The following is a 56,476-nucleotide window of genomic DNA, read 5'->3' as shown; positions in this document are numbered from 1 at the left end:
GCACGCTTAAGGTCGGGTGATGTTGTTGCCGTGAAGGTGCAGCGGCCGGGTATAACAGGAACCATCAAAAGCGATATAATAATCATGAAGTACCTTGCAAAGCTTGCGGATGATCGTATTCCTAGTTTAAGGTACTATAATCTGCCAGGGATAGTCTCTGAGTTTGAGAGAGCTATCAGGAAGGAGCTTGACTATCACCAGGAGGCTAACAACGCAGAAAGGTTCCGTTCACTGTTCAGGGATGATGATACCGTCTATGCGCCCTACGTGTACAGGGAGTACTCCACTGGTAAGGTGCTTACAATGGAATATGTGGAGGGTGTTAAACTCACGGACATCCTCGACTCTGACATTAAGTTCAATGCGCGGACCATCGCCGAGAGGGGTGCCAGGTGCTATTTCAGGCAGATATTCATCCATGGATTCTTCCATGCAGACCCCCACCCGGGGAACATCCTTGTGCAGAGGGGTAGATATTCATCCATGGATTCTTCCATGCAGACCCCCACCCGGGGAACATCCTTGTGCAGAGGGGTAACGTGCTCTGTTTCCTTGACTTCGGGATGATGGGACACCTTGATGCTTCTTTCAGGAAGAACCTTGCTGAACTCTTCATCCTCCTAATGAACTATGATGTTAACGGTATAGTGAACCAGCTGAGGTACATGAACATCCTCACCGAGGAAACCGATCCCGATGAAATCAGGTATGATATCATGGACCTCCTTGACCGTTACTATGGTGCCGATATAAGGAAGGTGGGGGAACTGCTCACAGAATTCACAATGCCTGAGATGATCATGAAGCATGGGATAAGGATCCCCCAGGACTTCGTTCTCCTTGCAAGGGTTATGAGCATGGCCGAGGATCTGGGTGAACGCCTCGATCCACGGTTCAATGGCCTGGAAGTCGCATGGGAGATGACCCATGAGCTTATAAGGCAGCGCCTGAACCCCATGAGGGTCCTTGACAGCGCCCCAACCACCCTCATTGAAATGGATCATATCATCAACGACCTTCCACAGAGCATAATAAGGACCGTTCAGAGGCTCGAGGAGGGTAAAATCAGGATGGAACTTGAACATAAAAACCTTGATGAAATCTCAAAGAGAATTGAAAGGTCAACCAACAGGATATCACTTGCCCTGCTTGTTTCAGCCCTTATAATCGGTTCATCACTGGTGGTTCTCCCCAATGAAGCCCTGATACTCCAGAAGTTTCCCTACCTTGGACTTTTTGGATTTGCAGTGAGTTTCCTCATCGCCCTTGCCCTTATAGTTTCGATAATAAAGGCCAGGAGGATAAACTGATACAAGGGCCCCTTCAGCCAGCGAATGGATTGTAGAGGAGTCTTCTGAATCCAAGGGCAATGAGGAACCTGTTATCAACGCTGAAACTCCTATTTCTGAGTATTATTTTTCTCGCAAGGTCCCCGAGGCCCCCTCCTGTCAGCACATCCATGTAGAGGTCCCCGGGTGTGGGGTTCTCGATTCCAAGTTTTTCCTCAAGGAATGAGGAGAGTTTCTCACCCCTCACAGCTGCAATAACAAGGGGACTTATGATGAAGAATGAGAGAAGTGTAAGCGGGCCCCCTGCAAGGTAAAATGAAATTCCAAGGGCAACTGCAAGGCTGTGGTTTCCAACCTCACCCATCATTATCCTTCCAGCATAGTCCATGGGTGAGTAGGCTGCGCAGACGGTTAAAACAAGTAAAGGCATGTAGGGGTCCGATCCCGTTATGATTGATACCATTATCGCCAGGAGGGAGAGTATCATGGTGGAGGTGCATGCGGCGCCTGGCTGCATATCTGCAATGTTGAGTGGCTGTACCATCATGGCCACAAGGAAGCCTGAAGGACCCATGACAGGATAGGTGAGGGCTGTGACGGCTATAATCCCCGCCCCCCTTGAAACCTGCCCCCATTCAAGAGGAAGGCTACCTATACGTCTCCTGCCGCTCAGGTCATCAATAAATGCAAGGACCCCCATAATGGCCAGGGGGATGTTGAAGGGTGCCGGTGTAAAGAGGGTGAGGGCTGTGAACGGTGCAAGGCCCGCTCCCCTGGGAGTTCCACCCCTCACATCCGTGTAGAGGTTTGATTCCCTGAATATGGAAATTATTCTGGCTGTTAATGGCGTTAAAATTAGTGTTATGGCTCCTGCAACCACTAAATTCATCCAGTTGAGTGTCATGATACATGCTCCTATATGGTTAAGGTGGTTTTGGGTCATTCCATGCTGCTGGGATCATGATGTCCCCTATTCCTTCATCACATGAAGGGGGCCTCATCGTCTCATGACCTTCATTGAATGCATCACCCCCCCTGAAACAGGGTTATCAGGGTCCCATGAAACCGTGTTCTGTCTGTGCCAGTACCACTTCAAGTCCTTCATCCTCCATGACCCCCTTTACATGAAGCATTTCCTTAACCGATGGTCTTTCAATGTCCATGCACCTGAATTCGGACCTGTAGTCAAGTACCGTGACCTGTATTTTTCTGCTGATTGATCCTATCAGGGCCGCCATCCCCCTAATTTCATCGACAGATATGAGTTTGCTGTTATAGGGCACTCCCACTCCAAGGAATACCTCCCTGTGTCCTGTTGCGATGTAACGGATGGCATCCCATGAGTTTTCAAGGTAGGCCTCCGAGGTTTTCCTGTCCTCCATGCCAGTTATCCTCATGAAGGTCTCAGGGCGCAGTCCCTTCAGGTCTATCCCGATCCTTCTCATCCCTGCAAGTACCAGTTCATCAATGTAGTCCCTGGTGAGTATGGTTCCATTGGTATCAACGTGTATGTTCAGGGACCCGTCCCTTTTTCTGACCTCTTCAATGGATTTTATGAGCCAGGCCCTGTTGAGGGTGCATTCTCCCCCTGAAAAGGTCACCGTACCTGTCCTGTAGACCGATTCCACCCCAAGGAGGAGGTTGGCGGTTTCCTCTGGGTCCAGGAGGTTCAGGCCGCCTGTGAATGCCGCCTGACTCTTCTGACACTGGGGGCATCTGAGGTTGCATCCATGGGCAAAGCAGACCACCTCCACCGCCAGCCCCGTCTTTTCATGGTGCGGTGTGCCCACACCTCCTGCTGTGTGGGGTCCGAATCTGCTCACATACCTCAGGGCTGGTTCATCCATGGTCTCTATCACCATCCCCCCTTGAGGGGGTGTTATGCATGCCTGTGCTGGTCTGCCGTTAACAGATACACTGCAGGCCCAGCAGCCACCTGAACCGCAGGGGGCGAATAAATCTCCCTCATCCGGCAGAGAACTTACCCTGAATCCTGCCGCTTCAAGGGCATTTTTAACCGTGCCCCTGGCCCTCACCCTCACCCCATTCACCGTTACAGTGCACAGGGTTTCATCCTGTTCTCCGGGTATCAGTGCCCCGGAAGGGCATGCCAGCTGACAGGTACCGCAGGAAGAGCAGGGCTCTGAACATTGAATTGTCCGGCAGTTGCCGCAGCCTGTACATCTCTCAGGGATGATCCGGAACATTTAACACCCAAAAAAAATCATGAAAGTTTGAACCTTAAAATTCCTGCAAGTCCCCCGAGGGCCTCCAGCTGCCTGCCGCCCTCATGTTCACTGCTTATAAGGATCACGGTGCCCCCCATGCTCTCAACAATGTCAAGGTAGCCTTCAATGTCCTCCCGGCTAACCACCCTGTCAAGGACCAGGAGCTTCTCAACCGCGCCCATGTTTATGGCGTTTATAACCTCATCCCGTCCGTAGACGACTGAGTCAGGGTCCCTTGCCAGTCTTTCAAGTAAAGTGTTCACGTTTCTTATCTCGGATGCTATCCTGTTCTCCGATGAAACCTTCTCCACCGTCCCCTTCCTCAGAACCTCATAGATCCCTGACCTTCCACCGGTACCGGTGTTCTCAATCACGGCCTTTCTGCCGATCTCAGGGTGCATGTCCATGAGGTATTCATGGAAGTCTGACTTGTAGAAACCGGGACCTGCGATTATGAGGGTTTCAAGGTCGCCGTACTTGCTTATGGCCTCGGTGATTTTCCTGTAGAATTCCTGCTTTAGTTTACCCCTGTCCCTCTGCTGCATCCTCTTCCCTGGGATGTTGCCTGTTATGGGTCCCTGGTACTCAACACCGTACTGTCTTATTATGCCCAGGTCAGCCACATCATCCTCAATGACCAGGATTATGGCCCTGATCTCCTTTGATGCTTTAACCGCCTCCTGGAGCCTTCGGAGTGTCCATCTGCTCCATGAATCCTTTTTAATCCGGAGGGGTGTGTTCAGTTTAACCTCCAGTGTGTGGTGTGACCCCAGGGGCACCAGGTCCTCGGGTCCCCTTTCTATTATGCCTGTTGCCCTCAGCCTCCCTGTGTAGACATGGAAGTTGACGTTCTCAACCCTTATTCCAAGGTAGAATGTCTTCTTAACACCCCTGTCGCTCCTTATCTTCTCTCCGCTCGTATCCTGTATCCTCCTTGTTGTCCTTGCTGATAGAAGGTCTCCCTCTTCAATGATGTGGGAGAGGTGCCAGAGGTCGTCAAGGGTTTCGGGCACCAGTTCAATGACTCCGTTTTTCTCATCCTCTTCAAGTATCCTCATCTGTCTACACCCTGAATCCCTAGTCAGCTGGGTCAATGATAATATATATGAAAGGTGTTATAAAATTAGAGTCAGATGGGAGTGTACTCTATGGGTGACTATGAATCTGGAAGCGCAATTTTCATCAGCATCATAGCAGGCTTTGTGATGCTATTCTTCATCGATGGACTCTTTGTTTATGCATTCACGGGTTTCCTTGCAGCATACCTTACCCGTCCCGAGCAGAGGGGTTCGGGGACCGGTGGTGTGGCTGCCCTGGTACTTGCAATTCTGAGCTTCATCTCAGGGATGATATTCGGACCTGAGATGCCTGGCAGAATAGCCTCGGTTCTTGGACCCGATTTCTTCAGCTTCTCTGTGGGTTTTCTTGTAATATGTGCCCTGAGCTTTATACTTGGAAGTCTCGGGGGTTACGTTGCTGTTAAGGCATCAGGGGATGATCAGTGATTTTTTTCCTTTGCTGGAATGGTTGATAATATGAAAGTGAGTGTTATAGGCGGCACCAGGGGGCTTGGTTACTGGATAGCCCGGTTTCTGAAGGATGAAGGCTTCAGCGTCATCATAACCGGGCGTGACCGGGAGGCGGGTCTTGCCGCTGCAGAGCGGATAGGTGCAGATTACTGCCCTGACAATACCAGGGCTGCTTCAGCTTCTGATGTGGTTATAGTCTCTGTACCCATTGATGTGACCCCTAATGTCCTCAGGGAGGTGGCCCCCAATGTCAGGGAGGGGTGTCTTCTCATGGATGTCACATCAGTTAAGGAGGAACCCGCCAGGATAATGGCTGAACTTATCCCTGATGGAGCATACTTTATACCCGCACACCCCATGTTCGGGCCCCGCGTAACCTCCCTTGAGGGTCAGGTGGTGGTCCTGACACCCACTGAGGATAACCCGTGGCTTGAGCCCCTGAAGGAGTTCCTTGAGGAGCGGAAGGCCCGGGTGATAGTCACGGATCCCGAGAAACATGATCTGATGATGGCTGTTGTGCAGGTCCTCACGCACTTTGCATATATCAGTATAGCGGCCACCCTTGAATCTGCAGGTGTGGATATAAGGGAGTCAAGGAAATTTGCAAGCCCCATATACAACCTCATGATTGATACTATTGCAAGGATAGTGGCCCAGAACCCCTACCTTGCATACTCCATCCAGACCCACAACAGGCATGCCCGCAGGATGCGTGACCTTTTCCTTGAAACCGCCGGTGAGCTGAGGGACCTCCTGGATTCAGGGGCCATGGATGAATTTGTGAGGAGGATGAGCCTTGCAGCCAAGAACATAGATGACATTGAATCATCCCTTGGACGTTCCGATAAGGCTATAGAGGCCCTTAACCATGAGCTGAGCCTCCTTAAGGATTCTGTTGGTGGTGAAGTTGGCCTGAAACACATATATTCAGGTAAAGTCCATGTTGGCATCTTGGAATCAGTTACACCGGACTATGCCATTCTAAGGTCTGGTAAAAGGACTCTGAAGTTTAAAATCTCAAATATAAGGGTCCTCTCAGGGGATGAGCTCTTGAGGTGGAAGGCCGATAATCTTGATTCTGCTGTCTATGATATATCTGCTGTTTTCCCGGATGGCGTGAGGCCCGAGGTCATTGAGGAACTTTTAGGTCGTCTTGATGGTGTTGTTGAGGCCAGGGTTACCGACAGATACAGGGGCCCGCAGATACCTGACGGTTTTATCAGCCTGACCGTCAGGATACGTGTATTTGAACGTGAATCCTATGAAAGGGTTAAGAAGGTAATTGAGGGTATGGGTGCCTCCATAAGGTAACCCTGATGTTTGACTGAAGTTCATCCCATACTATTTCTTCAGCTTTATCTGGGAATAATCCGGGGCATTCAGATCCCTGAGGGACTTTGGGGTTATCCTGAACAACATCCCCCGTATCTAATACTTAATTTCGTTTTTATATTAATTATCGGTGCCCCTATATAAATATACCGAAAGCTTTATATATTATAACATATACCCTCTATTATAGTAACCAAAGTTTACTAAAATATTCTGTTAAATTATAAATCTTACCAGAATCATAACAATATAAGAAAAGAGGTGGGTTGTATTATGACCGAAAAGGAACTTAAATTAAAAGTTGCGGAGGCCCTTGCCCAGCAGGACGTGGGGAGAGGAATAGCCAGGGTGGACCCGGCATGCATGGAAAAACTGGGTCTTAACGACGGCGACATCATAGAGATCGAGGGCAAAAAGGTAACCGCTGCAACGGTTGTATCATCACAGTCCGACATAGGACTTGGCATAATAAGGATAGACGGATACCTCCGTAAGAATGCCGGGGCATCCATAGGTGAAGAGGTAACAGTCAGAAGGACTGATGTAAAGGACGCCCAGAAGGTGGTCCTTGCACCGGTGGACCAGGAAATCATCATAAGAGGAGACATAAGATCAGCGTTCCTCAACAGGGTCCTTGTAAAGGGCGACATAATAGTATCAGGAATAAGACAGCAGATATCAGGTGGAGGGCTCTTCGATGAATTCTTCAGGGACTTCATGGACCTCTCACCCCTCGGTGAAATCAAACTGGCAGTTGTATCAACAAGCCCCGCTGGAGTTGTGAAGGTAACCCCATCAACCCAGGTGGAGATGCAGTCAAAGCCGGTTGACGTCAGCAAACTGGAGGGAGTCAAGAACCTTGTGGACGTAACCTACGAGGACATCGGAGGACTCAAGGAGGAAGTTAAAAAGGTCAGGGAAATGATAGAAATACCCTTGAAGAGACCCGAACTCTTTGAAAGGCTCGGCATAACCCCCCCAAAGGGTGTTCTCATGCACGGTCCGCCAGGTACAGGTAAGACACTCCTTGCAAAAGCTGTCGTCAACGAGAGCGACGCGCACTTCATAGCCATCAACGGACCGGAGATCATGAGCAAATACGTTGGTGGATCAGAGGAAAGACTCAGGGAATTCTTCCAGGAAGCAGAGGAAAATGCTCCTTCAATAATATTCATAGATGAAATAGATGCAATAGCCCCGAAGAGGGAAGAGGTCAGTGGTGAAGTTGAAAGGAGAATCGTTGCCCAGCTCCTCACCCTCATGGACGGGCTTAAAACAAGGGGACAGGTTGTTGTAATAGGTGCAACAAACCGGCCAGACGCCCTTGACCCTGCCCTCAGAAGACCTGGCAGGTTTGACCGTGAAATTGAAATAGGAGTCCCTGACAGGGATGAGAGGAAGGAGATCCTCCAGATCCACACGCGTGGAATGCCCCTCGCAGATGACGTTGACCTGGATGAACTCGCAGAGATAACCCACGGATTCGTCGGTGCCGACCTCGAATCACTCTGCAAGGAGGCCGCCATGAGGGTCCTCAGGAGGGTGCTTCCTGAAATAAAGGCCGATGAGGAGATACCCAAGGAGGTCCTCAAGAAGATGATAGTCACAAAGGCCGACTTCAAGGACGCCCTCAAGGAGATACAGCCCTCAGCCCTGAGGGAGGTCCTGGTGCAGGTCCCGAACATATCATGGGATGACATCGGAGGACTTGAAGATGCCAAACAGGAACTGCAGGAAGCGGTTGAATGGCCCCTTAAGTACCCTGAAAAGTTCAAGAAATTCGGAATCAAACCACCGAAGGGTGTGCTGCTCCATGGTTCACCGGGTACCGGTAAGACACTCCTTGCAAAGGCAGTGGCAAATGAAAGCCAGGCCAACTTCATAGCAGTCAAGGGGCCAGAGCTTCTCTCAAAATGGGTCGGTGAATCAGAGAAGGGTGTTCGTGAGGTCTTCAGAAAGGCCAGACAGACAGCACCAACAGTAATATTCTTTGATGAGATCGACTCAATCGCATCAACAAGGAGCGGTATGAGCGCAGACTCAGGTGTGACCCAGAGGGTTGTTAACCAGCTCCTGACAGAGATTGATGGCCTTGAAGAACTCCAGGACGTTGCAGTCATAGCAGCAACCAACAGACCAGACATCCTTGACCCGGCCCTCCTGAGGCCCGGAAGATTCGACAGACACGTCAAGGTTGAAGACCCTGACAAGGAGGCAAGGCTAGCCATATTCAGGGTCCACACAAAGGACATGCCACTTGCAGATGACGTTGACCTTGAAAAACTCGCAGAGATGACAGAAGGCTACGTTGGTGCAGACATTGAGGCTGTCTGCAGAGAGGCAGCCATGCTGACACTCCGTGAAAACATGGAGGCCGATGAGATCTCAATGAAGTACTTCAAGGAAGCCATGAACAAGATAAAACCAAGGGGTGGTACTGAAGAACAGGTCCAGTACCACTAAAACCCTTTTTAAATCCAGATCTCTTCTTTTTGTTCGATTAAACTTCAAATCCCAGATCATTCCTTTTGTGCGAGTTTCAGACTAATTTTAAAGCCACGCCCTGCCCGTGGCGAGAAGTCATTACTGCTGCCAGGGCTCTATTATTCATCTTAAATGGCAGGTAGAGCCTTAACTATAAATTCAGGGAATCAGGGCTCTCCCTCATTCCCCACCAACTATTTTTAAAGGATGGATCACTATTTATGTATCATGATGTTTAACTTGCTCAGGTGATAGAATGCCATATAAGGTTAAAGACATTTCACTGGCCCCGCAGGGTGAGAAAAAGATCCGCTGGGTTCAGGAACACATGCCTGTACTTGAAAGGATAAAGAAAGAATTCATTGAGGAAAAACCCTTCAGGGGGATCACAGTAGCCTCCTGCCTCCACCTTGAACCAAAGACCATTAACCTTGGACTGACCCTCATGGCGGGTGGTGCCGAGGTTGCTATGACAGGATGCAACCCCCTCTCCACCCAGGACGATGCAACGGCTGCCGGTGCAGAGATGGGCCTGAACATGTACGGGTGGCGCGGGGAGAACAATGAAGAGTACTATGAAAACATACACAGGGTCCTTGACCATGAACCCGACATCCTCATAGATGATGGTGCCGACATGATATTCCTTGTCCACAGGGAACGTCGTGAGCTGCTTGAAAATATCAGGGGGGCTTGTGAGGAGACAACAACCGGTATACACCGCCTGAAGGCCATGGCAGCAGACGGTGCCCTTGAGTTTCCGGTGATGGCAGTCAACGATGCCTACACCAAGTACCTCTTTGACAACCGTTACGGTACCGGTCAGTCCACCTTTGACTCCATAATGGGCACCACCAACATGCTGATAGCCGGTAAGACCGTGGTGGTGTGCGGTTATGGATGGTGCGGCCGCGGAATAGCCATGAGGGCTGATGGACTGGGAGCGAACGTCATAGTGACAGAGGTGGACCCTATAAGGGCTCTTGAAGCCCGCATGGATGGTTTCAGGGTCATGAAGGTCTCAGAGGCCGTTAAACACGCAGACATCCTGATAACTGCAACAGGAAACACTGACGTTGTTGCAGCAGATGAGTTCAGGGAGATGAAGGACGGCTGTATAATGGCAAACTCAGGGCACTTCAACGTGGAAATAAACCGTCAGGACCTTGAAAGACTATCAAAGGATGTTAAGAAGGTTAAAGAGGATATTGAAGCCTTCATAATGCCTGATGGTCGTAAAATTTATCTTCTGGCAGAGGGGAGGCTCGTCAACCTTGCCTCGGAGCGAGGCCAGGGCCACCCTGCAGAGATAATGGACATGAGCTTTGCGATGCAGGCATTATCCGCCAGGCACCTCCTTGAGGAGAAGATGGACCCAGGCGTCTACAGGGCACATGATGAGATAGACATGACGGTAGCCAGGATGAAACTTGATGCCATGGGTATAGAAATCGATGAACTGACGGATAAACAGATCAGATACCTTGAAAACTGGGAAGAGGGGACATAGGAGGAAGAAGTTGGGCTTTTTCAGACTCATAAACAGGGGTCCTGGCCCTGTAAGATTATTCATTGGAGGTGTCCATGGAAGGGAGGGCCTCACAACCATAAGGGCCCTTAAAAGGCTCCGTTTCAGCGACATTGAAACCGGTAAACTGGTAATATACAACTGCAACACAAGTAACTACCTGAGCACCCTTGACCCCTCCTACTACGAAAGCAGACAGGGCCGTGAGATAATGGGGCTCATAAAGGAATACAGGCCATCAACCTACCTTGAAGCCCACTGCTACCGGGATGAAAGCTACCATGACCTCACGGATCCATCAAGAAAACTTAAAAGGGGTGTTCCACCCCTCATAGAACTTGAGAGGGGTGTTCTGATAGGATCGGTGTCACCCCACATAAGGAAGAAGCTCTTCAGAAGGGAGGATATCTGCCTCACGGTTGAGATTCCATGCTTCAGGGACTCTGAGGAATGGTACAGGCAGTTAGAGGTTTATGTTGAATTCATGAGGATCGTTGCATCATCCAGAGACCGTGACGAGCTTGAGAATCGACTTGGAAGGAAATACCCCCACCAGGTTGAAACCGCCAGGAGGTATGCAAGGGAATTCTTCGGGGAATACCCTCCCTTCTAACCCTGGATCATCCATCTGGATTTAAAAAATGATGAAAAAAATCTTCAATGAATGGAATGAACTCATTACTGAAAATGCAGGGGACTGATAGGATCATGGTGAAATCATACATCAGAAAACTCATCAGGCTAGTTGAAATGGAGAGGGAAGCCGAGATAAACGCCATGATGAATGAGATCCGGAGGCTCTCCCCCAGGAAGCGCGAAAGGATAGGCAGGGCTATAAATGGCCTGAACGGTAAGATAACTGGGCGTGAACTTGGATTTCACCTTGTGAAGTATGGTAGGAGGGACCCCATAGAGACAAGGATAGGTGTGGGTGACCTTGTTCTGATAAGCCGGGGAGACCCCCTCAAAAGCGACCTCACAGGTACCGTTGCAGGGAAGGGTAAACGGTTCATTGTGGTGGCCCTTGAGAATGTGCCCAGGTGGGCCCTCAGGAACGTGCGCATCGACCTCTACGCCAATGACATAACATTCCAGAGGATGATCGATAACCTCAAGGGTGTTAATAAGAACATCCTGAAGGTACTGGGCCTCATCCTTGATAAGGATAAACCTGCCCCCACCAGGAGGGTTGACTTCGAGGCCATTGACTGTGAACTTAACAGTTCCCAGAAGGAAGCCATCAGCAGAGCCCTTGGTTCAGATGACTTCTTCCTCATCCACGGGCCCTTCGGAACGGGTAAAACCAGGACCCTCCATGAACTCATAAGGCAGGAAGTCAGAAGGGGCTCAAGGGTCCTTGTTACGGCCGAGAGCAACGCTGCAGTGGACAACCTCCTGGATGGAATCGCGGAGGATGTTGAGTGCGTGCGCCTCGGACACCCCCAGAGGGTCTCTGAGAGGAACATAAGGGAGACCCTTGCCTATAAACTCGAAAATCATCCGGACTACAGGATGGTCATTGAAAAACAGGAGCGAATAGATAAACTAGTGGAGGAGCGTGAAAAACATCACAAACCAACACCACAGCTCAGGAGGGGCCTCAGTGACACCCAGATACTCCTTAACGCAACCAAGAGGAGGGGTGCCAGGGGCATCTCACCAAACGTTATGATCTCAATGGCAAGGTGGATAGAGGTCAACCAGAAGATAGACAGGCTTCACAGGGAACTTGAAGAGCTTGAAACAGAGATTGCCAACCGGATAATCAGGGAAAGTCAGGTTGTCCTATCAACCAATTCATCTGCAGCCCTTGAATACATTGATAATGTCAGTTTTGACCTTGCCGTTGTTGATGAGGCATCCCAGGCCACCATACCGAGCATACTCATACCCCTGGGACGTGCGCCTAGATTCATACTTGCAGGTGACCATAAACAGCTCCCTCCGACGATACTGAACCAGGAAGCATCAGAACTGGAAAGTACCCTCTTTGAGGAACTGATCACCAGGTACCCTGATAAATCATGGATGCTTAACTGCCAGTACCGGATGCACCCTGATATAATGGAGTTTCCCAGCAGGGAGTTCTATTCAGGCAACATAAGGGCCCATCCATCCCTTGAAGGATTATCTGTGACCGACATCCTCAGGAGTGGGGGGGAAGAGGGGGAGCTCCAGGGGATGCTTGCGGATCCTCACCGGCCGGTCCTCTTCATTGACACATCCAGACTCGAAGCCCCTGAAGAGAGGCTGAAGGGTTCGACATCCATAAGGAACCCTGTTGAGGCTGACCTTGCGGTTATAATTGCAGGGGCATTCATGGGGATGGGCGCCGGGTCATCGGATATCGGTATAATCACCCCCTACGATGACCAGGTGGAACTCATATCATCCATGACCCCTGTGGAGGTGAACACCGTTGACGGGTTCCAGGGAAGGGAAAAGGAGATAATCATAATTTCGATGGTCAGGAGTAACAGTAGGGGGTCCATAGGTTTCCTCAGAGATCTTAGAAGGCTTAATGTTTCACTTACACGTGCAAGGAGGAAACTGCTGATAATAGGTGACACTGAAACCCTCTGCACCCATCCATCCTACAGGAGGCTTGTTGAGTTCTGCAGGAGAAGGGGCTTCCTTGAAAAGCCAGGGCCCGGCGATGTGAGGAACTGGAGTCCCTGAGAGTTCAGATACCTCTGGAATCATCTGCAATTCCTGATAAAACCAGGAACACCATCAACCATCTGCAAGAATCATGAAACGATAAAAAAATCAGAACCACTCCTCAAGGCTTTTCTGTGTGAAAGAAGCCTTTTCAATCTTTTTAAGTGCTGAAAGCACCCTTTCCTCCGAGAAACCGTGTTCGGAGCAGAGGAACTCCAGGACCCCCTCCCTGTCGGGTTTCCTCCATTTAAGTTCATAATCCCCTGTTACATCGGGTTCAAGGAAGATCCTTCGAAGGACAAGGGGGTCGCCGCCGGGGTCCCCGTCAACCTCCTCAAGGACACCGAATATGTCCCCCCTCTCCCTTATAAGTTTAAGACCCTTCTTTGGACCTATACCCTTAATTCCAGGGTTAAAATCTGTTCCAACAAGTATTGCCAGGTCAACGAGCTGTTCCCTTGTCAATGAAAGTTTTTTAAGTGCGGCTTCAAGTTCAATTATCTCGGGTTCCTGGAGTTTTCCGCTGAGGGTCAGGTTCCTGACGACCCTCGGGGCGCCGAAGAGGAGGCAATCATAGTCCTGGGACGCCACAGCCCATGCATCACCTTTCCTGACCATGAATGATGCCTGGGCCTCGCCCTCACTCGGTGCCTGGACATAGGGCACCCCCATGAGTTCAAGCAACCTTTTTGAACCCTCAACTATATCATCCGACATCCTTGATGACCTGACAGCGTATTTCCTTGCCCTTTCAATGTCTCCCTCCTCAAGGGCCCTCTTCCACTCCACCTCAGACTTCTTCCTTGCCTCAACCCTCTTACTTATGGTGGAGCCCTTGAGGTGATGTGATCTGCCATCAAAGACATAGAATACCTTTATCTCCCTCTCCATCACCGCAGCTGTCCTGTAGAGTATGCCACTGAGGTGCGATGTCACGCGCCCCTCCCGGTCCATGAGTGGCGTGCCATCCCTCTGCCTTATACTGGATAGAAACTGGTATATGCTGTTTGCAGCGTCCACTGCAACTATGCGGCCCCTGAGGTCATCGAAACCTATCTTCCGGGGTGAAACTATATCCTTAAGTTTAACTCCCATAAAAGCACCCCCACAATTCTTAAAGGTCCTTCAAGAAGCCGGTATGATCCTAAAACTCCTCCCTGAACCACTCAAAGGGAAACGTCTCCTTTATCCTTATGAGGACCTCATCATCATGGATGATGTTATAGGTCCTTGTGAGCATTGGGGAATCCGTTCCAAATATCTTAACAAGCTGGGGGGCGGGGTTTTCAACGTCTATAACCTCAATCTCCCTCCTCGACTCGATCCTGTGCTTCTTGAGTATCCTTCCAATGGGTATGTCGGCCCTTATAAGGTCCTCCCTGAATTCATCATCAAGCCTTGATAGGGGTATGTATGACACCGCATGTATAAGGGGTTCCCTGTTCCCTATAACAACCACCCTGTGGTTAACTGTGTCCCCAGGATTTATACTGAGTTTGGATGCGATTTCATGACTGCATGGCTCGAATTCCTGCTTGAGTGTCCTTATGGTTACCGTGCCCTTCAGCACATCCAGTATTGTTGTAACCGACCCGTCGGTTGAGAGGAGGATCTTCTGGGTGTTTGAGAGTTTTCCCATGATCCTCTCAATGCGTTCAATCTCCTCCATGGCATTCACATTCATATGGAGCCTCCTATTGGGGGGAGCTGATCACCCCGTTAACCGCGGACTCTGCAACAACAGCAGGATTTGCAAGGTAAACACTTGATGATGGGTCGCCCATCCTCCCCCTGAAGTTGCGGTTGGTTGTTGCTATGCTGACCTCTCCGGGGGCCAGCACCCCCATGTGGGCACCCAGGCATGGGCCGCAGCCAGGGTTGCATACTATGGCGCCTGCCCTCAGGAGGGTCTCTATGATACCATCCCCCAGGGCCCTGAGGTATATCTCCCGTGAAGCGGGTGAAACAATGAAACGGACATCCTCATGGACCTTCCTGTCACCTATCACATCTGCAGCCATTTTAAGGTCCTCATAGCGGCCATTGGTGCATGAGCCAAGGAAGGCCTCATCAATATGTGTCCCTTCAACCATTTCAACCGGTTTAACATTGTCAACATCATGGGGGCACGCCACCTGGGGCTGGAGGTCGGAGACGTCAAATTCATGTTCCTCCACGTATTCACTGTCATCATCTGAGGTGTAGACCCTGAATTTACCTCCCGTCCTTGAGGCCACATAATCAAGGATCTTCCTGTTTGGCTCCATTATACCGTTCTTGGCACCCATTTCAACCGCCATGTTGCAGATGGTCATCCTCCCTGCAACACCCATCCCCTCTATGGTGTCGCCGCCAAACTCCACTGACCTGTAGGTTGCACCGTCAGCACCCAGCTCCCCTATTATCCTGAGTATAACATCCTTGGCTGTTGTGTTATCCTGCAGTCTGCCGGTAACATCAACCCTAATGGCTTCGGGTACCATGAACCATGTTTTTCCGGTTGCAAATACCATGGCCATGTCGGTTGCCCCCATGCCGGTTGAAAAGGCCCCGAAGGCCCCGTAGGTGCAGGTGTGGGAGTCTGCGCCTACAATGACCATGCCGGGTTTCACGAATCCCTTCTCAGGGAGTACCTGGTGACAGATACCTGCAGCGTTCTGGTAGATGTTCCTTATGCCCTGTTCATGGGCGAATTCCCTTGCAACTCTCTGGAACTCAGCTGCACCGATGGTGTTGGCGGGGACGTTGTGGTCAAAGACCATCACTATCCTCTCGGGGTCCCAGACCCTTTCAGGCCCTCCCTTCTCCATCAGCTCCCTGAAGATTCTGATGGTCGGGGGGGATGTGCCGTCATGGGTCATGGCAAGGTCAATCCCTGCCTCTATTATCTCCCCGGGGGTAACCTCCCTTAAACCTGCCGCCTCCGCAAGTATCTTCTCGGTCATGTTCATGGTATCACCTAGAAATCAACGGGTCCCCTGACAGATCTCACAATCTCAGCGAAGAGTTCATCGTTGATGTACTTTCCCTTTTCACGGTTCTTCTTGACCTCTTCAACTATCCTGCAGAGCTCCTCCCTGGTGACATCTATACCGTACTCTTCAAGCTTTGCCTTAACAGCACGGCACCCTGAGTGTTTCCCCAGGACTATCCTGCGATGATGTCCGATCATCTCAGGGAGGAAGGGCTCATAGGTCAGCGGTTCCTCTATAACCGCATCCACATGGATCCCCGATTCATGCCTGAATACGTTCTTTCCGACTATTGGTTTGTTCTCAGGGACCTTCATGAGGGTGTGCTTCTCAACAAGCCTTGAGAGCTCGTATAGGACGCTTATGTTGAAGCCAAGGTCAACACCGTAGATTATGAGGAGGGTCATTATGAGCTCCTCAAGGGACGTGTTACCTGCCCTTTCACCTATCCCGTTAACGGTCGTTGAAACCGCGCTTCCACCTGCAACAAGGCCTGCTATTGAATTGCAGAGGGCCATCCCAAAATCGTTATGGCAGTGGAGGGCTATGTCTGCATTTATTTCCTTTTTTAGTTCCCGTACGAGGTAGGCCATTCCCTGGGGGCTTATGGCACCCACGGTATCCGCAATATGGACCCTGTCGGCCCCGTAATCCTCTGCCTTCCTGTAGATCTGCTTCAGGAATTCCAGGTCCGTCCTTGTGGCGTCCTCTGCAGAAAATGCCAGGAAGAGTCCATGGTCCTTTGCGTATTCTATTGAGTTCATGCAGACGTTTAGGGCCTCCTCCCTTGTCAGCCTGAGTTTGTGTTTAAGGTGGAGGTCAGAGGTTGCCATGAAGGTTATGACGCCATCAACGCCGCAGTCAATGGCAACGTCGATATCCTCCTTCTTGGTCCTGCAGAGTGCAAGTATCTCTGCATTGAGACCCTCATCGGCTATCGCCTTCACTGAAATCTTTTCCTGTTTTGAAACAACAGGGAACCCGCTTTCTATCTGGTGTATGCCCAGTTCATCAAGTTTTCTTGCTATCTCCAATTTTTCATCTGTCCCGAGACATACACCTGGTGTCTGCTCCCCGTCACGGAGTGTTGTATCGTAAATTGTGATCTTTTCAGGAAACTTTAACTCAGCTTCTTTATTGAAGGGGCTAACAAAGTATTTCAAGGGATTACCACCTTAACCATTATTTACTTAAAATGAATGTTTTGAGGCATTTATTTAAAATTAGATATTTAAGTATAAAAGGTTTGAGAGGGCATGCATCTTCCGGTCACCGGAGTTCCTCGAGGAGTTCAAGGTAGGATCTTCTCTCGAATCCCTCCTCAATCCCCAGTTTTCTGTAGAGACCGAAGATCTCATTGAGTGCTCCTTCATAATCCCTGCCCTCCGGGAGTTCTGCCTCTATTTCAAGGTAGGTTCCAAGGCCCTTCACGGTGTCGATGGACGCCCTGAAATCCCCCAGGCGGTAGGTTTCACGGACCTTGATCACCTCGCGTGCCCTGAAGAATCCCAGGGCCTCAAGTATTCCTGCCGCGGTTTCAGGGTCATCAACCTCCATTTCAAGTTCCTTTCTTGTCTTGCTCCTCTCATCGATCTTAGGGCCCTTGTAGGTTATGAAGGCTCTGCCCCCTGTTTTCCTTATTCTGAGGGCCTCATCTGTCCTGGCAAAATCCCTGTGGGGTGAATTGAAGTATGTGTCCCTCTGTTCATCCCTCCGGGTCATCTCAGCCCCCAGTGACCTCAGTTTCTCCACCAGTTCATCCCTGTCCCTGACCCTTGCCTTAACCTCAACTTCTATCAAGACTAACACCCATTATTATGATTCCCGGCATATTCTCTTAGGAAGATAAGGACGTTCTCCAGCTAGTCAATGAAGCCATCAATGAGCCTATCAATACCCTCGTAGGGTGATAGAACCCTGTCCCTTTCATCCATAATCAACCTCCTCCTCTTCCTGTCTCCCCTGATGCCTTCTTCAACCAGTCTTTCGAGATATTCCTTCCTTATGATCCTCATATCCCCATGAAGGTTGTACCTTATCTTATTAAGGTTACTGATATGGTCCTCGATCTCCCTGATAAGCTTAACCGCCTCCCCCCTTGAAGACGGTTCTATCTCAAGGTCCTCAAGTCCAAGCTCCTCAAGCTGTTCCATGTAGATCTTTGGGTTGATAACCAATTAATCCCCTCCTTTATAGTTATGATCAAAAACATATTTAATTTACTTACATGAAAGGAACAGGCCCCTGAAAAGTGAAATCCACACACAGTTAAACCCATCACATGAACAGCCCCTACAACGAAAAATGAAACCCATGCCTCTGGAGAACTGATATTAAGTATGTTATTATTCATAATAACTACTTTTTTACATCAATATTAATATAGGTGCATTTAAATTTATATGTAGGTTTAACTTCACCGGGAGGTATCTAGTTGACAGATGTGGATATCAAGATAGAAAATATCGTGGCTTCTGCGACTCTTGGAAAATCTATCGATCTTCAAACAGTTGCTGAAGCTCTTGAAAATGTTGATTTTAACAGGGAACAGTTCCCAGGACTGGTATATAAATTAAAGGAGCCTAAAACTGCTGCATTAATATTTGGATCAGGGAAACTCGTGTGCACGGGCGCGAAGTCAATTGAGGACTCAAAGAAGGCCATAAAACTCACCGTGGACATGATGAGGACCATGGACCCTGACATCCCTGAGGAATTTGAGATAAAGATCCAGAACATTGTTGCATCAGCAAATCTGGGCAAACCACTGAATCTTGAAGCCGTTGCCCTTGGACTTGAAAACACAGAATACGAACCTGAACAGTTCCCGGGGCTTGTATACCGCCTTGACGAACCAAAGGTTGTACTCCTCCTATTCGGTTCAGGTAAAGTTGTGTGTACAGGAGCTAAGAGTGCTGAAGACGCTAAACTTGGAGTGGAAAAGACCAGGGAAAGGCTCGCTGAGTTAGATCTGATTTAATGGTGATATTTTTGATTAAACTTGTAGTTTTTGATCTTGACAATGTCATTATTGATGCCGAAGCCATAGATGAGATAGGTAAACTTGCTGGTGTCGAAGAGGAAGTAATGGAAATCACCGAAAAGGCAATGCAGGGTGATATAGACTTTGAAACCTCCATAAAGGAGAGGGTCCAGCTCCTCAAGGGCACATCAGTTGAAGAGATAAAGTCAGTTGCAGAGAAACTACCACTTATGGAGGGGGCTGAGGAGACCATAAAGGCCCTTAAAGAAAAGGGATATCGTGTCGCGGTTATAAGCGGAAGCTTTGACCTTGTGGCAGAACCCCTGAAGGATAAACTGGGCCTCGACTACCTCTTCTGTAACAGGCTCCATGAAGAAGACGGTGTCCTCACCGGTGAAGTGAGCGGACCCCTGGTGGAAAACTCAAAGTATGACGTCCTCTGCAGTATCCTTGAGGAGGAGGGCATAACCCATAAAGAGTGCGTTGCCGTGGGCGACGGTGCCAACGACATATCCATGATAGAGGCTGTGAGGCTGGGAATAGCATTCAATGCAAAGCCCGCCCTCAAGAAGAAGGCTGATGCCGTTGTTGAGAAAAAGGATCTTAGAGAAATACTGCCAATTATTGAAAAAGCTGTAGAGTCTGATGACAAATTGAAGGAACTTAGCTATGATGAAGTGATGGACCTCAAAAACGAGTATGAAGAAAAATTATCATCCATAGCCTCTGAAAGGGATGAACTCAACGAGAAAGCCCGTGAGATGAAGGAGCGCAGGGATGAACTCAACAGCAAGCTCCGAGAAACCCTGAACATGGCCGTTGAATTAAGGGATAAACGTAATGAAATCAATGCCCAGGTTGAAGAAAATAAGAAACTCAGGGACCAGATAAATCAGGAAATAAGGAAACTTGAATGGTCATCAGGGGGCCGTGACAGGATAAAAATTGAGAACGAGATCAAGAGGATAGACAAGATCATTGAAACACGGGTCCTTGACATAAACAAGGAAAACGAGCTTGTTAAAACAGCCAATGAACTTCGTAAAAAGCTCATGAAGATACAGGAAGACCAGGAAGTCCGCGAAAAAGCCATGGAGCTCAAGAAGAAATCCGAGGAGTACCATGAGAAGGTTGTTTCCCTCTCAGAGGAGGCCCAGGAATACCATGAAAAGATGCTGGAGTACTTCAAGAAAACCGATGAGATCCGTAAGGAAGCCGATGAAGCCCATGAAAAATTCCTGGAATTCCGCAGGATGGCCTCAGAGAAGCATGAAGAATTCAAATCAACCCTGGGTGAGATAAAACAGATAAATGAAAGGATCAACGCCCTCAGGTCCAGGTCACGGAATGTTAAAAGAAGGGCTGACAGGGAAAAGAACCTTGAGGAAAAGGAGAAGGCTAAGGAGATATACGAAAAATTCAAAGAGGGTAAAAAACTCTCAAAGGAGGAACTTCTTCTTCTCCAGAAGCACAGGATCGTTTAGGGGTCTCCGATGTCATGCGATAATTCCTCAGATAAAGAAGGAAAGGACAGCGGGTCTTCATCTGATGAGAAAATAGAAGAGTGCTTCATATGCCATAAAAAATTCAACATAAACGCCGATGATTCAAGCCACTACCACTATGGAAAGTATCCCATGTGCAGCTACTGCAGTGACTTCTATGGATTCTACCGGTGAAGGTGTCTGAGTGGTACGATGCACGAAGTCATAATATGTGAGAAGCCGAAATCATCTGAAAAAATCGCCAGGGCTCTTTTTCCGGATGCTGAACGCAAAAAACATGGAAAGGTATCCTACTGGGAATATGAGGGTGATGGTAAAAGGGTGACGGTGGTGTCTGCGGTGGGACACCTTTACTCCCTTAAACCTGAAAACCCCCGTGCTGAACATTTTTTTGACCTTGAATGGGTGCCCATCCATGAGATTGATAAAAAGAAGGCCTACGTCAGGGACTACCTTAACGTAATCAAAAAATTCGCTTCTGACGCTGACCGCTACATCCATGCCTGCGATTACGATATAGAAGGGACCCTTATCGGTTTCAACGCCCTTAAATATGGATGTGGTGATGAAGCCCTTGAAAGGGCCAGGAGGATGAAGTTCTCAACCCTCACCAGGGACGAGATAAGGGAGGCCTATGAGAACCCCATTGAAATCGACTACAGACAGGTTGACAGCGGTGCTGCCAGGCACATACTTGACTTCATCTTTGGGGTGAACATATCAAGGTCCCTTATGAAGTCAGTTAAGGAGGCCACCGATAGATTCATAAAGCTCTCGGCAGGGAGGGTGCAGACACCGACCCTTGCAATACTCGTTGAAAGGGAAAAGGAGATAAGGGAGTTTGAACCCGTCCCCTACTGGATTATAAAGGCCCTCCTTGAGCCTGACCTGGTTGCGGAAAGCAGCAGGGGCAGGATATTCCAGAAGGAAACCGTCAAAGAGATCCTTGAAAAGTGCAGGGGCGCCGATGCATCGGTAAAAAGTGTGAGGATAAAGGAGACCATCAGGAAGCCCCCGGTTCCATTCGACCTTGGTACACTGCAGTCTGAGGCCTACCGTGCATTTGGTTTCAGCCCCAAGAAGACCCAGACCATAGCCCAGAACCTCTACACCGAGGGTTACACGTCCTATCCGCGAACATCCTCCCAGAAACTCCCTGAAAGTATAGGTTACGATAAAATACTCGGTGAACTCTCAAAGAACTCTGAATTCAAGAAACATATTGATAAACTTAAAAGACCCCTCAAACCCCATGAGGGTAAAAAGGAGGATGAAGCACACCCTGCAATTCACCCCACAGGAGTCATCCCCACCAAACTCTCAAAGGATGATAAGAGGATATATGACCTCATTGTCCACCGTTTCATAAGTGTATTTGGAGATGACGCCATCCTCGAGACCATGAAGACCGAACTTGAAATTGAAGATGAAAAATTCACCTTTTCAAGGAGGAGGGTCAGCAGACGGGGCTGGATGAGCAGTTACCCCTACACAAAAATAGAGGACGACGTCTTCCCCGACTTGAAGGAGGGCGACATCATAAATGTCAGGGAGATTGTTGCAGAGGAGAAGAAGACAAAACCTCCTGCCAGGTACAATGAGGCTTCACTGATAAGGGAACTTGAGAAGAGGGGTCTCGGTACAAAGTCAACCCGTGCAGATATAATAGCCAAGCTCTATGATCGTAAGTACATTGAGGGTCGCAAGATACATGTAAGCCCCCTCGGTGAGAACCTCATAGACACCCTAACAAAGTACTGTGAAAAGATCACGAACGAGGAACTGACAAGGCAGTTTGAAAGGGAACTTGAGGAGATCATGAGGGGGGGTGTGACCCGTGACAGGGTCATTGAGGAGGCTATTGAAGAGGTTAAATCCATACTCAAGGATATAGACCGTAACATGAAGGAAATTGGAAGGGACCTCTACAGGGCCTACCAGGACAGCCGCGTTGTGGGTGAATGCCCTGAATGCAGTAAGAACCTTGTTATAAAATATTCCCCGAAAAACAAGAGCACCTTTGTGGGGTGTTCAGGCTACCCCGACTGCAGGGTCGTATATTCACTCCCCAGGGGTGCAAGTATACTTAAAACTCCATGCGAGAAATGTGGCCTGCCGATGATATCCTTCGGGAAGCCGCGGCAGAGGGCCTGTCTGAATCCTAAATGCGGTAAAAAGGAAATTAAAGGCGAAGAAATCGTTGGAAAGTGCCCTGAATGCGGATCCGACCTCATAAAACGCTCGGGTCGTTACGGAGAATTTGTGGGTTGTAAGGGATTTCCAAAGTGCCGCTTCACCTGCTCGGTTGATGACTGCCCTGACACTGACTAAAGGTCAAAGTTTATATGCTCCCATCCTTGAAATATACTACACCTTAAATGAGTAAAATTTATTACCATACGAGAGGCGGTGAAATTGGATATCAGAAATGTGCTTGAAAAACTGAAGCCGGTCCTGATCATCATTGCCCTCTTTGCCCTTGCATTCTATATAAGGGCTGAGGCGGTTAACCTCGGGGGAGTCCCCTCTGATGGCAAGGACTTCTACACCGGTCCTGATGGTCTGCCCTACTTCAGTGAGATGGACTCCTACTACAACTACAGGCTCACCATGAATTATATTAACAGGGGAATACTCGGGGACACACTTGTAAACGGCAGGGCTTATGACCTGCACTCATATTATCCTCCCGGAAGACCCGTTGACTATCCCCCCCTCATAGTCTACACCACCGCAGCAGCATACCGGCTGCTTAACCTCTTTGGGGATTTCAGCCTCAGGGAGGTGGCCTTCTGGATAGGGGCATTTATAGGGTCCCTCTGTGTTATTCCAGCCTACCTCTTTGTGAGGAGGGTGACCAATGATTACGGTGGAATCGCTGCAGGGATAATTGTGGGTTTAATCCCCACCTACGTTGCACACACCTATGCAGGTTTCTTTGACACCGACATGTTCAACATCGTTCTGCCACTGCTGGTATTCTGGTTCTTCACCGAGAGCATCCTGGCCACTGACATCAAGAAGAAGACAGCCTATGCCATTGCATCGGCCCTCACCATACTGGTATTCTCAGCTGCATGGGTGGGTTACATATTCTACCTTGCTGTGCTGGTTGCCTTCGTTGCAATCTATCTCCTGATCTCAAGGTACATCCTTAGGGAAAAACCGGTTGAGGGTTACACTGGAAAACTTGAATGGCTGACACATCAGAGGGAACTCTTCCCGCTCGTAGTCCTCTTACTGACTGGAGGAATCCTCATCGGAGTGTTTGGAGGGTTTTCAAACCTTGCAGGTGCCATCACAGGTCTTTTCAGCGCCACCCAGATACAGGCAACCGCCCAGACAACCGCATACCCCAATGTATACGTGTCTGTATCAGAGCTCCAGGTGCCCCAGTTCATAGCAGGTGGTAAGAGCGGCCTCATGCCAGGGCAGGGCACGGTTGTCGGTGGTGTTGGTGGAATCATGGTATTCATTGCAGGCCTCCTGGGTGTGGCCTCCCTCCTCTGGAAGTACAGGAGCCCCGAAAGGGTACCTGAAAAGACCGGAGGCAGCGGGCTGAAGGCAGGTAAGAAAAGCAAATTCATGAAACCCCTGAAAAACCAGGGGGTGTCAGATGAAGAGAAAAGGCACAGATACCTCCTTTACGCAGTCCTTATGGCTGTCTGGCTTATAATGTCAGGTTATGCCGTTACCAAGGGTTCAAGGTTCATACCCACCTTTGCTGTGCCCCTTGGCCTTTCAGCAGGGATATTCACTGGCTTCCTTGTTGAATACCTCAGGGACAGTGTGAAGACAACCACATCGGTTGCCCTTGTGGCATTCATAGCCGCAGTTGTCATTGCACTTCCCTTCAGTGTTTCTGTGGCGATTAAACTCCTTGCAGGGGTCATCGGGGTTGGCCTTGTCTACTCCCTCAGGAAGCCAGAGATAAGGGCCCCCATCATGATGATCCTTGTAACCCTTGCTGTTGTTGCTCCAACAGTGAGCGGTGCCCATTCAATGACATCCTCAGTGGTCCCGGGTACAGACGACGGGATGTGGAACTCAATGCAATGGATCAAAAAGAACACCAGCAGTGAAACTGTTGTAATGTCATGGTGGGACTTCGGACACCTCTTTGCCGTCGCTGCAGACCGACCCGTGACCTTTGACGGAGGATCGCAGAACACTCCCAGGGCATACTGGATAGGTAAGGCCCTTACAACGAGCAATGAAACCCTTTCACTGGGCATACTCAGGATGCTATCATCAAGTGGCGACCTTGCCTATGAGACCCTTGATAACTACACCAATGACAGTGGAAAAACCGCAGAGATCCTGACAGCCACCCTTGGAGTCCCACGGGATGAGGCGAAGAACGTTATGGTTTCACGCTATGGCCTCACAGAGGCCCAGGCAGAAAAGGTGCTTGAGTACTCCCACCCATCAAAGCCAAAACCCTTTGTGCTGGTATTAAGTTCAGATATGCTCGGGAAGGCCCCATGGTGGACCTACTTTGGAACATGGGACTTTGAGAAGAAAACAGGGTCAAGGTACGGATACTATCCCTCACTGGGAAGTTCAAAGCCTGAGGTGGTGAACAATACAACGGTCATACAGACAGTTAACACCGCAGTTGATGACGCCCTTGTAGGTACCATAATAGAGAAAAGGGACAACACAACCAATGCAACGATAGCAATAGGCAACAACAGGACAGTCCAGAGGATCAAACCGCACAAGCTGGTTATAATTGAGGGTAACCTCCTTGTCAGGGATGAGGTGGTTGACAGCAATGCACAGTTAAGCCTGATAGTCCTTGGAAGCAACAACCAGTACACGACCGTGATAATGAACCGGGAACTGGAAGACTCCATCTTCACAAAGCTGTTCCTTCTTGGTGGGTTCAACCAGACATCCTTCAGGTTCCTGCACCAGGAGCCTGGTGTGCTGCTATGGACAGCAGCATAAACCCTATTTTTTTTATTAAGGGAATCTGATCTAACAGGTCACAAAACAAACAAGATTCTTATCCTGTTCTAACAACTGACTCAAATAAAAGCCCATCTAACTCTATTACAAAAAATAGTAAACCATCAACTGCCAGAATGATTAATGAAGTAGTTCATCTGCTGAAGGTGGTCCGTTAAAGTGGGTTAATGGTTTCAGTAGCGCCTGGCCATCTTTGCCTTCAGTATGTCTGTTGCGCTGATCACCCCTGTGATTTCATCATCCTCTTCAACAAGGAGTCGCCAGACAACATTCTTAACCATCTTTTCAGCGGCTTCCTTTATGGTTGCCCTAGGGGAGATCGTCACAAGATCCCTCTCCATGACCTCCCATACCTTAACCTCTGCAAGATCATCACCCTCAGCAATGGCCTCAAGCACATCCCATGTGGTCACAATACCAACCCTGGCGCCGTCCTTAACAACAACCGAGCTGCCCTTCCCGTTCTCAACATAGTTCCTTAGAACATCCTCCAGGCTAGCATTTATATCCAGAGTATCAACATCTGTAACCATAACATCCTCAACCCTCATAAAATCACCTTGATATATTATGAAGTTTATTCTATAAAAATGTCGGGGAAAAATATTTAACAGGGACAGTAGAAAACACTAAATGATTATGCTGATTCTTCTCTCACTTCAACAATGTTCATGTGAGTCCTATGGATATCGAAGAGAAAATTAAAAAAATAGAAGAGGAAATACAGAAAACACCGTACAACAAGGCCACCGCACACCATATAGGTAAGTTGAAGGCGAAAATTTCGCGTTTAAGGGAGGAGGCCCTTCAGAGGAGGACTTCATCTGGAAAGGGGAGGGGTTTCCACATTAAAAAGTCAGGGGACTCCACGGTCGTTCTTATAGGTTTCCCCTCAGTAGGTAAATCCACCCTCCTCAATGAACTCACAAATGCAGAGTCAAAGGTCGGTGAGTATCAGTTCACAACCCTTGAAATAGTGCCCGGCGTCATGGAATACAGGGGTGCCCAGATACAGATATTTGACATACCAGGGATAATAACCGGGGCCTCCCGTGGAAGGGGCAGGGGCCGTGAAATTTTATCAGTCGCCAGGAGCGCCGACCTCATAGTCATCGTACTTGATGTCTTCAACACAGAGCACATGGACATAATAATGAGGGAACTGCGGGATGTTGGTATAAGGCCCGATGAAACCCCGCCCGATGTGACCGTGAAAAGAAGGAAGCTGGGAGGGGTGAAACTATCCTCCACAGTGGAACTCACACACCTTGATGAAAGGATCATAAGATCCGTCCTCAATGAGTACGGTATACATAACGCCGATGTCCTCATCAGGGAGGACATAACGGTTGATCAGTTCATAGATGTGCTGGAGGCAAACAGGGTCTATATACCCACCCTGAAGGTCATAAACAAGATTGACCTTGTGGATGAATCCTACCTTGAGGAGATAAGGAAAAGGTTCCCCAATGCCCTGTTCATATCTGCAGACAAGCACCTTAACATTGATAAACTGAAGGATGAAATATTCGACAGACTTGGACTGATAAGGATATACATGAAACCCCAGGGAGAGAAGGCTGATTATGATGAACCCCTGATTGTGAAGGAGGGCTCCACCGTTGCCGATGTGTGTCAGAAGCTCCACCGGGACTTCCTGCGCAAGTTCAGACATGCCCGGGTCTGGGGTAGTTCGGTCAAGTTTGACGGTCAGAAGGTTGGACTCGACCATGTCCTCAGGGATGAGGATGTGCTGAGAATCATAATAAAAAAATAGTGGCCTGAGACTTGTGAAGAAATAATGAGTCCTAAATTCAGAAAAAATGTTATCACTGATAAAAATAATAAAGATTGCAAACCCGATTGCTGAAAGATCATGGAATACTTGAAGATAACGGTGTTAAAATGAAGCTGGATGATATAAAAATTTCAAGAGCCATTGTGGAAGGATACATGGAGGAACTCCTCGACTACCTTGATATGGATGTTGCCATCGGCGGTGGGGGTCCATCAGGGCTAACCGCAGGTTACTACCTTGCAGAGGCAGGGCTGAAGGTTGCGCTCTTCGAAAGGAAGCTCTCCATCGGCGGGGGGATGTGGGGCGGCGGTATGATGTTCAACAAGATCGTTGTCCAGGATGATGGTAAGGAGATCCTTGATGAATTCGGTGTCAGAACAGAACCCTACGATGAGGGATACCATGTTGCCGACTCCGTGGAGGCAACCGCAACCCTCTGCTCAAGGGCATGCAAGGCAGGCCTCAAAATATTCAATCTCATGAGCATAGAGGATGTCATGATCCGCGATGAGGGTATAACAGGCCTCGTCCTTAACTGGAGCTCGGTTGAAATGGCAGGCCTCCATGTTGACCCCCTCACAGTGAGGGCGAATGCCGTGATAGATGCAACCGGCCATGACTGTGAAATAGTCAGGGTTGTTGAACGAAAGATCGGGCCCCAGCTCAACACCCCCGATGGGAGGATACAGGGAGAGAGGTCAATGTGGGCCGATGCCGGTGAAGCAGCCCTCATAGAGAACACCAGGGAAGTTTACCCCAACCTCTATGTTGCAGGGATGGCCAGTAACGCTGTCTACGGTGCTCCGAGGATGGGGCCCATCTTCGGGGGCATGCTTGTCTCAGGTAAAAGGGTTGCGGATATGATAATTGAAAGGCTCAAATAATGTCACTTATCTGCATCACAGGCACTCCCGGGGTGGGTAAAACCACCATTAGCGGACTCCTCAGGGAAAGGGGATTCAGTGTAGTATCAGTTAATGAAATCGCAGAAAGGGAGGGGCTGTTCCTTGGACGTGACCCCCTGAGGGGCTACCTTGAAGTGGACATTGAGGGTCTCTGCCGGTCTGTTGAAAGGTATCTGACAGGAAAGGCTGTGCTGGAAGGTCACCTCTCCCATTTCTGCAGGAAATGCGATGCAGTGATTGTACTGAGGCTTGACCCTGAGGTCCTCAGGGAGAGGCTTCTCATGAGGGGTTACCCTGAGGATAAGGTGCAGGAGAACCTTGAGGCCGAAGCACTGGATGTGTGTACCGTTGAAGCCCATGAAATTCACGGTGAAAGAGTAAGGGAAGTTGATACGACTGGTAAAACACCTGAAGAGGTTGCGGACATCATCATGGACATCCTTGATGGTGATGAAGGCTACGCCCCGGGTGATGTTGATTTTTCAGACTGGCTTATGGGTTGATGGAAAAGCTTTTTAAAGATGGAAACACAAACCAGTTATAATATTCTTCTTGTGCTTAAGTTAGTGGCTCAACCTTAATGTGCAAGATATGGATGTTCTATTCCGTTATGAGGGACTGACCTTGAGAAGGGGAAAAAGACCAGGATGGATGCTGAAGATAGGTAAAGAGAGAATAGACATCCTCTTCAGGATGGCCGAGGATGAATTCCAGGCCAACCCTCAAAGGTCACATCGTTACACTGAAATCGCAAGGAACATATCAAAGAAGTACAGGATAAGGATGCCCCGGAAGTGGAGGAGGAGGTTCTGTAAGAAGTGTTACAGGTTCCTCAGGCCAGGGGCCAACTGCACTGTGCGTGTTACAGGGGGAAGGGTTATTTTTAGGTGCCTCGAGTGCGGCCATATAATGAGGCTCCCCTATACAGAGGAAAAAAAGGAGAAAAGGAGAAATAAAATTGAGTCTTACACCAACAAAAAAGGAACTGATGAACAGATCCCTGTCAGCACTCACAATAAATGTGGGGAAAGCAGGGGTGAGCGAAAGCCTTATTGAAGAGATTAGAAGACAGCTGAAGGCTAAAGAACTGATAAAGGTAAGATTTGCCAGGACGGTTGCCTCTGAAAAAGAAAGTTATATTACCGAGATTGTTGAAAAAACAAATTCTAAGCTCATAGATTTAAGAGGAAATGTGGCAATAATTTTCAAAAAAAGATCTTAGGAGGATAAATATGACTACAGTTTATGATGTGCCAGCAGATCTGCTTATAAACCAGGTTGCAGAGGACCTGAAAAAGGAAGGTAAGGTTAAGTCCCCTGAATGGGTTAACTTTGTTAAAACAGGTGTTCACAAGGAAAGAAGACCTGAAAACCCAGACTGGTGGTATGTAAGGGCAGCCGCCCTCCTCAGAAGAGTTTACATTGATGGTCCTGTGGGTGTTAACAGTCTCAGGACACATTATGGTGGTAAGAAGGACAGGGGTTCACGTCCTGAGAAATTCAGAAGGGGAAGCGGTGCAATAATAAGAAGAGCCCTTCAGCAGCTTGAGGAATCAGGCTTCATAAAAAAGGAAGATGGTGGAAGAGTTATAACCCCTGAAGGTCAGTCATTCCTTGACAGGGCTGCTGAAAAGGTTAAGAAAGAAGTTGAAGGACTTGAGAAATACTGATAGAAACTGTGGGCCTGGGAGGTTTTTAATTGACAGACCTCGAAGAGATACGTCGTAAAAAGATGCTGGAACTCCAGCAGAGGGCTCAGCAGCAGAATATGGAGGCTGAAGCTCAGAGAGAGATGCGTCAGCAGTTTGAAATGCAGAAGAAGCAGATACTGATGCAGATACTCACACCTGAAGCCCGCAGCCGCCTGGCCAACCTCAGACTTACAAGGCCCGAATTCGTTGAACAGATAGAACTCCAGCTGATACAGCTGGCCCAGATGGGGCGTGTGAGGTCAAAGATTACCGATGAACAGCTGAAGGAGCTGCTGAAGAAAGTCACCGGCAAAAAGAGGGAAATAAAGATCAGCAGAGTATGATCTGATAAAATGAATGCCTGCGTACTCTACAGTGGAGGTAAAGACAGTTCCCTGATGGCTGTGATGCTTCAAAGGATGGGTATCCGCCCCGAACTCGTAACAGCAAACTTTGGAGTTCATGAATCATGGAAACCCGCCCTGAAATCTGCAGAATCCCTTGGATTTCCCCACCGCGTCCTGAGACTCGACGGTGAAGTCCTTGAAGATGCAGCCAAGACAGTGATCCATGATGGATTCCCCAATAACGGCATAAACATGATACACCGCGCGGTGATTGAAGCTGTGGCGGATGAGTATGATATAGTTGCTGACGGCACACGACGTGACGATAGAACCCCCAAGCTCAGCAGGGATGAAATAAGAAGTCTTGAAGACCGTAAAGGTGTTGAATACATAAACCTTAATGGTCTGGGTTATAAAACCATCAACAGACTCTCATCCATGCTCTTTACTCTGAAAAAGGAGGAGAGCAGCATTGATAACAGCTCCGATTACGAGGTTGAGATCAGATGCCTCATGGATGAGATGGGCTATGAATCAGGATCATTCTTCCCAGTTCACTTCCAGACCCGGGTAACCGGGTGGAGACAATCACAATCAGGAGGATGCTGAATGAGTAGAAATAAACATGTTGCTAGGAAACTTAGAATGGCGAAGGCTAACAGGCAGAACCGGAGGGTGCCTGCCTGGGTGATGGTTAAAACCAACTACAAGGTTAGAAGCCATCCAAAGATGAGACACTGGAGAAGGACAAAACTGAAAGTTTAGGAGGACTTTTCATGGAAAGAATCTACACTATACCGCTCAGAAAGGCAAAGAATGTTCCAAGGACAATCAGGGCACCCAAGGCAGTTAAGATTGTCCGTGAATTCCTCATGAAGCATATGAAGGCAGAGACCGTCAGGCTTGACGCTTCAATCAACGAGAAGTTATGGGAGAGGGGAATCCAGAAGATTCCTCCAAAGATAAAGGTAAAGGCCGTTAAGGATGAAGACGGTGTCGTTGAAGCCACACTCGAAGAATAAAAATGATGGTGGATTATGATTAGAAGGATCAACCTCAGCGGAAATCCTAATCTGGGAGTTTACATATCTGTAACCGATAGCGTTGCCCTGGTACCTCAGAATACCCCTGAAAAATTCGAGGATGCCCTCAGGGAAGCCCTTGATGTCGAGGTTCTCAGGGCATCCATCAGCGGAAGCAGCCTCAACGGTGCCCTTTCAGTGGGAAATTCAAATGGATTCATAGTCTCAAATCAGACCATGGACAGGGAAATCGAAGCCCTTGCAGGTGCCGGGCTTGAAGTTATGAGGATTCCTGACAGGTTCACTGCCGTCGGGAACCTTGTACTGGCCAATGACAACGGTGCAGTTGTAAGTCCGCTCCTCTCAGAGGATTCAGTTGACGTCATAAGGAAGGTGCTGGAGGTTGATGTTGAAGTATCCACAGTCGCAGGCCTCAATATCATAGGATCAGTTGGGGCTGCCACAAACCGTGGCGCGCTGCTCCATCCCCATGTTTCCAAGGAGGAGATGGAGATCATAGAGGGTGCTCTTGACGTTTCTGCAGATGTAGGCACCGTTAACCATGGAGTTACACTTGTGGGTGCATGTTCAGCGGCGAATTCAAACGGAGTCCTTGTGGGTGAAGAAACCACAGGACCTGAACTTGCAAGAATAGAAGAAGCTTTAGGTTTTCTTGAGGGATGAAAATGAAGACAAAGATATTTAGAGTTAAAGGAAAGTTTCTGATGGGTGAAAAGCTACAGCCCTTCACAAAGGAACTCAAGGCCATAAAGGAAGAGGAAATCTATGAAAAACTCTACTCAGAGTTCGGAAGCAAGCACAGAGTTCCAAGAAGCAAGGTTAAAATTGAGAAGATAGAGGAAATATCCCCTGAAGACGTCCAGGATCCCGTTGTCAAGGCGCTGGTCCAGAGGTGATCCCATGGAAGACCAGCAGAAGCTTGAGGAGATAGTGAACCAGCTCAACATATACCAGAGCCAGGCGGAGCTCATCCAGCAGCAGATGGAGACCGTCAGGGCGACCATAAGCGAACTGGAGATCCTTGAGAAGACCATCAATGATATCCAGGGAAAGGATGGCTCTGAGACTCTTGTTCCGGTCGGGGCCGGTTCATTCATCAGCGCTGAATTAAAGGACACCCAGAACATAGTTATGAGCGTTGGTGCAGGGGTTGCCATAAAGAAAAGTGTTGATGAGGCCTTGAAGACAGTTGAAAATGAAAAAAAGGAACTTGAGGCAACCCTTCAGAAGATGGGTGAGAATCTGCGCAAGATAACAGAAATCATGATGAAGCTATCTCCTCAGGCCGAGGAACTCCTTAAAAAGGTAAGGGGAAGTGAAGGGTAAGTGTTTGAATCTCTGAAGGAAAAATTCAGCAAAACCGTTGGCAAGATCACTGAAAAGGTCTCATCAAAGGATAAACCTGAAGAGGTTGCTGAAACAGGAAAGACTGTAGATGAAGCCGAGACCATAACCTCTGAGGAAAAGTCTGAAACTCCTGAAGCTGAGACCAAGGCTCCTGAAAAAACAGAAGCCCCTACTGAACCCGTAGAAGAGGAATCTGCTTCTGAAGAAGAGGGTGGTTCAGGCATATTTTCATTTTTCAGGGAAAAGAAGATATCCGAGAAGGATATTGAAGATGTTCTCTGGGAACTTGAGATGGCGCTCCTTGAAAGTGATGTTGCCCTTGATGTGGCTGAAAAGATCACCTCAGACCTCCGGGAGGAGCTAGTTGGTAAAAAGGTGAAAAGGAGCACCGAGATATCCGAGTACACCCTTGAAGCACTTAAAGGTGCCGTGTCCGATGTCCTCAGTGTCGAAGGTAAGGACCTTGATGAGTTAATTGAAACCAGAAAACCCCTTGTTATAATGTTTGTGGGGATAAATGGAACCGGTAAAACAACCACCATTGCAAAGGTTGCTAATTATTTCCTTAAAAGGGGACTTACACCTGTAATAGCAGCCGCCGATACCTTCCGTGCAGGCGCCATAGAACAGATATCCCACCACGCAGATAAACTGGGTATCAGGATAATAAGCCATCAGAAGGGTGCTGATCCGGCTGCAGTCGCCTTTGATGCCGTTTCACATGCAAAGGCACAGGGAAAGGATGTTGTCCTTATAGACACTGCAGGGCGGATGCAGACCAACATTAACCTCATGGATGAAATGGCCAAGATAAAGAGGGTTGTCAAACCGGACCTCATAGTATTCGTGGGTGATGCCCTCACAGGTAACGATGCTGTTGAGCAGGCCATGAAGTTCAATGAAGCTGTCGGTATAGATGCCGTGATACTTACAAAGGCCGATGCCGATGCCCGTGGAGGCGCGGCCCTCTCCATAGGATACATGATCGAGAAACCAATAATATTCCTAGGGACAGGTCAGGGATATGATGACCTCATGGAATTCAGACCTGAATGGATGGTTAACCAGTTATTCACGTAACCAGCTAAGACATGCACATGCCCTGCAATTTCATGAAAAGATTTTTATAAGCCTTTATTCTTACCTTCATCCATAGCGGGTTGATGAATGTCTGCCAAGATACTCCTTGTTGAAGACGAGGCAATAACAGCAATGGACCTCCAGAGAAAACTCGAGTTCTGGGGTTACACTGTTGTTGGAACTGCACATGACGGTCCCTCCGCCATTGAACTTGCAAGGGAACATGAACCGGACCTTATCCTAATGGACATAGTCCTCAAGGGGGACATTGACGGTGTTGAAGTTGCAGAGAGGATAAGAGACCTTGAAGTGCCGGTAGTCTTCATCTCAGCCCATTCAGAGGAGACCACCATGAGGAGGGCCGGGAATACATCGCCCTACGGTTATCTGATAAAACCCTTCGATGAGAAGGAACTCGTTTTTACCATTGAAATGGCCATCCACAGACACAGAAGTGACCGACAGGTTAAAAAGCTCAACCGGGCCCTTAGAATGCTCAGTGACTGCAACCAGGCAATAGTCAGGATAAAGGATGCTGATGAACTTTTAAATGAGATATGCAGGATCATTGTTGAGGTTGGCGGCTACAGGATGGCCTGGATAGGTCTGGCGGAGCATGATGAAGAAAAATCAGTGCATCCCATTGCAGAATACGGATTCCATGAGGGCTACCTGGACTCAATAAGGGTCAGCTGGGGTGATGATGAGTACGGTGCCGGTCCGGTAGGCGGATCCATTAGAAGATCAGAACCAGTCATCATTAGGAACACTGAGGATGATCCCAGGTTCAATCCCTGGAGGGATAAAGCTGTTGAGATGGGTTTCCTCTCAGTTATCGGTCTTCCACTCACCGTCAGCGGTGAAACCATTGCATCACTGGCAGTGTACTCCAGGGAAAGGGATGCCTTCGATGAGGAGGAAGTTGAGCTCCTGATGGAACTAGCTGGAGACATCTCATTCTACCTTGAATCAAAGAAGGAGATGGAAAGACTGGAAAATATCAGGGAATACTCTCCGGTAGGCATTTTAACCCTAAAGATGGATGAGGAACCCGTCATCATGGACATCAACATGGAAGCACGCCGGATGCTCCTGGATGAGGAACCCGTAGGAAAGAAACTGAGGGATGTAACCCATTTCATGAAAAAGGAGGTTTCAGAGATTTGCAACCTGGAGGATGGTACAGTGCATGATATGGACTGCGTTGAATATTCTGATGGAAAATCAACCAGATTCCTGAGCATCCGGGCTGTGCGGAGCGGTGATACCGTTTCAGTCTTTTTAAATGATATCACTGAATGCATCATGACCCGTAAGAGGCTTGAGGAATGTGAAGGTAGACTGAATTAGCCTTAAAAGATCTAATCCCCATCCTCAGATCACTGGAAGGAAGAAGCTGTGTTATATAACTCCTGTTGCATCAGTTTCATGAAAAAAGAAGAAGTTTTTACTGATCCCTGTCACAGAGAAGAACTCCACCTACACCCACATCTTCAGGGGGCATCTCCCTTATCAGTACCGTTATGGTTGACTCGGGAAGTTCCAGAACCTCACCTGAAACCCTGGTTATTCTCTTAACAAGTTCTCTCTTCTTTTCCTCCGTGATCTCGTTGCAGTATATCTGGATAACAGGCATTTCATCACCAAGATTATATTCTCTCCCTGTTTATATAAATCATTGAGTTATGTCTGAACCTTCAAGGATAGAAGTGAGTGAGGCGATGATCATGATGATCGGTGAAGATGGATTGAAGAAACTTTTCCCGGATTTCAGGGAACTTGTGCAGCCAGCAGGGATCGACCTGAGGGTTGATGAAGTTTACAGGCAGGCAGGGCCAGGGTCACTGATTGATGATAATAAGGAACTTCCTGAACTTGAAAGGCTTGAACCGCCAGTCTACCGGTTACAGCCAGGCACAGCCTACCTTGTAAGTGTCGACAGGAGGATAGAGATACCACGGGGGTATGCGATGCTCTACCTTCCAAGATCAACCCTTCTTCGATCCTTTGTATCCGTGCACACGGCCCTGGGGGATCCGGGTTTCAGGGGCACCCTCAGGTTCCTTGTCCATAACTATGGGAGCTATGAGTACACCCTCAAGAGGGGTGAAAGGATAGCCCAGGCGGTCGTATTCAGGGTTGATGGTTCGGGTGAGTACTCGGGAAGCTACCAGGAGGATTAGGCGGATAAGCCCCTGATAGTCGGCAGAGTGATGGTAGTCGGGCAGCTGCCATGGGGACCATGGCCTCAGAAACCCTGAAGGCCAGAAAAGTAATGGGGGTATCAGAGATGATCCATGGTGGTCTGATGGACGCTGCACTGGCTCACCAGACCCTTCCCTGAAGAATCAGTTGATGGGAGCTACCTGTGCCCCCTGCGATTCTTCCTACGAGGCAACCCCCTGAAGATTCCCTCTCTTAAAGGGGGTTTTCAAGCATGTCAACCGATTCAGGATTTGAAAGTGTGCTGGTATCCCCGGGGTCCTCACCCCTAACCTTCGCCTTTATAACCCTCCTCATTATCTTTCCGGACCTTGTCTTTGGAAGGTCATCAACAAATCCTATGTAGCTTGGACTTGCAATGGGGCCTATCTCCCTTCTTACATGCTCACGGAGTATCCCCTTAAGCCTGGGTGATGGTTCAGCATTATCCATCAGAACGACGAAGGCCGCTATCTCCTCACCCTTCAGGATGTCTGGTTTTCCCACAACCGCGGCCTCGGCAACCTTTGGGTGGCTTACAAGGGCTGATTCAACCTCCGCGGTGCTTATCCTGTGGCCGGCCACGTTAAGGACATCATCCTCCCTTCCCTGTATCCAGAAGTATCCGTCCTCATCGATCCTTGCAACATCACCGCTCAGGTATATTCCCGGGAATGTGCTCCAGTATGCCTCAAGGTACCTATCAGGGTCCTGAAGAGCGTCCTGAACATTGCAGGCCATGGAGTCCTTATCACCAGGTGCCCTCCCCTGCCCCTGATGCTTTCACCATCATCATCAACCACATCAGCAACAACCGTCGGGAAGGGCTTCCCTGCAGACCCTGGTTTAAGGGGTGTTACAGGGAGGGGCGTTATCATGTGCATCCCTGTCTCTGTCTGCCACCAGGTATCCATTATCGGGCACCTGCTGCCCCCTATGGTCCGATAGTACCACATCCATGCCTCGGGGTTTATCGGTTCCCCCACGGATCCAAGTATGCGGAGGGTGCTGAGATCGTACTTCTCAGGCCACTTCTCCCCGTACTTCATGAAAAGGCGGATGGTTGTGGGGGCCGTGTAGAAGAGTGTCACACCGTACCTTTCAATCATACTCCATATCCTTCCAGGGTCAGGGTAATCCGGGGCTCCCTCATAGATTATGGATGTTGCTCCCGCCATGAGTGGGGCGTATACGATGTAGCTGTGTCCGGTTATCCAGCCAATATCTGCAGCACACCACCATATATCCTCATCCTTCACATCAAAAACAAACCTGTAGGTGGCATTAACACCCACTGCATAGCCCCCTGGGTGTGGAGGACTCCCTTTGGCTTTCCTGTTGTGCCTGAAGTGTAGAGTATGAAGAGGGGATCCTCGGAGTCAAGTTCCTCACAGGCAAGTTCATAATCCATTCCTTCAAGGGCATCATCCCAGTAGATGTCCCTGCCCTCCTTCATGTTCACTTCCTCACCCAGGTGATCCACAACTATAACCTTCTCGATGGATGGGATATCGTCAACCACCATGTCCAGGGTTTCCTTGAGTTTGATGATCTTTCCGCGTCTGTAGAATGCGTCTGCAGTAATTGCAACCCTGGCCTCAGCATCCATGGCCCTTTCCTTGAAGGCCTTTGCCCAGAATCCGCTGAAGACGACGCTGTGGACGGCGCCTATGCGGGCGCAGGCAAGCATCGCCACCGGGAGCTCCGGTATCATCGGGAGGTATATGCTGACCCTGTCCCCCTTCTCAACACCCATGGCCCTCAGGGCCCCTGCAAGCCTGTTAACTTCCCTGTAAAGGTCATAGTAGGTGAGTTTCCTTATCCTTCCATCCTCCCCTTCCCATATGTAGGCCAGCCTGTTTTTAACCGGCCCCCTAACATGTCTGTCAAGTGCATTGAAGGTTATGTTGAATTTTCCATCCAGGAACCACCCTGCATGTGGAGGGTCCCATTCAAGGACCTTCCTGTATGGCTGGAACCATTCAAGTTCAGAGGCCATCTCATCCCAGAACCATTCAGGGTTGGCCTCTGCTCTTCTGAGGAGTTCATCATAGTCTTCAATACCCCTCTCATCCATTCATAGTTTAATGTTGCTTTTCTCTGCAAGTTCCCTGTCTGGATTGAAAATTCTTTCCTCCCTTAGAAGAGAATCCAGCTGTCCCGTCATAATAAACCCCCGCTCTGTTTTAATATATATTTCATGATTTAAATAGGTGGGAGTAGAACTATCATTATTGAAAGGTCCCGCAGATGATCGTATGAAAAGCTGTGCAGAGAAGATTGTTAGGATCCTTGAAGAGGCCGGTTTCAGACATGTTTTCGGACACCCGGGTGAACAGATACTGCCCATTTATGATGCTCTCAGGAAATCAGACATCCAGCACGTTCTGATGAGGCATGAGCAGGGTGCGGTTCATGCAGCTGATGGCTATGCCAGGGCATCCGGAGGACCGGGACTCTGTGTGGCCACGGGTGGTCCGGGAGCCCTCAACCTTGTAATGGGTGCTGCGGCTGCAAACATCGACTCGGTCCCGCTCCTGATGATAACAGGAGACCTCCCTGAATCAGGATCAGACCATGGAAGGTTTCAGGAGGTGGATACCTCTGGTGTCTTCGGGCCGGTTACCATGAAGACGACCACGCTATCAGGGGGGGATGAAGCACTATCAGCTGTAATGGATGCCATTGAAACCCTCAAAGGTCGTGGTGGTGTGATCCACATCAACATTCCAAGGGATGTCCTTGAATCAGATGCAGGGAGGGTCAGGAGGCAGCCCATTAAATCCCGCGGGTTCCCTGACCTCAAGGCTGCCCTGAGGCTTCTTAAATCTGCAGAGAGGCCCCTCATCCTCGCGGGGGGAGGGGTTGTCTGGGCCGGGGCATCAGAGGAACTCAGGGCCTTTGCAGGGAAACTCGGAATCCCCGTTGTAACCACCTACAGTGCACGGGGTGTCATCCCTGAGGACCATCCGCTCTGCCTCGGGATGGCGGGGACAAGGGGGACGCCGGCAGGTAACTATGCTGCGGGAAAATGTGATGTTCTCCTTGTGCTCGGTGCGAGGCTATCTGACAGAACCCTTGCAGCCATTGGAAACCCCAGGATAATCCATGTTAACCTGGACAGGGACGTCCTGAGGGGTGATGTCATGCTGGAGATGGATGTCAGGGATTTCCTGAAACAGGACATCCGGCGGACCCCTCCAGTGGAGTGGCTGAGGGAGCTTGAAGCCTGCAGGAATGCCCGGCCGGCCCCATACGAGGAGGAATTCATGGTAGAAGGGGAATTCAGGACCTCCCTTGCTGTAAGGGGAATCCTTGAAGCAGCCCCCGATGCCATAATAGTTAATGATGCTGGCAGCCACACAACCTGGGTGACCCTCTACAGGAAGGTCCTCAGGGAGCGCTCACTTATATTCTCAGGTGGATTCGGACCCATGGGTTATGGTCTTCCTGCTGCAGTGGGGGCGAGCCTTGCCGAGCCCCATGAGGATGTGGTCCTCATAGCAGGTGATGGCGGGTTCCAGATGACCATGCAGGAACTCGGTACCGTGGCTGAACTTGGACTTTCTGTTACAATGTGCATCCTGAACAACAGCCGGCTGGATGTCATAAGGCAGTGGCAGGAGATGAAGTACGGTGAAAGTTACGGTGTTGAACTGAAGAACCCTGACTTCGTGAAACTTGCAGGAGCCTATGGTATAGGTGCCGTGGGTGTTGAAAGCTATGATGACCTCTCAGATTCCCTGGAAATGGCCCTTGCATCCAGAGAACCATTCCTTCTGGATATCAAGGTTGTTGAAGAGGATATACCCCTACCCCACCCCCGGACTCCATGAAGATACAGGGATATAAGCCTCTGCTCCAAGGATTTATAAAGCCGCTTTTATTGAGAAAAAGGGTTATCAGGGAATTCTACTGACATGGAACTAAAAATACACCTGAGAAAAAGTATCAGGAAAAATCCCGCTGCTGACGGAACTAAAATAATACCTCCAGTTAGATTACTGCAATATAAAAAGTAAATGGGGGTGTGGTTCAGAGATTCTCAGGAAGGTAGGTGTCTGCAACTGCAGCCACGGCCTCACCCATCTCAACCTCGAATCCAAGTTCCCTCAGGGTCATCTCCAGACCTGAAATGGTGGTTATCAGTTCCCTGTGGGTTATGTTACCCATATGCCCTATCCTGAAGATCTTGCCCTTCAGATGGTCCTGTCCACCTGCAAGCTCAACATGGTACTTGTTCCTCATTGTACCCCTGAGCTCCCCGTCCGTAACCCCTTCAGGGAGTCTTACCGCGGTCACCGTGGTTGATGAAACAGACTCATCAGGGAAGAGTTCAAGGCCAAGTGCCTTTATAGCATTCCTTGTTGCCTCTGCAGCAAGTTTATGCCTCTTTATCCTGTTGTTAAGGCCCTCCTCCATTATAACCTTAAGGGCCTCGTGCATTGCGTAGATGAGTGAAACCGCAGGGGTGTATGGTGTTTCAGGGGGTTCAGCGTCGCCGCTCTTCCTGTACTTTTTAAGGTTCAGGTAATATGTCCTCGGGTTGCTGACTCCTTCAACGGCGCTCCATGCATCGTCACTCAGGGTTATGGCCGCCATACCCGGTGGTGCTGCAAGGCACTTCTGGGAGCCGGTTACACATATGTCTATACCATAACCATCAACGTCAACCTCATCCCCGCCCAGGGATGAAACAGTATCAACAACGTAGAGGGCGTCATAATCTGACATTATCTTCCCTATCTCCTTTATAGGGTTTGCAACACCGGTGGATGTTTCATTGTGGACGACTGTAACTGCCTTTATATCATCGTTCTCTTCGAGTGCGTAGCCGATTTCATCCGGGTTAACGGCTTTACCCCATTCAACATCGATCCTTATGGACTCGCCGCCGAAGGCCTCAACGATCTGGCTGAACCTCTGACCGAACTTGCCCCCAACTACATTGAGGACCTTATCACCCGGTTCAATTATATTTGCGATTGCAGCTTCCATTGCGGCTGTCCCCGAGCCTGTTAAAAGGTAAGACTTATTGTTTGTCCTGAAGACATCGGACATCATCTCACTGGTTTCAGAGAGGATCTTACCAAATAATGCGCTCCTGTGGTTAACAATGTTCTCTGACATTGCCTTAAGGACTCTCTGGGCCACCCTTGTAGGGCCAGGTATCATGAGCAGTGTTTCATCCATTCCAAAAAACCTCCAGATTAAAGTGCGTTTTAGAGCTGTTACTATTATTTAATCTGTACCTTTAAAAATATTTACACCCACCAGAAGGGCGTCCCTCTGGAACAAAAGCATGATATATTAAGGGCCTACAAATTTATCACATGGAACTTGAAGTGTGGTTAAGGTGGTATGCAGGGATACTTGAAGACTTTGGATTTGACAGGGCCGCCGATGAGGAGGCTGCAGAGTACCTGAGAGGGTTCCTTGAAGAACACGGGAGCATCGACCTCCATGGACTGGAACTCCCCTCAAGGAACTTCATAGTCTTCGGAGCAGGACCATCCCTGAAGGAGCATGCTGAGAGGTTCAGGGGACTGGATGAGAACCTTACCGTGGTATCTGCAGATGGAGCCACAACAGCGCTCCTTGAGGAGGGGATAGTGCCCCATATAATTGTAACGGACCTTGATGGCAGGGTGGAGGATATACTTGAGGCCAGCAGACTCGGGTCGACGATTGTGGTTCATGCCCATGGAAACAACCTTGAGAAACTCAGAAGGTACCTGCCCCTTCTAAAGAACCTGGCAGGGACAACCCAGAGCATCCCCTCCAGGCCCCTGTACAACTTTGGGGGTTTCACAGATGGTGACAGGGCTGTCTTCCTTGCAGTGGCCCTGGGTGCTGAGAGAATAATACTTGCAGGCATGGATTTCGGCGATACAGTTACAAGGTATTCCAGGCCAGGGATAAAGGGGGAAACCGCAAGGGCCGACCCTGTCAAGAAACTTAAACTTGAATATGCACGCAAATTGATAGAATGGATAAGGACAAACCGGGATGTTGAGATAGAAACCTGGTGAAGGTTAATCAATATACCGAACAGCTGATCAGTATGAAGGATCGTGGCGTGGAAAAAAGGAGTGTAAGGGACATTCTGCTTCATGATGAAACAGTATTCAGGGACATAAATGTCTTTGACCCTGACTATGTCCCTGAGAATTACAGGTACCGTGAATCACAGATGGAGGCCCTGGCAGTGTGCATAAGGCCCGCCCTCAGAAATGGCAGGCCTGTTAACGCCGTTGTACTGGGTTCCTGTGCAACCGGGAAAACAACCGCCATAAAGAAGATCTTCGAGATGGTTGAATCAACTTCTGAAAATGTCATATGCTGCTATATAAACTGCCAGTTACACACGACACGGTTCGGGATCTTTTCACAGATATACAGCAGGATATTCGGACATCAGCCCCCCGAAACAGGCGTCCCCTTCTCAAGGATATACCAGAGTATAATGCAGTACCTTGCGAAGGAGAATAAGGCCCTTGTTGTTGCACTGGATGATGTTAACTACCTCTTCTACAGTAAAAACGCCAACAAGGTCCTTTATGATATACTCAGGGCCCATGAAGTTTTTGATGGTGTCAGGACAGGAGTTTTTGCCATACTATCCGATATTGAATTCAGGTATGTCCTTGATAAGAACGTCAACTCGGTATTCATACCCCAGGAGATAGTGTTCCCCCCATATACACGTGAAGAGATATTCAACATCCTCAGGGACAGGGTGAGGGTCGGGTTCTATCCAGGGGTTATACCGGATGAACTCATTGAGAGGATAACTGACCATACAGTTAACACCGGCGACCTTCGATATGGTATAGACCTCCTGAGGGTCTGCGGCAACCTGGCTGAAGCCGATGCCTCGCCTGAGATAACCAGGAGGCACCTTGAAATGGCCGTTAAAAAAACAGGGCCAGTGACCCTAATGCATACAGTTAAAACCCTCAATGAACAGGAGAAGGAGTTCCTAAGGAGTGTCATGGACGCTGGTGACGGTGATATAACTGCAGGGGCGCTTTATAAGATCTTCCAGGGGAGGACAGGGGCAAGCTATTCCTCCTTCAACAGGACCATGGAGAAACTGGAATTCCTGAGGCTAATAGACACAAGGTTAACCGGTAAGGGTGTCCGTGGTAAATCAAGAATCGTGATCCTCCGTTTCAGTCTCCATGAACTTGAAAGGTGCCTTAACTCATAGCCCTGCAGGATAATTTGAGTTAGGCCCCGCAGCAACAGTTAAAATCCCCCATAGGAGAAGAAGCATTACCAGGAAGATCAGGACGCATGACTTGAGGTCAACGTACATTAAGAGCTCCAGGAAACGCCTCCTCATGCTGTGTGATTTCTTCAGACTGTACATATCATCATCTCCATAACATGCTTCATCATAAATCTATTTAAAAAAAGAGATAGAGAGCATCTGAAAAGTAATAAAGGAAAGGTTAAACTGAGGGATTAAAGGATGAAGAGGTTTGAATTCTTTGAAGTCACCGCGGATGCCGGTTACTGGGCATACGGACATACCCTTGAAGAGGTATTCGAAAACGCTGCCCTTGCAATGTTCGAAATAATGACGGACACCTCACTTGTGGCCAGGGAGGAGATAAGGAAAATTGAAGTCCGGTCTGAGGATGAAGTCTCACTGCTCTATGACTGGCTCGATGAACTGCTCTTCCTCCATGACACTGAATTTATTTTATTCAGTAAGTTCAATGTTAAAATAGATGAAACAGCTGATGGTTTTAAACTGCGGGGAACCGCAGCCGGCGAGAGGATAAAGGAAAAACATGAAAAAAGAGATGAGGTCAAGGCCGTCACATTCCACCTCATGGAAATAACATCTGAAGACGGTCTTATGAAGGCAAGGGTGATTCTTGACCTTTAAATAAATTATAAAACCATAAGGAGCGGTTTATCATGGAAGTAAGGGAAGAACTTGTTAAGGTTAGAGATTCTGTATGGGAAGTTCCAACATCATACAAGAAGGGAATGAGGGTTCCTGGAAGGATTTTCCTGAAGGAAGAGGCCCTGAAGGACCTTGAAAGGGGTGCTGTTGACCAGGTTGCCAACGTGGCCTGCCTCCCCAGCATCCAGAAATTCTCGATAGGACTGCCGGATATACACTTCGGATACGGATTCAGCATCGGGGGCGTGGCAGCCTTCAGCAGCCGTACAGGAGTTATAAGTCCCGGGGGAGTGGGTTTTGACATAAACTGTGGTGTCAGGATGGTCAGGACAAACCTTGACCATTCTGAGGTCCGTGCAAAGATAAAGGAGCTTGTAAACACACTCTTCAGGAACGTTCCCTCAGGGGTTGGCAGCAAGGGCAAGATAAGATTAAGGCCCGGTGAAATCGACGAGGTCCTTGAAAATGGTGCTGAATGGGCTGTTGAAAACGGATATGGCTGGGAACAGGACCTTAAATTCCTTGAAGAAAACGGTAAAATGGATGAGGCAGACCCTGATAAGGTCAGTGATAAGGCAAAGAAGAGGGGGATACCCCAGCTCGGATCCCTCGGGTCAGGGAACCACTTCCTTGAGGTCCAGATGGTGGATGAAATATATGATGAGGGGGTTGCAGAGGCCTTCGGCATAACCCCCGGAAAGGTAGCCGTGATGATACATTCAGGTTCCCGTGGATGCGGCCATCAGGTGTGTTCAGATTACCTCAGGGTAATGGACAAGGCCTACAGGCGGTACAAGATAAACCTTCCCGACAGGCAGCTTGCATGCGCCCCTGTGGATTCAGATGAGGCCAGGGACTACTTCCAGGCAATGGCCGCTGCAGCAAACTATGCATGGGCGAACCGTCAGATGATAGTCCACTGGGTCAGGGAGTCCTTTGAAAGCATCTTCGGTATGAGTGCAGAGGACATGGAGATGGAGATAGTCTATGACGTCGCCCATAACATAGCCAAAAAGGAGGTTCACACAATAAAAGGGCGTGAAACAGAGGTCTTCGTCCACCGGAAGGGCGCTACAAGGGCCTTCGGACCCGGAAGGAAGGAGCTGCCATCAGAGTACAGGAGCACGGGTCAGCCCGTGATAATCCCCGGCACCATGGGCACATCATCCTATCTCCTTCACGGTACAGAGGTTGCCATGGAGGAAACCTTCGGTTCAACAGCCCACGGGGCCGGAAGGAAGATGAGCCGTGCCGGTGCAAAAAAGACCTACCGTGGAGAGGCCGTCCAGAAGAACCTTGAAAGTCAGGGGATATATGTGAAGGCCACATCCATGCCCGTGGTGGCAGAGGAAGCCCCTGGAGCATACAAGGACGTTGATATTGTGGTTAAAACAGCTCATGAGACAGGAATATCCCGTATGGTGGCCAGGATGGTCCCGCTTGGTGTTGCAAAGGGATAAAATCCCTTCATGGCGGTGAATGGATGATAGGAATCATCGGAGGTACAGGGGTATACGAGATAGTACACCACGGCAGGATAAAGAGCCGGAAGACCATCAGGACACCCTACGGTGAAAGCCCTGAAATATCACTCTTCAGGCTCCACGACAGGGAGGTCGCCTTCATACCGAGGCACTCCCCGGGACATGACAGCCCACCGCACATGGTCAACTACCGCGCAAACATCTGGGCCCTTAAAGAACTGGGTGTCAGGCAGATAATAGCAACCAACGCCGTCGGCTCACTGGACAGAAACATAAAACCCGGGGACCTGGTCGTCCCCCATGACTTCATCGACTTCACATATTCCCGTCCATCAACATTCTATGATGAACGGACCGTGCACGTGGATATGACGGAACCCTACTGCAGCGACATCCGATCCGCACTGACCGCTTCATCAGCCGCCATTGATGGTGGAGTGTATGTATGTACAGAGGGGCCGAGGTTTGAAACCCCGGCAGAGATAAAGATGTTCCAGGTCCTTGGAGGCACCCTCGTCGGCATGACGGGTATCCCGGAGGCCGTGCTTGCAAGGGAGCTTGAGATGTGCTATGCAAGCATATGCCTTGTATCAAACTATGCCGCTTCAATATCACCCACTAGGCTAACCATCAAGGAGGTCTTTGAGGTGATGGAGAAAAGGAAGGAGGACCTTGTGGGGGTCATTGAGGATGCTGTTAAGCGACTGGACCATGACCCCTCATGTCCCTGCCAGAACGCCCTGGAGGGTGCTGATGTCGATGAAGTGTGAGGAGGAGTTTAGATGAAGGTTTTAATGATATGTGCAAGTCCCAGGAAGAAGAGCAACACCATGATGGTCCTTGAAAGGTGTGCTCGGGCAATAGAGGAGAGGGGTGTTGAAACAGAGATGGTATCCCTGCGGAAGATGAATATAGAATCCTGCAGGGCATGTCTGAGCTGTGCAAAAGAACACAGGTGCAAGATAGATGACGGTCTCAATGAAATAATCGAGAAGATAAAGGAATCAGAGGGTTTCATAGTTGCAAGCCCTGTCTATTTCGGCACGGCCAGGGGAGATATCATGTCAGCCCTCCAGAGGATCGGAATGGTTTCAAGGGTCTCGGATAACTTCCTCAGCTGGAAGGTCGGCGGCCCCATCGCCGTTGCAAGGAGGGGTGGGCATACAGCCACAATACAGGAGATGCTAATGTTCTACTTTATAAATGACATGATAGTTCCAGGTTCAACCTACTGGAACATGGTGTTTGGCTGGGCCCCGGGTGAAGTTGAGGATGACACCGAGGGTATGGAAACCGTTGAACGCTTCGGTGAAAACGTTGCCGAACTCATAAAGAGGATACATGATTAGAGTGTACCCCATGAGAATCGCTGTGGCATCCTCCAACGGCAGGGAGGTTGACCTGCACTTTGGCATGGCATCAAGGTTCCTCATATATGAGTACAGGGGTGGTGAACTGACACTCCTTGAGGAGAGAACCATTGACATAGATGAGGATAAGAGGCACCAGTGGAGAAAGGTCCTTGATGCTTTAAAGGACTGTGATACAGTAATAGCAGTTCAGGCAGGATTAAAGGCCCGTGTGGGGATTGAAGAGGCTGGTTTAAAATTTGTTGCCGGTGAGGGACCCGTTGAAGAGGTGATTGGGGGATACATCAGGCACCTTGAATTCATGGGTTCCCTCTGATCCCTTTAAACCGGATCAACCCTATCAGGGGCCTGAATACATGCCTCCCGGTTCAAAGCTCTCGGCCAAAGCCTTTATGTGTGTTGTGGTCACCATTAGCATGGCCACTTAAGGGTCCAGAACTACCAGAAGTCAAGGTTTAAATACTCCATCAGCATAATTATAGAGTATTCATAACCGGCGGTGTAGATAACTGCAGATCAATGGTTAACCAGTTAATATGAATTTTCTGAATTTATATTAAATCCATCTGTTTTTAGGGTGTATTAAATTTAAGGTGATATAATGGCAAAAGCGCGAAGAAGGAGAGTACGTGATACCTGGAAGGAAAAGAAATGGTACGTCATAAAAAGTCCTAAAATGTTCGGAGAAAACGAGATAGGAACAACCCCATCAAGGGATCCTGATTTCCTCCTCAAGAGGAGGGTTGAAGCCACCATGAGGGAACTTACAGGTGACTTCTCAAAACAGTACGTGAAACTCAAATTCCAGATAGACAACGTTGCTGGCAGTGAAGCCACAACCAAATTCATAGGTCACCAGGTGACAACCGACTACGTCAGGAGCATGATAAGGAGGGGTACAAGCAGAATCGACGCCCCTGTAATTGTTGAAACAAAGGATGGTTACAGGATGAAAATCCATCCCCTTGCAATAACAATAAGGAAGGCGAAGTCCTCACAGCAGAAATACATGCGCCAGAGCATAGAGGAGCATGTGAAGGAAATCGCCTCTGAAAAGACCTTCGAGGAACTGGTTGAGGGTATAGTCACAGGAAAGATTGCATCCGAGATTTACCACCAGGCAAAGAAGATATACCCCCTTAAGAGGGTTGAGATAATAAAGACAAAGGTTCTTGAGGAACCAGCCTGAAAACCTAGACGGGACTCCCCATGACAGACCTCAACATTGGATACGTGCTTCTGTGCGTATTCATCGGATTTTTAACCTACCAGAGAGGCGCGCTTGATGTCTGGGGTTCCCTCTTCATGGTCCTTATGGGCCTCCTCATAATACTATCAGCCGGCTTCAACTGGCTGATACTCATATTTATTTTTCTGATCCTTGGCCTCGTATCAACAAAGTACAGGCATGAATATAAGAAGTCAATTGGCGTCTTTGAGGGGACAAGGACCGCGAAGAACGTCATATCCAACGGGATAGTCCCCTTCATAATGGCTGCCTTCGGATACTATGATGGTTTCCTTGGAGGATTCATAGGTTCGGTTGCAACGGCAACAGCAGATACCATGGCCAGTGAAATCGGAGTGGTGCAGACTCCAAGACTCATAACAACACTCAGAAAGGTGGAGCCCGGTACCGATGGTGGGGTTTCACTTATAGGGACAGCCGCGGGAATAGCCGGTGCAGGAATAATTGGTTTTTCAGCCTTCCTGCTTGGAGTGTGCCCTGATCCCCTTAAATCCATGAAGATAGCCATAATAGCGGGTACTGTTGGGTGTTTCATGGATAGTTTCCTTGGAGCCGTCCTTGAGAGGAGGAAGTATCTCACCAATGAACATGTCAACCTCCTTGCAACGGTTACAGGGGCAGTTATAGGAATTATTTTAGTCTGATTGATCCAATAATCTAACAGGTGGAATCATGAAAGGGGTAATAATGATAATAGATGGGATGGCTGACCGCCCCCATGAAAAACTCTCAGGAAAAACACCTCTGGAGGCCGCTGAAACTCCTAACATGGACAGAATAGCTGAATCAGGTGTTAATGGAATAATGGACCCTATAAAGCCAGGTGTAAGGGCTGGTAGTGACACATCACACCTATCAATCCTCGGCTATGATCCATACAGCGTTTACACTGGGAGGGGTCCCTTTGAGGCTGCAGGTGTTGGAGTTGATGTGAAACCAGGAGACATAGCATTCAGGTGCAACTTTGCAACAGCAGATGAGAACCTTGTTATAACCGATAGAAGGGCGGGCCGTATAAGATCAGGGACCTCAGAAATAGCCAGAACCATTAATTCGATGGAAATCGAAGGATTTGAGGATGTTGAAATAATCTTCAGGGAATCAACGGGTCACAGAGCCGTCCTGGTCCTCAGGGGTCCTGACCTTGCAGACAGCGTTTCGGACGCTGACCCCAAGAGTGAAGGGAAACCACCGAAGAAGGTTAAATCAACTGATGGTTCACCTGAATCCATGAGGACTGCTGAAATACTTAACATGATTGTTGAAAGGTCCTATGAAGTCCTTAAGGATCACCCCGTGAACCTCAAGAGAATCAGTGAAGGTGAGGCCCCTGCAAACATAATACTCCCCAGGGGTGCCGGTGCGGTGCCTGACGTTGAAAAATTCCAGACACGCTACGGTATCAGGGCCGCCTGCATTGCAGAGACAGGCCTTATAAAGGGCATAGGGAACCTTACAGGTATGGATGTAATAGATGTTGAGGGGGCCACAGGGGGCATCGACACGGACCTTGACGGTATCAGGGAGGCCATAATCAGCACACTGAATGATGATTATGACTTCCTCCTCATCAACATAGACGGCGCCGATGAAGCAGGACACGATGGGGACCTTGAGGGGAAACTGGAATTCATAGAGAAGGTGGATGCCATGCTGGGTGATATGCCTGAAATGGATGATGTGTGCTTCATATTAACAGCGGACCATTCAACACCCGTATCGGTCATGGACCACACAGGGGACCCCGTGCCAATCGTAATCACAGGTCCTGGGGTCAGGGTTGACGGGGTTAAAAGCTTCGGTGAGAGGGCTGCTGCTGCAGGTGGCCTCTGCCGTATAAGGGGATCCGATATCATGGACATCCTCCTTGACCTTATGAACAAAAAAGACAAATTCGGGGCATGATATGAAGGAAAATCCACCAAGATTATTCGGGACTTCAGGCATAAGGGACCGCTTCGGTGAAGTGGTGACCCTGGAACTTGCAGCGGATACCGGAAGGGCCCTTGCAACGGTACTTGGAGGAAGGGGAAGGGTGGCTGTGGGTTATGATACAAGGACATCCAGCCAGTTACTTGAAAACGCCCTAATCGCGGGTTTGCTTGAATGCGGCTGCGATGTTATAAGGCTGGGCATGGTTCCCACACCCCTCGTTGGATACGCCACCTCAAGGCTCGGTGCCGATGCCGGTGTCATGATAACGGCATCCCACAATCCCGCACCCTACAATGGTATTAAACTCTGGAATCCGGACGGAATGGCCTACAGGCCATCACAGGAACGTGAAATAGAATCAGTGATCCATGAGGGAAGTTTCCTGAAAAGGGAATGGGACGGTCTCGGGTCAATAAGGGAGATGGACATAACATCCAGATACATGGATGAGGTTCTCTCCATGGTGAAAATGGAGAGGGAACTGAAGGTGGTTATTGACTGCGGGTGCGGAGCCGCCTCACACATATCACCCCTGATTTTCAGGAGGTCAGGCTGCAGTGTTATAACCCTTAACTCCCACCCTGACGGGTTCTTCCCAGGTCGTGACCCTGAACCGGTCCCTGAGAACCTCTCTGAGCTCATGGAGACTGTTAAATCCACAGGGGCAGATCTTGGAATCGCCCATGATGGTGACGCTGATCGGATGGTTGCAATTGATGATAAAGGAAGGTTTGCAAGTTTCGATAAGCTTCTGGCCCTCATGGCCCGTGAGATTGGTGGAAAGATAATCACCACAGTCGACGCGTCCCTCTGTGTGGATGAATGTCTCGGTGACTGTGGAGAGGTCATAAGGACCCGTGTGGGTGATGTCCATGTTGCAAATTCCATTGCAGAGGAGAATGCAGACTTCGGCGGTGAACCCTCAGGTACCTGGCTCCACCCTGACTTCTGCATGTGCCCTGACGGCATACTATCAGCCCTCCGTGTTGCCGAACTTGTATCAAAGAAGGGATCCCTTTCCAGTCTACTTGATGAGGTGCCCTCATACCCAAACATAAGGGATAAGATCCCCTGCCCTGATGAAAGGAAGAAGGATGTCATGGAGAGGGTTGCCTCAGAACTTGCAGGGCAATTCAGGGACCCTGCAGGTGTTGAGAGCATAGACGGGGTCCGTATATCCATGAGGGACGGTAGCTGGGTCCTTGTAAGACCATCAGGCACTGAACCATACATCCGGGTTACCCTTGAGGGTAAAACAGATGAAGAGGCAAGGGAAATACATGAAATAACGCTTTCATACCTTGAAAAGATTATAGGGTGATTGAATGCAGGCTGTTATTCTGACTGCAGGTGAAGGTACAAGGATGCGTCCGCTTACACTGACAAGGCCCAAGACCATGCTGCCTGTTGCAGGTAAACCCATACTGCAGCACACCCTCGAGGCCCTGACTGATAACGGTGTCTGTGAAATCGTCATGATCACCGGCTACCATGAGGAGGCAGTCAGGGACCACTTCGGGGATGGCTCAGACTTCGGTGCTGAAATCAGTTATATAAGGCAGGAGGAACGCCTTGGAACAGCCCATGCCATAGGCCATGCATCCGAAGTTATAGAGGATGACTTCATAGCCCTTAACGGCGACATAATCATAGACCCCCTTCTCATAGACGACCTGATCTCAGAGTACCTGAAGAGAAGCCCCGAGACACTCATGGTCCTCAGGGAGGTCGATAACCCCGGACCCTTCGGTGCCGTTAAACTTGACGGCGACCGTGTCACCGAGATCATTGAAAAACCAGGGCCGGGAACGGACGCAGGAAACCTTATAAACACAGGCATCTATGTCTTCAGCCCGGCCATCTTCGACTACATAGAGAGGACACCCCTCTCAGGGAGGGGTGAATATGAGATAACCGATTCCATAATGATGCAGGTAAGTGATGATCTTCCGGTGACCGGACTCGTATCGGGAAGGGACTGGATAGACGTTGGAAGGCCCTGGGAGCTCCTTGATGCCGGTGAAAAACTCATGAAGGACCTTGAAAGTTCATTTGAAGGGGAAGTGGAGGATGGTGTGACCATCCATGGCCCCGTGGTTATTGGTCCAGGAACCATAATAAGGTCAGGCACCTACATCCAGGGGCCTGTATACATTGGCAGGGACTGCGATATCGGTCCGAACAGTTACCTGAGGGCCTACACATGTATAGGTAACGGGGTGAGTGTGGGGAACGCCGTTGAAATAAAGAATTCAATCATAATGGACGGCACCAACGTGAACCACCTCAGCTATGTCGGTGACTCTGTTATAGGCATGAACTGTAATATCGGTGCCGGGACAAACATAGCCAACCTCCAGTTTAATGATGGACCCGTGAAGATGAAGGTCAAGGAGGAATCTGTGAATACCGGTCGAAGGAAGCTGGGTGCTGTATTCGGGGACGGGGTTAAAACAGGGGTTAATTCAAGTTTCAACCCCGGCGTTAAGATCGGGAAGAACTCATGCATAGGTCCGGGCTGCGTCATATACGAGGACGTGCCCTCTGATAAACTCCTGATCCTGAAACAGGAGTACATAAGCAGAGAATGAATGGGGGCTGGTTTCAATGTCATACAGGGTGTTTGATGGTGCAAGAATAGTGGGTGATGTAAGGATCGGGGAGGGATCCTCTGTATGGTACAATGCTGTTCTGAGGGGGGATATTGAACCCATAACCGTTGGGAAATGCTCAAATATCCAGGACAACTGCGTGGTGCACTCAACCAGGGGGTTCCCTGTTGAAATAGGGGACCTGGTCTCTGTTGGGCATGCCGCAGTGCTCCACGGCTGCAGGGTGATGGATAACGTCCTCATAGGGATGAATTCAACCGTCCTCAACGGTGCGGTTATAGGTGAAAATTCAATTGTTGGGGCCGGTGCCGTTGTAACTGAGGGAAAGGAATTCCCCGGGGGCAGCCTTATCCTTGGGGTACCTGCAAGGGCTGTCAGGACGCTGGATGAGGATGAAATAGGATCAATAAGGGAAAATGCCATAAGATACTCCAGGCTGGCACGGATATAGTTCACCCATAGAATTACTGGACCTGTGCCCTGAGCCGTCAGGGATAACCTATCATTAATGAAACATGATTAAAGAGTGGTTTTCATGGTTAAGGTCAGAAAAAAGGTTAATGAAATGGAGCCCTACGTTCCCGGGAAATCAATAAAGGAAATAGCAGAGAAGTACGGGCTCAGAGAAGAAGACATAGTTAAGCTCGGGTCAAACGAAAACCCCCTGGGACCGTCCCCCGCCGCTGTAAGGGCCATGGAGGAGGAGCTGGAGTCCGTGAACAGGTACCCTGAATCAGGACTCCAGGACCTCAGGGAAACCGTGGCAGACTACTCCGGTGTTGATGCCGAGCAGGTGATAATAGGTGGTGATGGAGCCGATGAGATCATAGAGGTCCTGGGGAAGACCTTCATGGACCCTGGATGTGAATTCGTGGTTCCCATGCCATCCTACATGTACTATGAGTACACCCTCCAGAGCCATGATGCAAGGCCCGCCTATGCCGTCTGGAACGTTGAGGAAAACCGGCTGGAACTTGATTCTGTACTTGAATCCCTCAGTGACTCCACCCGCCTTGTATTCCTGTGCACCCCCAACAACCCCACCGGTGGACTGATAGATAAGGAGGATATAAGAGCTGTTCTTGAATCCACAGATGCCCTTGTGGTTGTTGATGAAGCCTACTTCGAATTCGCAGGTGTGAACAATGTGGACCTCCTACCTGAATACGAAAACCTGTTTATAATGAGGACCTTCTCAAAGGTCATGGGACTTGCAGGTATGAGGATAGGTTACGGTCTTGGATCCCCTGCGCTTATAGAGTACATGCACCGGGTGAAACCCGTCTTCAGCCTGACAAGGCTATCCCATGCAGCCGCCCTTGCAACCCTCAATGACAGGGAATACATCCGGAGATCGGCCGAGTACTCCATAAAGAGCAGGGAGTTCCTCTACAGGGAACTGAAGAAATTTGATAATATAAGGGTCTTCAGGTCATATGCAAACTACCTCCTCCTTGACATACGGGATACTGGTAAGAGGGCCTCTGAGCTTGCAGAGGAACTCCTTAAAAGGGGTGTTATTGTAAGGGACTGCACATCCTTTAAGGGCCTGGATGAATACTGGATACGTGTAAGTGTGGGGACCCTCAGGGAGGACCGTAAATTCCTGGAGGTCCTCGCTGAGATTGTAGGGTGAACCCCATGAAAATAGGGTCCATGACCGTTTCAACCCTTGATTACCCTGGAAGGGTTTCCCTTGTTATATTCACGGGGGGCTGCAATTTCAGGTGCCCCTACTGCCACAACCCTGAACTCATTGATGGCGGTGAGGACGTGGATGTTGATGAGGTCATCTCAAAGATCAGCGAGTACTCTGAATTTGTTGATGCCCTTGTAATAAGCGGTGGGGAGCCACTGCTCCAGGCCGATGAAGTTGAAGCTGTGCTTGGACATGCAAGGGGTCTTGGACTTAAAACAAAGCTTGATACAAATGGTTCCTATCCCGGAAAGCTCATGAGACTGATACCCCTCCTTGACTATGTTGCGGTTGATGTCAAGGCTCCCCCCGGTATCTACAGGAGACTTGCCGGTGCAGGCCCTGATGGTGTCATGGAGAGCCTCAGGATCCTGAGGGACTCGGGTGTCATGGTTGAATGCAGGACGACCTTCGTACCGGGGCTCCTTGAACCGGATGACATCCTTGATATTGCAAGGTCCATAGAATGTGACGTGTACGTCCTGCAGCAGTTCAGTAACAGGACCGTTCTGGATGAAAGACTCAGGGAGGTCGACCCCCCATCCCCTGGTGAGCTCAGGGAAATCGCACTGAAGGTCAGGGAGTACTTCAGGAAGGTCATGATACGCACCAGGGAATTTGGGGATGAAGAAATCTGATATCCTGATGATAAACCAGGAGGTATGTAGGAATTGCCCATACTCTCATTCAGCAGCAGAGACATCGATCTTATAACCGGAAAACGTACCATGACCATAAGGAAGCGCTGGAAGAGGCCCCTTAAGGTGGGGGATCGTCTTCACTGTTACTGGAACCCTGTCTCAAAGGATAAGGAGAAGATATTCGAAGCTGTTGTTACCGAGGTTGAAACCGTTAAGTTCGGCCAGCTCAGGGAAAACAATGAACTGGCGCGGGAGGATGGTTTCAGGGATGCCAGGGAACTGGAGGAAGAGTTCAGGAAGATGTACCCTGGTCAGCTTGAGGATGACACGGAATTCCAGATTATAAGGTTCAGGAAGCTCCCTGTGGAAGAATGGGAGGGTAAAAAAATCGATGAGAAGAGGATGATAACCCAGAGGGCGGATATACTCTTTGAGTCCGGAAAGTTCAATAAATCAGAACTCTGCTACACCGCAGCCCTTAAAATTGACCCCGAGGACGTTTACATCCTTAACCGCCTGGGAGACAACCTCACAAGACTTGGACGTTTCGATGAAGCCCTCGAACACTACAGGAAGGCCCTCATGATCGAACCAGAGAATCCATACATATGGAACAACATGGCGATAACACTCCTCAATGCAGAGAGAACCGAAGAGGCCCTTGAAGCAAGTGAGAGGACTGTTAAGATAAACCCCGAGGATCCCGTACTGCTTTACTGGAGGGGGGTGATCCTCGAGGTTGCTGAGATGCCACTTAAGGCCCTTGAATGCTATGAGAAGGCCCTTGAGGTGGATCCGAGGAATCCTGAGCTGTGGAATGCCCGCGGGAATCTTCTCTCTGAACTTGGAAGGATGGATGATGCCATTGAATCCTACAACAGGGCCCTTGAATTTGCACTTGAAGACGAAAGGGGAGCCCATGTATGGAACCGTAAGGGTAACGCCTTCCTGGAACTTGGGAGATTTGATGAGGCCCTTGAATGCTATGAGAAGGCCGTTGAGATGGAACCATCCAGTGACGTCTACTGGACCAACCTCGGTGTCGCCCTCCTGGAACTTGAACGCTTTGAGGATGCCCTTGAGGCATTTAACAGGGCCCTCCAGTTAAACCCTGAAAATGAGGATGCCGAGATACTGAGGGATGAATGCCTGGAAAACCTCTGAAAAAATAAATAAATTTTCTGATCACTCAAGTCTTTTAATAGCCTCCTCCACAAGGGATATGCCCCATTCTGCCATTTCAGATGCCCTCTCCTGGGTATCTGATTCAGCAAAGCATCTGAATATGGGTTCGGTGCCTGATGGCCTTATTATAACCCATCCATCGTCCCGGAATATTTTAACACCATCCGTTGTGTCCATACCCTTAACGCCTGATTCCTGGGACACCATATCCTTAATGAGGTTCATCACATCCTCTTTGATCTCATCGGGACATCTTATCTTCTTCTTTTCAGAGTAGTACCTTGGCAGTTCTGATACAAGTTCAGAGAGTGGCCTGCCTTCGTGTGCCATGATTTCAAGTATCTTTGCAGCTGTCAGGGCAGCGTCCCTTCCATATACAAAGTCGGGGAATATGAGGCCGCCGTTCTCCTCGCCTCCAAAGAGGCCGCCTGTTTCCCTTAGTTTCCTTGCCACCAGAAGGTCCCCTACGGCCGTGGTGATGACCT

At 49.2% G+C, this 56,476-nt stretch carries 63 protein-coding genes (2 of these 63 only partly in view); 46 read left to right on the top strand and 17 right to left on the bottom strand.

Features of this window, described 5'->3' with window-relative positions; all coding sequences use genetic code 11:
• A protein-coding gene (locus FZP57_RS09255; protein WP_238337932.1) for an AarF/ABC1/UbiB kinase family protein crosses the window boundary here: on the top strand, positions 1 to 567 show its 3' portion. It extends 432 nt beyond the left edge of the window; only the last 567 of its 999 coding nucleotides appear in the window; its start codon lies off the left edge, out of view; the stop codon is at positions 565 to 567.
• Positions 525 to 1,310 (top strand): AarF/UbiB family protein, encoded by a 786-nt coding sequence (locus FZP57_RS09250; RefSeq protein ID WP_238337931.1) that lies wholly within the window; start codon positions 525 to 527, stop codon positions 1,308 to 1,310. Before FZP57_RS09255 ends, FZP57_RS09250 begins: the two co-directional genes overlap by 43 nt.
• A gap of 13 nt (positions 1,311 to 1,323) precedes the next feature.
• Here the strand turns inward: FZP57_RS09250 and FZP57_RS00840 are convergent, their stop codons facing one another.
• From FZP57_RS00840 to FZP57_RS00830, 3 genes are all read right to left on the bottom strand, one after another.
• A complete protein-coding gene (locus FZP57_RS00840; protein ID WP_074358351.1) occupies positions 1,324 to 2,193 on the bottom strand; it encodes a hypothetical protein in 870 nt (289 codons plus the stop codon).
• Positions 2,194 to 2,338: 145 nt separating this feature from the next.
• Positions 2,339 to 3,496: a radical SAM protein gene (locus tag FZP57_RS00835; RefSeq protein ID WP_074358350.1), complete on the bottom strand. Its 1,158-nt coding sequence runs from the start codon at positions 3,494 to 3,496 to the stop codon at positions 2,339 to 2,341.
• Between the two features lie 17 nt (positions 3,497 to 3,513).
• Positions 3,514 to 4,575 (bottom strand): mRNA surveillance protein pelota, encoded by a 1,062-nt coding sequence (locus FZP57_RS00830; protein ID WP_074358349.1) that lies wholly within the window; start codon positions 4,573 to 4,575, stop codon positions 3,514 to 3,516.
• 90 nt (positions 4,576 to 4,665) lie between these two features.
• On the opposite strand from FZP57_RS00830, the gene FZP57_RS00825 reads away from it, so the two are divergent.
• The 6 genes from FZP57_RS00825 to FZP57_RS00800 all read left to right on the top strand — a co-directional run bounded on the left by FZP57_RS00825 (position 4,666) and on the right by FZP57_RS00800 (position 13,069).
• Positions 4,666 to 5,022, top strand: coding sequence for a hypothetical protein (locus FZP57_RS00825; protein WP_074358348.1), 357 nt, complete (start codon positions 4,666 to 4,668; stop codon positions 5,020 to 5,022).
• Positions 5,023 to 5,052: 30 nt separating this feature from the next.
• Positions 5,053 to 6,357 carry a prephenate dehydrogenase gene (locus FZP57_RS00820; protein WP_084531317.1) on the top strand — a complete coding sequence of 435 codons (1,305 nt, stop codon included), beginning with the start codon at positions 5,053 to 5,055 and terminating at the stop codon, positions 6,355 to 6,357.
• A gap of 294 nt (positions 6,358 to 6,651) precedes the next feature.
• Entirely contained in the window at positions 6,652 to 8,841 is a 2,190-nt protein-coding gene (locus tag FZP57_RS00815) for a CDC48 family AAA ATPase (RefSeq protein WP_191216331.1), read from the top strand.
• 277 nt (positions 8,842 to 9,118) lie between these two features.
• The gene (gene ahcY, locus FZP57_RS00810) at positions 9,119 to 10,372 is read left to right on the top strand and encodes an adenosylhomocysteinase (protein ID WP_191216330.1); all 1,254 of its coding nucleotides are present in this window, start codon (positions 9,119 to 9,121) and stop codon (positions 10,370 to 10,372) included.
• 10 nt (positions 10,373 to 10,382) lie between these two features.
• A complete protein-coding gene (locus FZP57_RS00805) occupies positions 10,383 to 11,003 on the top strand; it encodes a DUF2119 domain-containing protein (RefSeq protein WP_191216329.1) in 621 nt (206 codons plus the stop codon).
• 95 nt (positions 11,004 to 11,098) lie between these two features.
• Complete coding sequence (locus tag FZP57_RS00800) at positions 11,099 to 13,069, top strand: IGHMBP2 family helicase (protein WP_238337930.1); 1,971 nt, start codon at positions 11,099 to 11,101, stop codon at positions 13,067 to 13,069.
• 90 nt (positions 13,070 to 13,159) lie between these two features.
• Here FZP57_RS00800 and fen read toward each other — a convergent pair whose 3' ends face one another.
• The 6 genes from fen to FZP57_RS00770 form a co-directional block, all read right to left on the bottom strand.
• Positions 13,160 to 14,146 carry a flap endonuclease-1 gene (gene fen, locus FZP57_RS00795; protein ID WP_074358343.1) on the bottom strand — a complete coding sequence of 329 codons (987 nt, stop codon included), beginning with the start codon at positions 14,144 to 14,146 and terminating at the stop codon, positions 13,160 to 13,162.
• A 49-nt stretch (positions 14,147 to 14,195) separates the two neighbouring features.
• Entirely contained in the window at positions 14,196 to 14,735 is a 540-nt protein-coding gene (locus FZP57_RS00790) for a chorismate pyruvate-lyase family protein (RefSeq protein WP_191216328.1), read from the bottom strand.
• Between the two features lie 10 nt (positions 14,736 to 14,745).
• Positions 14,746 to 16,002 (bottom strand): homoaconitase large subunit, encoded by a 1,257-nt coding sequence (hacA, locus tag FZP57_RS00785; RefSeq protein ID WP_191216327.1) that lies wholly within the window; start codon positions 16,000 to 16,002, stop codon positions 14,746 to 14,748.
• 8 nt (positions 16,003 to 16,010) lie between these two features.
• Complete coding sequence (locus FZP57_RS00780) at positions 16,011 to 17,186, bottom strand: homocitrate synthase family protein (protein ID WP_074358340.1); 1,176 nt, start codon at positions 17,184 to 17,186, stop codon at positions 16,011 to 16,013.
• Positions 17,187 to 17,292: 106 nt separating this feature from the next.
• Positions 17,293 to 17,823, bottom strand: coding sequence for a class IV adenylate cyclase (cyaB, locus tag FZP57_RS00775; protein ID WP_191216326.1), 531 nt, complete (start codon positions 17,821 to 17,823; stop codon positions 17,293 to 17,295).
• Between the two features lie 62 nt (positions 17,824 to 17,885).
• On the bottom strand, positions 17,886 to 18,200 hold the full coding sequence (locus tag FZP57_RS00770; protein ID WP_191216325.1) for a hypothetical protein: 315 nt from the start codon (positions 18,198 to 18,200) through the stop codon (positions 17,886 to 17,888).
• A gap of 257 nt (positions 18,201 to 18,457) precedes the next feature.
• On the opposite strand from FZP57_RS00770, the gene FZP57_RS00765 reads away from it, so the two are divergent.
• The 5 genes from FZP57_RS00765 to FZP57_RS00745 all read left to right on the top strand — a co-directional run bounded on the left by FZP57_RS00765 (position 18,458) and on the right by FZP57_RS00745 (position 25,464).
• A complete protein-coding gene (locus tag FZP57_RS00765; protein ID WP_074358337.1) occupies positions 18,458 to 19,003 on the top strand; it encodes a TATA-box-binding protein in 546 nt (181 codons plus the stop codon).
• 11 nt (positions 19,004 to 19,014) lie between these two features.
• Entirely contained in the window at positions 19,015 to 20,490 is a 1,476-nt protein-coding gene (serB, locus tag FZP57_RS00760; protein ID WP_074358336.1) for a phosphoserine phosphatase SerB, read from the top strand.
• Between the two features lie 9 nt (positions 20,491 to 20,499).
• On the top strand, positions 20,500 to 20,685 hold the full coding sequence (locus FZP57_RS00755; protein WP_074358335.1) for a hypothetical protein: 186 nt from the start codon (positions 20,500 to 20,502) through the stop codon (positions 20,683 to 20,685).
• An 18-nt stretch (positions 20,686 to 20,703) separates the two neighbouring features.
• Positions 20,704 to 22,842, top strand: a complete 2,139-nt coding sequence (topA, locus tag FZP57_RS00750; protein ID WP_074358334.1) for a DNA topoisomerase I — start codon at positions 20,704 to 20,706, stop codon at positions 22,840 to 22,842.
• A gap of 84 nt (positions 22,843 to 22,926) precedes the next feature.
• Complete coding sequence (locus tag FZP57_RS00745; RefSeq protein WP_074358333.1) at positions 22,927 to 25,464, top strand: dolichyl-diphosphooligosaccharide--protein glycosyltransferase subunit STT3; 2,538 nt, start codon at positions 22,927 to 22,929, stop codon at positions 25,462 to 25,464.
• 194 nt (positions 25,465 to 25,658) lie between these two features.
• On the opposite strand, the gene FZP57_RS00740 is transcribed toward FZP57_RS00745, so the two are convergent.
• Positions 25,659 to 26,036 (bottom strand): CBS domain-containing protein, encoded by a 378-nt coding sequence (locus FZP57_RS00740; protein ID WP_074358332.1) that lies wholly within the window; start codon positions 26,034 to 26,036, stop codon positions 25,659 to 25,661.
• 131 nt (positions 26,037 to 26,167) lie between these two features.
• On the opposite strand from FZP57_RS00740, the gene FZP57_RS00735 reads away from it, so the two are divergent.
• From FZP57_RS00735 to FZP57_RS00665, 15 genes are all read left to right on the top strand, one after another.
• Positions 26,168 to 27,262, top strand: coding sequence for a GTP-binding protein (locus tag FZP57_RS00735; RefSeq protein WP_074358331.1), 1,095 nt, complete (start codon positions 26,168 to 26,170; stop codon positions 27,260 to 27,262).
• A gap of 128 nt (positions 27,263 to 27,390) precedes the next feature.
• Positions 27,391 to 28,167 (top strand): sulfide-dependent adenosine diphosphate thiazole synthase, encoded by a 777-nt coding sequence (locus tag FZP57_RS00730; RefSeq protein WP_074359684.1) that lies wholly within the window; start codon positions 27,391 to 27,393, stop codon positions 28,165 to 28,167.
• Positions 28,167 to 28,691, top strand: a complete 525-nt coding sequence (locus tag FZP57_RS00725; RefSeq protein WP_074358330.1) for an adenylate kinase family protein — start codon at positions 28,167 to 28,169, stop codon at positions 28,689 to 28,691. Before FZP57_RS00730 ends, FZP57_RS00725 begins: the two co-directional genes overlap by 1 nt.
• 88 nt (positions 28,692 to 28,779) lie before the next feature.
• On the top strand, positions 28,780 to 29,244 hold the full coding sequence (locus tag FZP57_RS00720) for a ribonuclease P protein component 4 (protein WP_370518328.1): 465 nt from the start codon (positions 28,780 to 28,782) through the stop codon (positions 29,242 to 29,244).
• Positions 29,177 to 29,410: a YhbY family RNA-binding protein gene (locus tag FZP57_RS00715; protein ID WP_074358329.1), complete on the top strand. Its 234-nt coding sequence runs from the start codon at positions 29,177 to 29,179 to the stop codon at positions 29,408 to 29,410. The genes FZP57_RS00720 and FZP57_RS00715 overlap by 68 nt, the downstream gene beginning before the upstream one ends.
• Positions 29,411 to 29,420: 10 nt before the next feature.
• Positions 29,421 to 29,858, top strand: a complete 438-nt coding sequence (locus tag FZP57_RS00710) for a 30S ribosomal protein S19e (RefSeq protein WP_191216324.1) — start codon at positions 29,421 to 29,423, stop codon at positions 29,856 to 29,858.
• 29 nt (positions 29,859 to 29,887) lie between these two features.
• Positions 29,888 to 30,223 (top strand): DNA-binding protein, encoded by a 336-nt coding sequence (locus tag FZP57_RS00705; RefSeq protein WP_074358327.1) that lies wholly within the window; start codon positions 29,888 to 29,890, stop codon positions 30,221 to 30,223.
• A gap of 9 nt (positions 30,224 to 30,232) precedes the next feature.
• On the top strand, positions 30,233 to 30,835 hold the full coding sequence (locus FZP57_RS00700) for a hypothetical protein (protein WP_074358326.1): 603 nt from the start codon (positions 30,233 to 30,235) through the stop codon (positions 30,833 to 30,835).
• Complete coding sequence (locus tag FZP57_RS00695) at positions 30,836 to 30,991, top strand: 50S ribosomal protein L39e (RefSeq protein WP_074358325.1); 156 nt, start codon at positions 30,836 to 30,838, stop codon at positions 30,989 to 30,991.
• Positions 30,992 to 31,002: 11 nt separating this feature from the next.
• Positions 31,003 to 31,248: a 50S ribosomal protein L31e gene (locus FZP57_RS00690; protein ID WP_191216323.1), complete on the top strand. Its 246-nt coding sequence runs from the start codon at positions 31,003 to 31,005 to the stop codon at positions 31,246 to 31,248.
• A 15-nt stretch (positions 31,249 to 31,263) separates the two neighbouring features.
• Positions 31,264 to 31,932 (top strand): translation initiation factor IF-6, encoded by a 669-nt coding sequence (locus FZP57_RS00685; RefSeq protein ID WP_074358323.1) that lies wholly within the window; start codon positions 31,264 to 31,266, stop codon positions 31,930 to 31,932.
• 2 nt (positions 31,933 to 31,934) lie between these two features.
• Positions 31,935 to 32,165, top strand: a complete 231-nt coding sequence (gene rpl18a / locus FZP57_RS00680) for a 50S ribosomal protein L18Ae (protein ID WP_074358322.1) — start codon at positions 31,935 to 31,937, stop codon at positions 32,163 to 32,165.
• Between the two features lie 4 nt (positions 32,166 to 32,169).
• Positions 32,170 to 32,595, top strand: coding sequence for a prefoldin subunit alpha (gene pfdA, locus FZP57_RS00675; protein ID WP_074358321.1), 426 nt, complete (start codon positions 32,170 to 32,172; stop codon positions 32,593 to 32,595).
• A complete protein-coding gene (gene ftsY / locus FZP57_RS00670) occupies positions 32,596 to 33,696 on the top strand; it encodes a signal recognition particle-docking protein FtsY (RefSeq protein WP_191216322.1) in 1,101 nt (366 codons plus the stop codon).
• 87 nt (positions 33,697 to 33,783) lie between these two features.
• Positions 33,784 to 35,046, top strand: a complete 1,263-nt coding sequence (locus FZP57_RS00665) for a GAF domain-containing protein (RefSeq protein ID WP_074358319.1) — start codon at positions 33,784 to 33,786, stop codon at positions 35,044 to 35,046.
• Positions 35,047 to 35,143: 97 nt separating this feature from the next.
• Here FZP57_RS00665 and dmpI read toward each other — a convergent pair whose 3' ends face one another.
• Positions 35,144 to 35,332, bottom strand: a complete 189-nt coding sequence (gene dmpI / locus FZP57_RS00660) for a 4-oxalocrotonate tautomerase DmpI (protein ID WP_074358318.1) — start codon at positions 35,330 to 35,332, stop codon at positions 35,144 to 35,146.
• Positions 35,333 to 35,426: 94 nt separating this feature from the next.
• Between dmpI and FZP57_RS00655 the strand changes: the two genes are divergently transcribed.
• The gene (locus FZP57_RS00655; RefSeq protein ID WP_074359682.1) at positions 35,427 to 35,879 is read left to right on the top strand and encodes a deoxyuridine 5'-triphosphate nucleotidohydrolase; all 453 of its coding nucleotides are present in this window, start codon (positions 35,427 to 35,429) and stop codon (positions 35,877 to 35,879) included.
• 235 nt (positions 35,880 to 36,114) lie between these two features.
• On the opposite strand, the gene FZP57_RS09680 is transcribed toward FZP57_RS00655, so the two are convergent.
• From FZP57_RS09680 to FZP57_RS09670, 3 genes are read right to left on the bottom strand one after another with little or no spacing between them, the layout of a single operon-like run.
• Positions 36,115 to 36,639 carry a hypothetical protein gene (locus FZP57_RS09680; RefSeq protein ID WP_238337929.1) on the bottom strand — a complete coding sequence of 175 codons (525 nt, stop codon included), beginning with the start codon at positions 36,637 to 36,639 and terminating at the stop codon, positions 36,115 to 36,117.
• Positions 36,555 to 37,193 (bottom strand): AMP-binding protein, encoded by a 639-nt coding sequence (locus FZP57_RS09675; RefSeq protein ID WP_370518327.1) that lies wholly within the window; start codon positions 37,191 to 37,193, stop codon positions 36,555 to 36,557. The genes FZP57_RS09680 and FZP57_RS09675 overlap by 85 nt, the downstream gene beginning before the upstream one ends.
• Entirely contained in the window at positions 37,154 to 37,975 is an 822-nt protein-coding gene (locus tag FZP57_RS09670) for an AMP-binding protein (RefSeq protein ID WP_370518326.1), read from the bottom strand. Before FZP57_RS09670 ends, FZP57_RS09675 begins: the two co-directional genes overlap by 40 nt.
• Before the next feature lie 181 nt (positions 37,976 to 38,156).
• Between FZP57_RS09670 and FZP57_RS00645 the strand changes: the two genes are divergently transcribed.
• Positions 38,157 to 39,734 carry a thiamine pyrophosphate-binding protein gene (locus tag FZP57_RS00645; protein ID WP_074358317.1) on the top strand — a complete coding sequence of 526 codons (1,578 nt, stop codon included), beginning with the start codon at positions 38,157 to 38,159 and terminating at the stop codon, positions 39,732 to 39,734.
• Between the two features lie 199 nt (positions 39,735 to 39,933).
• On the opposite strand, the gene FZP57_RS00640 is transcribed toward FZP57_RS00645, so the two are convergent.
• Positions 39,934 to 41,091 carry an alanine--glyoxylate aminotransferase family protein gene (locus FZP57_RS00640; RefSeq protein WP_074358316.1) on the bottom strand — a complete coding sequence of 386 codons (1,158 nt, stop codon included), beginning with the start codon at positions 41,089 to 41,091 and terminating at the stop codon, positions 39,934 to 39,936.
• A gap of 140 nt (positions 41,092 to 41,231) precedes the next feature.
• Here FZP57_RS00640 and FZP57_RS00635 point away from each other — a divergent pair, with 140 nt between their 5' ends.
• A complete protein-coding gene (locus tag FZP57_RS00635; RefSeq protein WP_074358315.1) occupies positions 41,232 to 41,930 on the top strand; it encodes a 6-hydroxymethylpterin diphosphokinase MptE-like protein in 699 nt (232 codons plus the stop codon).
• Between the two features lie 47 nt (positions 41,931 to 41,977).
• The gene (locus tag FZP57_RS00630) at positions 41,978 to 43,111 is read left to right on the top strand and encodes an ORC1-type DNA replication protein (protein WP_370518353.1); all 1,134 of its coding nucleotides are present in this window, start codon (positions 41,978 to 41,980) and stop codon (positions 43,109 to 43,111) included.
• Here FZP57_RS00630 and FZP57_RS00625 read toward each other — a convergent pair.
• The gene (locus tag FZP57_RS00625; RefSeq protein WP_191216320.1) at positions 43,106 to 43,273 is read right to left on the bottom strand and encodes a hypothetical protein; all 168 of its coding nucleotides are present in this window, start codon (positions 43,271 to 43,273) and stop codon (positions 43,106 to 43,108) included. The genes FZP57_RS00630 and FZP57_RS00625 overlap by 6 nt on opposite strands.
• 102 nt (positions 43,274 to 43,375) lie before the next feature.
• On the opposite strand from FZP57_RS00625, the gene FZP57_RS00620 reads away from it, so the two are divergent.
• From FZP57_RS00620 to FZP57_RS00555, 14 genes are all read left to right on the top strand, one after another.
• Complete coding sequence (locus tag FZP57_RS00620) at positions 43,376 to 43,798, top strand: archease (RefSeq protein WP_074358313.1); 423 nt, start codon at positions 43,376 to 43,378, stop codon at positions 43,796 to 43,798.
• 32 nt (positions 43,799 to 43,830) lie between these two features.
• On the top strand, positions 43,831 to 45,279 hold the full coding sequence (locus FZP57_RS00615; RefSeq protein WP_074358312.1) for an RtcB family protein: 1,449 nt from the start codon (positions 43,831 to 43,833) through the stop codon (positions 45,277 to 45,279).
• 23 nt (positions 45,280 to 45,302) lie between these two features.
• Entirely contained in the window at positions 45,303 to 46,073 is a 771-nt protein-coding gene (gene mtnP / locus FZP57_RS00610) for an S-methyl-5'-thioadenosine phosphorylase (RefSeq protein ID WP_074358311.1), read from the top strand.
• A 12-nt stretch (positions 46,074 to 46,085) separates the two neighbouring features.
• Positions 46,086 to 46,652, top strand: a complete 567-nt coding sequence (locus FZP57_RS00605; RefSeq protein ID WP_074358310.1) for a flavodoxin family protein — start codon at positions 46,086 to 46,088, stop codon at positions 46,650 to 46,652.
• 10 nt (positions 46,653 to 46,662) lie between these two features.
• On the top strand, positions 46,663 to 46,989 hold the full coding sequence (locus FZP57_RS00600) for a NifB/NifX family molybdenum-iron cluster-binding protein (RefSeq protein WP_191216319.1): 327 nt from the start codon (positions 46,663 to 46,665) through the stop codon (positions 46,987 to 46,989).
• 285 nt (positions 46,990 to 47,274) lie between these two features.
• On the top strand, positions 47,275 to 47,862 hold the full coding sequence (locus FZP57_RS00595) for a 30S ribosomal protein S3ae (RefSeq protein WP_074358309.1): 588 nt from the start codon (positions 47,275 to 47,277) through the stop codon (positions 47,860 to 47,862).
• Between the two features lie 20 nt (positions 47,863 to 47,882).
• Entirely contained in the window at positions 47,883 to 48,566 is a 684-nt protein-coding gene (locus FZP57_RS00590; protein ID WP_074358308.1) for a TIGR00297 family protein, read from the top strand.
• Between the two features lie 28 nt (positions 48,567 to 48,594).
• Positions 48,595 to 49,827: a 2,3-bisphosphoglycerate-independent phosphoglycerate mutase gene (locus FZP57_RS00585; protein ID WP_074358307.1), complete on the top strand. Its 1,233-nt coding sequence runs from the start codon at positions 48,595 to 48,597 to the stop codon at positions 49,825 to 49,827.
• 1 nt (position 49,828) lies between these two features.
• Positions 49,829 to 51,178: a phosphoglucosamine mutase gene (glmM, locus tag FZP57_RS00580; RefSeq protein ID WP_074358306.1), complete on the top strand. Its 1,350-nt coding sequence runs from the start codon at positions 49,829 to 49,831 to the stop codon at positions 51,176 to 51,178.
• A gap of 4 nt (positions 51,179 to 51,182) precedes the next feature.
• Positions 51,183 to 52,448 carry a bifunctional sugar-1-phosphate nucleotidylyltransferase/acetyltransferase gene (gene glmU / locus FZP57_RS00575; RefSeq protein WP_074358305.1) on the top strand — a complete coding sequence of 422 codons (1,266 nt, stop codon included), beginning with the start codon at positions 51,183 to 51,185 and terminating at the stop codon, positions 52,446 to 52,448.
• Between the two features lie 16 nt (positions 52,449 to 52,464).
• The gene (locus FZP57_RS00570; protein ID WP_074358304.1) at positions 52,465 to 52,920 is read left to right on the top strand and encodes a gamma carbonic anhydrase family protein; all 456 of its coding nucleotides are present in this window, start codon (positions 52,465 to 52,467) and stop codon (positions 52,918 to 52,920) included.
• 84 nt (positions 52,921 to 53,004) lie between these two features.
• Positions 53,005 to 54,105 carry a histidinol-phosphate transaminase gene (gene hisC, locus FZP57_RS00565; protein WP_074358303.1) on the top strand — a complete coding sequence of 367 codons (1,101 nt, stop codon included), beginning with the start codon at positions 53,005 to 53,007 and terminating at the stop codon, positions 54,103 to 54,105.
• 5 nt (positions 54,106 to 54,110) lie between these two features.
• On the top strand, positions 54,111 to 54,803 hold the full coding sequence (locus FZP57_RS00560; RefSeq protein WP_074358302.1) for an anaerobic ribonucleoside-triphosphate reductase activating protein: 693 nt from the start codon (positions 54,111 to 54,113) through the stop codon (positions 54,801 to 54,803).
• A gap of 33 nt (positions 54,804 to 54,836) precedes the next feature.
• Entirely contained in the window at positions 54,837 to 55,970 is a 1,134-nt protein-coding gene (locus FZP57_RS00555) for a tetratricopeptide repeat protein (RefSeq protein WP_191216318.1), read from the top strand.
• Between the two features lie 21 nt (positions 55,971 to 55,991).
• Here FZP57_RS00555 and glmM (FZP57_RS00550) read toward each other — a convergent pair whose 3' ends face one another.
• Positions 55,992 to 56,476 carry the 3' end of a phosphoglucosamine mutase gene (glmM, locus tag FZP57_RS00550; RefSeq protein ID WP_370518352.1) on the bottom strand. It continues 907 nt past the right edge of the window, so the window shows 485 of its 1,392 coding nt (coding positions 908-1,392); its start codon lies beyond the right edge, outside the window; its stop codon occupies positions 55,992 to 55,994.

The sequence above is a fragment of the Methanothermobacter sp. THM-1 genome, assembly GCF_009914355.1.
GTDB classification, from domain to species: Archaea; Methanobacteriota; Methanobacteria; order Methanobacteriales; family Methanothermobacteraceae; genus Methanothermobacter; species Methanothermobacter wolfei.
The sequence above is the reverse complement of the archived record's forward strand: the minus strand, read 5'-3'. Positions and strand labels throughout refer to the sequence as shown.

Excerpts from the sequence above, each read along its gene's own strand:
- FZP57_RS00840 (WP_074358351.1), bottom strand. The coding sequence starts at position 2,193 with ATGACACTCAACTGGATGAATTTAGTGGTTGCAGGAGCCATAACACTA.
- FZP57_RS00835 (WP_074358350.1), bottom strand. The coding sequence starts at position 3,496 with ATGTTCCGGATCATCCCTGAGAGATGTACAGGCTGCGGCAACTGCCGG.
- FZP57_RS00830 (WP_074358349.1), bottom strand. The coding sequence starts at position 4,575 with ATGAGGATACTTGAAGAGGATGAGAAAAACGGAGTCATTGAACTGGTG.
- FZP57_RS00825 (WP_074358348.1), top strand. The coding sequence starts at position 4,666 with ATGGGTGACTATGAATCTGGAAGCGCAATTTTCATCAGCATCATAGCA.
- FZP57_RS00820 (WP_084531317.1), top strand. The coding sequence starts at position 5,053 with ATGAAAGTGAGTGTTATAGGCGGCACCAGGGGGCTTGGTTACTGGATA.
- FZP57_RS00815 (WP_191216331.1), top strand. The coding sequence starts at position 6,652 with ATGACCGAAAAGGAACTTAAATTAAAAGTTGCGGAGGCCCTTGCCCAG.
- ahcY (WP_191216330.1), top strand. The coding sequence starts at position 9,119 with ATGCCATATAAGGTTAAAGACATTTCACTGGCCCCGCAGGGTGAGAAA.
- FZP57_RS00800 (WP_238337930.1), top strand. The coding sequence starts at position 11,099 with ATGGTGAAATCATACATCAGAAAACTCATCAGGCTAGTTGAAATGGAG.
- fen (WP_074358343.1), bottom strand. The coding sequence starts at position 14,146 with ATGGGAGTTAAACTTAAGGATATAGTTTCACCCCGGAAGATAGGTTTC.
- FZP57_RS00790 (WP_191216328.1), bottom strand. The coding sequence starts at position 14,735 with ATGAATGTGAATGCCATGGAGGAGATTGAACGCATTGAGAGGATCATG.
- hacA (WP_191216327.1), bottom strand. The coding sequence starts at position 16,002 with ATGAACATGACCGAGAAGATACTTGCGGAGGCGGCAGGTTTAAGGGAG.
- FZP57_RS00755 (WP_074358335.1), top strand. The coding sequence starts at position 20,500 with ATGTCATGCGATAATTCCTCAGATAAAGAAGGAAAGGACAGCGGGTCT.
- topA (WP_074358334.1), top strand. The coding sequence starts at position 20,704 with ATGCACGAAGTCATAATATGTGAGAAGCCGAAATCATCTGAAAAAATC.
- FZP57_RS00740 (WP_074358332.1), bottom strand. The coding sequence starts at position 26,036 with ATGAGGGTTGAGGATGTTATGGTTACAGATGTTGATACTCTGGATATA.
- FZP57_RS00735 (WP_074358331.1), top strand. The coding sequence starts at position 26,168 with ATGGATATCGAAGAGAAAATTAAAAAAATAGAAGAGGAAATACAGAAA.
- FZP57_RS00730 (WP_074359684.1), top strand. The coding sequence starts at position 27,391 with ATGAAGCTGGATGATATAAAAATTTCAAGAGCCATTGTGGAAGGATAC.
- FZP57_RS00725 (WP_074358330.1), top strand. The coding sequence starts at position 28,167 with ATGTCACTTATCTGCATCACAGGCACTCCCGGGGTGGGTAAAACCACC.
- FZP57_RS00720 (WP_370518328.1), top strand. The coding sequence starts at position 28,780 with ATGGATGTTCTATTCCGTTATGAGGGACTGACCTTGAGAAGGGGAAAA.
- FZP57_RS00715 (WP_074358329.1), top strand. The coding sequence starts at position 29,177 with ATGAACAGATCCCTGTCAGCACTCACAATAAATGTGGGGAAAGCAGGG.
- FZP57_RS00710 (WP_191216324.1), top strand. The coding sequence starts at position 29,421 with ATGACTACAGTTTATGATGTGCCAGCAGATCTGCTTATAAACCAGGTT.
- FZP57_RS00700 (WP_074358326.1), top strand. The coding sequence starts at position 30,233 with ATGAATGCCTGCGTACTCTACAGTGGAGGTAAAGACAGTTCCCTGATG.
- FZP57_RS00695 (WP_074358325.1), top strand. The coding sequence starts at position 30,836 with ATGAGTAGAAATAAACATGTTGCTAGGAAACTTAGAATGGCGAAGGCT.
- FZP57_RS00690 (WP_191216323.1), top strand. The coding sequence starts at position 31,003 with ATGGAAAGAATCTACACTATACCGCTCAGAAAGGCAAAGAATGTTCCA.
- FZP57_RS00685 (WP_074358323.1), top strand. The coding sequence starts at position 31,264 with ATGATTAGAAGGATCAACCTCAGCGGAAATCCTAATCTGGGAGTTTAC.
- rpl18a (WP_074358322.1), top strand. The coding sequence starts at position 31,935 with ATGAAGACAAAGATATTTAGAGTTAAAGGAAAGTTTCTGATGGGTGAA.
- pfdA (WP_074358321.1), top strand. The coding sequence starts at position 32,170 with ATGGAAGACCAGCAGAAGCTTGAGGAGATAGTGAACCAGCTCAACATA.
- FZP57_RS00665 (WP_074358319.1), top strand. The coding sequence starts at position 33,784 with ATGTCTGCCAAGATACTCCTTGTTGAAGACGAGGCAATAACAGCAATG.
- dmpI (WP_074358318.1), bottom strand. The coding sequence starts at position 35,332 with ATGCCTGTTATCCAGATATACTGCAACGAGATCACGGAGGAAAAGAAG.
- FZP57_RS00655 (WP_074359682.1), top strand. The coding sequence starts at position 35,427 with ATGATCGGTGAAGATGGATTGAAGAAACTTTTCCCGGATTTCAGGGAA.
- FZP57_RS09680 (WP_238337929.1), bottom strand. The coding sequence starts at position 36,639 with ATGGCCTGCAATGTTCAGGACGCTCTTCAGGACCCTGATAGGTACCTT.
- FZP57_RS09670 (WP_370518326.1), bottom strand. The coding sequence starts at position 37,975 with ATGGATGAGAGGGGTATTGAAGACTATGATGAACTCCTCAGAAGAGCA.
- FZP57_RS00645 (WP_074358317.1), top strand. The coding sequence starts at position 38,157 with ATGAAAAGCTGTGCAGAGAAGATTGTTAGGATCCTTGAAGAGGCCGGT.
- FZP57_RS00640 (WP_074358316.1), bottom strand. The coding sequence starts at position 41,091 with ATGGATGAAACACTGCTCATGATACCTGGCCCTACAAGGGTGGCCCAG.
- FZP57_RS00635 (WP_074358315.1), top strand. The coding sequence starts at position 41,232 with ATGGAACTTGAAGTGTGGTTAAGGTGGTATGCAGGGATACTTGAAGAC.
- FZP57_RS00625 (WP_191216320.1), bottom strand. The coding sequence starts at position 43,273 with ATGTACAGTCTGAAGAAATCACACAGCATGAGGAGGCGTTTCCTGGAG.
- FZP57_RS00620 (WP_074358313.1), top strand. The coding sequence starts at position 43,376 with ATGAAGAGGTTTGAATTCTTTGAAGTCACCGCGGATGCCGGTTACTGG.
- FZP57_RS00615 (WP_074358312.1), top strand. The coding sequence starts at position 43,831 with ATGGAAGTAAGGGAAGAACTTGTTAAGGTTAGAGATTCTGTATGGGAA.
- mtnP (WP_074358311.1), top strand. The coding sequence starts at position 45,303 with ATGATAGGAATCATCGGAGGTACAGGGGTATACGAGATAGTACACCAC.
- FZP57_RS00605 (WP_074358310.1), top strand. The coding sequence starts at position 46,086 with ATGAAGGTTTTAATGATATGTGCAAGTCCCAGGAAGAAGAGCAACACC.
- FZP57_RS00600 (WP_191216319.1), top strand. The coding sequence starts at position 46,663 with ATGAGAATCGCTGTGGCATCCTCCAACGGCAGGGAGGTTGACCTGCAC.
- FZP57_RS00595 (WP_074358309.1), top strand. The coding sequence starts at position 47,275 with ATGGCAAAAGCGCGAAGAAGGAGAGTACGTGATACCTGGAAGGAAAAG.
- FZP57_RS00590 (WP_074358308.1), top strand. The coding sequence starts at position 47,883 with ATGACAGACCTCAACATTGGATACGTGCTTCTGTGCGTATTCATCGGA.
- FZP57_RS00585 (WP_074358307.1), top strand. The coding sequence starts at position 48,595 with ATGAAAGGGGTAATAATGATAATAGATGGGATGGCTGACCGCCCCCAT.
- glmM (WP_074358306.1), top strand. The coding sequence starts at position 49,829 with ATGAAGGAAAATCCACCAAGATTATTCGGGACTTCAGGCATAAGGGAC.
- glmU (WP_074358305.1), top strand. The coding sequence starts at position 51,183 with ATGCAGGCTGTTATTCTGACTGCAGGTGAAGGTACAAGGATGCGTCCG.
- FZP57_RS00570 (WP_074358304.1), top strand. The coding sequence starts at position 52,465 with ATGTCATACAGGGTGTTTGATGGTGCAAGAATAGTGGGTGATGTAAGG.
- hisC (WP_074358303.1), top strand. The coding sequence starts at position 53,005 with ATGGTTAAGGTCAGAAAAAAGGTTAATGAAATGGAGCCCTACGTTCCC.
- FZP57_RS00560 (WP_074358302.1), top strand. The coding sequence starts at position 54,111 with ATGAAAATAGGGTCCATGACCGTTTCAACCCTTGATTACCCTGGAAGG.